At 58.7% G+C, this 57671-nt stretch carries 56 protein-coding genes, 1 tRNA gene, 3 pseudogenes and 1 riboswitch (2 of these 61 cut by a window edge); of the genes and pseudogenes, 39 read left to right on the top strand and 21 right to left on the bottom strand.

Annotated elements, in window-relative coordinates:
• Positions 1-505, top strand: the 3' portion of a protein-coding gene (locus tag Q7L55_00845; GenBank protein ID MDO8731118.1) for a DUF2889 domain-containing protein. The gene continues 326 nt to the left of window position 1, outside the view; 505 of the gene's 831 nt are visible here — the last part of the coding sequence; the start codon falls outside the window, past its left edge; it ends in the stop codon at positions 503-505.
• A 22-nt stretch (positions 506-527) separates the two neighbouring features.
• Complete coding sequence (locus tag Q7L55_00850) at positions 528-917, top strand: VOC family protein (protein ID MDO8731119.1); 390 nt, start codon at positions 528-530, stop codon at positions 915-917.
• 22 nt (positions 918-939) lie between these two features.
• Here Q7L55_00850 and metH read toward each other — a convergent pair whose 3' ends face one another.
• A complete protein-coding gene (gene metH / locus Q7L55_00855; GenBank protein MDO8731120.1) occupies positions 940-4671 on the bottom strand; it encodes a methionine synthase in 3732 nt (1243 codons plus the stop codon).
• A gap of 11 nt (positions 4672-4682) precedes the next feature.
• Positions 4683-4760, bottom strand: a riboswitch (S-adenosyl-L-homocysteine riboswitch).
• A gap of 158 nt (positions 4761-4918) precedes the next feature.
• Here metH and Q7L55_00860 point away from each other — a divergent pair.
• Complete coding sequence (locus Q7L55_00860) at positions 4919-5809, top strand: phospholipase A2 (protein ID MDO8731121.1); 891 nt, start codon at positions 4919-4921, stop codon at positions 5807-5809.
• 98 nt (positions 5810-5907) lie between these two features.
• Complete coding sequence (locus Q7L55_00865; GenBank protein ID MDO8731122.1) at positions 5908-7350, top strand: hypothetical protein; 1443 nt, start codon at positions 5908-5910, stop codon at positions 7348-7350.
• Between the two features lie 179 nt (positions 7351-7529).
• Here Q7L55_00865 and Q7L55_00870 read toward each other — a convergent pair whose 3' ends face one another.
• The 6 genes from Q7L55_00870 to Q7L55_00895 all read right to left on the bottom strand — a co-directional run bounded on the left by Q7L55_00870 (position 7530) and on the right by Q7L55_00895 (position 14077).
• Positions 7530-7973: a hypothetical protein gene (locus Q7L55_00870; GenBank protein ID MDO8731123.1), complete on the bottom strand. Its 444-nt coding sequence runs from the start codon at positions 7971-7973 to the stop codon at positions 7530-7532.
• 82 nt (positions 7974-8055) lie between these two features.
• Positions 8056-8439: a DJ-1/PfpI family protein gene (locus Q7L55_00875; protein ID MDO8731124.1), complete on the bottom strand. Its 384-nt coding sequence runs from the start codon at positions 8437-8439 to the stop codon at positions 8056-8058.
• 60 nt (positions 8440-8499) lie between these two features.
• Positions 8500-9897: an NAD(P)-binding protein gene (locus Q7L55_00880; protein MDO8731125.1), complete on the bottom strand. Its 1398-nt coding sequence runs from the start codon at positions 9895-9897 to the stop codon at positions 8500-8502.
• Between the two features lie 317 nt (positions 9898-10214).
• On the bottom strand, positions 10215-12407 hold the full coding sequence (locus Q7L55_00885; protein MDO8731126.1) for a beta-1,3-glucanase family protein: 2193 nt from the start codon (positions 12405-12407) through the stop codon (positions 10215-10217).
• Positions 12408-13001: 594 nt separating this feature from the next.
• Positions 13002-13283 (bottom strand): hypothetical protein, encoded by a 282-nt coding sequence (locus Q7L55_00890; GenBank protein ID MDO8731127.1) that lies wholly within the window; start codon positions 13281-13283, stop codon positions 13002-13004.
• Positions 13284-13603: 320 nt separating this feature from the next.
• Positions 13604-14077, bottom strand: coding sequence for a hypothetical protein (locus tag Q7L55_00895; protein MDO8731128.1), 474 nt, complete (start codon positions 14075-14077; stop codon positions 13604-13606).
• Positions 14078-14577: 500 nt separating this feature from the next.
• On the opposite strand from Q7L55_00895, the gene Q7L55_00900 reads away from it, so the two are divergent.
• Both Q7L55_00900 and Q7L55_00905 read left to right on the top strand, forming a co-directional pair.
• On the top strand, positions 14578-14976 hold the full coding sequence (locus tag Q7L55_00900) for an HNH endonuclease (protein MDO8731129.1): 399 nt from the start codon (positions 14578-14580) through the stop codon (positions 14974-14976).
• Positions 14977-15324: 348 nt separating this feature from the next.
• Complete coding sequence (locus Q7L55_00905) at positions 15325-16071, top strand: GAF and ANTAR domain-containing protein (GenBank protein MDO8731130.1); 747 nt, start codon at positions 15325-15327, stop codon at positions 16069-16071.
• Between the two features lie 56 nt (positions 16072-16127).
• On the opposite strand, the gene Q7L55_00910 is transcribed toward Q7L55_00905, so the two are convergent.
• Positions 16128-16213, bottom strand: a tRNA-Leu gene (locus tag Q7L55_00910).
• 89 nt (positions 16214-16302) lie between these two features.
• Here Q7L55_00910 and Q7L55_00915 point away from each other — a divergent pair.
• Together Q7L55_00915 and Q7L55_00920 are read left to right on the top strand one after the other, a co-directional pair.
• Complete coding sequence (locus Q7L55_00915; GenBank protein MDO8731131.1) at positions 16303-17601, top strand: M20/M25/M40 family metallo-hydrolase; 1299 nt, start codon at positions 16303-16305, stop codon at positions 17599-17601.
• 14 nt (positions 17602-17615) lie between these two features.
• Positions 17616-17759: a hypothetical protein gene (locus Q7L55_00920; protein ID MDO8731132.1), complete on the top strand. Its 144-nt coding sequence runs from the start codon at positions 17616-17618 to the stop codon at positions 17757-17759.
• On the opposite strand, the gene Q7L55_00925 is transcribed toward Q7L55_00920, so the two are convergent.
• From Q7L55_00925 to Q7L55_00935, 3 genes are read right to left on the bottom strand one after another with little or no spacing between them, the layout of a single operon-like run.
• Positions 17749-18066: a hypothetical protein gene (locus Q7L55_00925; GenBank protein ID MDO8731133.1), complete on the bottom strand. Its 318-nt coding sequence runs from the start codon at positions 18064-18066 to the stop codon at positions 17749-17751. The two genes, Q7L55_00920 and Q7L55_00925, sit on opposite strands and share 11 nt — an antisense overlap.
• A 42-nt stretch (positions 18067-18108) precedes the next feature.
• Entirely contained in the window at positions 18109-18315 is a 207-nt protein-coding gene (locus tag Q7L55_00930) for a DUF5703 family protein (GenBank protein ID MDO8731134.1), read from the bottom strand.
• 9 nt (positions 18316-18324) lie between these two features.
• Positions 18325-19308 carry an aldo/keto reductase gene (locus Q7L55_00935; protein MDO8731135.1) on the bottom strand — a complete coding sequence of 328 codons (984 nt, stop codon included), beginning with the start codon at positions 19306-19308 and terminating at the stop codon, positions 18325-18327.
• A gap of 71 nt (positions 19309-19379) precedes the next feature.
• On the opposite strand from Q7L55_00935, the gene Q7L55_00940 reads away from it, so the two are divergent.
• Positions 19380-20429, top strand: a complete 1050-nt coding sequence (locus Q7L55_00940; GenBank protein ID MDO8731136.1) for an LLM class F420-dependent oxidoreductase — start codon at positions 19380-19382, stop codon at positions 20427-20429.
• Positions 20430-20437: 8 nt separating this feature from the next.
• Positions 20438-21256, top strand: coding sequence for an undecaprenyl-diphosphate phosphatase (locus tag Q7L55_00945; GenBank protein MDO8731137.1), 819 nt, complete (start codon positions 20438-20440; stop codon positions 21254-21256).
• On the opposite strand, the gene Q7L55_00950 is transcribed toward Q7L55_00945, so the two are convergent.
• Complete coding sequence (locus tag Q7L55_00950) at positions 21253-22275, bottom strand: magnesium and cobalt transport protein CorA (GenBank protein MDO8731138.1); 1023 nt, start codon at positions 22273-22275, stop codon at positions 21253-21255. The two genes, Q7L55_00945 and Q7L55_00950, sit on opposite strands and share 4 nt — an antisense overlap.
• A 37-nt stretch (positions 22276-22312) precedes the next feature.
• On the opposite strand from Q7L55_00950, the gene Q7L55_00955 reads away from it, so the two are divergent.
• Genes Q7L55_00955 through mshC form a run of 4 tightly spaced genes read left to right on the top strand, consistent with a single transcriptional unit; the run spans position 22313 to position 25610 of the window.
• Positions 22313-22996 (top strand): histidine phosphatase family protein, encoded by a 684-nt coding sequence (locus Q7L55_00955; protein MDO8731139.1) that lies wholly within the window; start codon positions 22313-22315, stop codon positions 22994-22996.
• Positions 22997-23031: 35 nt separating this feature from the next.
• Positions 23032-23568, top strand: a complete 537-nt coding sequence (locus Q7L55_00960; protein MDO8731140.1) for a DUF3090 family protein — start codon at positions 23032-23034, stop codon at positions 23566-23568.
• On the top strand, positions 23568-24350 hold the full coding sequence (locus Q7L55_00965; protein ID MDO8731141.1) for an SCO1664 family protein: 783 nt from the start codon (positions 23568-23570) through the stop codon (positions 24348-24350). Before Q7L55_00960 ends, Q7L55_00965 begins: the two co-directional genes overlap by 1 nt.
• Before the next feature lie 33 nt (positions 24351-24383).
• On the top strand, positions 24384-25610 hold the full coding sequence (gene mshC / locus Q7L55_00970; GenBank protein ID MDO8731142.1) for a cysteine--1-D-myo-inosityl 2-amino-2-deoxy-alpha-D-glucopyranoside ligase: 1227 nt from the start codon (positions 24384-24386) through the stop codon (positions 25608-25610).
• Here the strand turns inward: mshC and gnd are convergent, their stop codons facing one another.
• On the bottom strand, positions 25611-26645 hold the full coding sequence (gene gnd / locus Q7L55_00975) for a decarboxylating 6-phosphogluconate dehydrogenase (protein ID MDO8731143.1): 1035 nt from the start codon (positions 26643-26645) through the stop codon (positions 25611-25613).
• 73 nt (positions 26646-26718) lie between these two features.
• On the opposite strand from gnd, the gene pgi reads away from it, so the two are divergent.
• A complete protein-coding gene (pgi, locus tag Q7L55_00980) occupies positions 26719-28350 on the top strand; it encodes a glucose-6-phosphate isomerase (protein MDO8731144.1) in 1632 nt (543 codons plus the stop codon).
• A gap of 14 nt (positions 28351-28364) precedes the next feature.
• On the opposite strand, the pseudogene Q7L55_00985 reads toward pgi, so the two are convergent.
• A pseudogene (locus Q7L55_00985) lies at positions 28365-29198 on the bottom strand (PAC2 family protein).
• A gap of 181 nt (positions 29199-29379) precedes the next feature.
• Between Q7L55_00985 and Q7L55_00990 the strand changes: the two are divergent.
• The gene (locus Q7L55_00990) at positions 29380-30039 is read left to right on the top strand and encodes an HAD family hydrolase (GenBank protein ID MDO8731145.1); all 660 of its coding nucleotides are present in this window, start codon (positions 29380-29382) and stop codon (positions 30037-30039) included.
• Here Q7L55_00990 and Q7L55_00995 read toward each other — a convergent pair.
• Positions 30036-30911, bottom strand: coding sequence for a PD-(D/E)XK nuclease family protein (locus Q7L55_00995; protein MDO8731146.1), 876 nt, complete (start codon positions 30909-30911; stop codon positions 30036-30038). The two genes, Q7L55_00990 and Q7L55_00995, sit on opposite strands and share 4 nt — an antisense overlap.
• Positions 30912-30952: 41 nt before the next feature.
• On the opposite strand from Q7L55_00995, the gene Q7L55_01000 reads away from it, so the two are divergent.
• From Q7L55_01000 to Q7L55_01065, 14 genes and pseudogenes are all read left to right on the top strand, one after another.
• A complete protein-coding gene (locus Q7L55_01000) occupies positions 30953-31873 on the top strand; it encodes a tRNA (adenine-N1)-methyltransferase (protein MDO8731147.1) in 921 nt (306 codons plus the stop codon).
• Between the two features lie 114 nt (positions 31874-31987).
• Positions 31988-33562 (top strand): annotated as a pseudogene (gene arc, locus Q7L55_01005) (proteasome ATPase).
• 24 nt (positions 33563-33586) lie between these two features.
• Complete coding sequence (dop, locus tag Q7L55_01010) at positions 33587-35104, top strand: depupylase/deamidase Dop (protein MDO8731148.1); 1518 nt, start codon at positions 33587-33589, stop codon at positions 35102-35104.
• 25 nt (positions 35105-35129) lie between these two features.
• Entirely contained in the window at positions 35130-35336 is a 207-nt protein-coding gene (locus Q7L55_01015; GenBank protein ID MDO8731149.1) for a ubiquitin-like protein Pup, read from the top strand.
• Complete coding sequence (gene prcB, locus Q7L55_01020; protein ID MDO8731150.1) at positions 35333-36181, top strand: proteasome subunit beta; 849 nt, start codon at positions 35333-35335, stop codon at positions 36179-36181. Before Q7L55_01015 ends, prcB begins: the two co-directional genes overlap by 4 nt.
• Before the next feature lie 2 nt (positions 36182-36183).
• Entirely contained in the window at positions 36184-36867 is a 684-nt protein-coding gene (gene prcA / locus Q7L55_01025; GenBank protein MDO8731151.1) for a proteasome subunit alpha, read from the top strand.
• Between the two features lie 9 nt (positions 36868-36876).
• Complete coding sequence (gene pafA / locus Q7L55_01030; protein ID MDO8731152.1) at positions 36877-38241, top strand: Pup--protein ligase; 1365 nt, start codon at positions 36877-36879, stop codon at positions 38239-38241.
• Positions 38242-38281: 40 nt separating this feature from the next.
• Positions 38282-38863 (top strand): FKBP-type peptidyl-prolyl cis-trans isomerase, encoded by a 582-nt coding sequence (locus Q7L55_01035; protein ID MDO8731153.1) that lies wholly within the window; start codon positions 38282-38284, stop codon positions 38861-38863.
• A 9-nt stretch (positions 38864-38872) separates the two neighbouring features.
• Positions 38873-39232, top strand: coding sequence for an FKBP-type peptidyl-prolyl cis-trans isomerase (locus Q7L55_01040; protein MDO8731154.1), 360 nt, complete (start codon positions 38873-38875; stop codon positions 39230-39232).
• Between the two features lie 5 nt (positions 39233-39237).
• Positions 39238-40200, top strand: coding sequence for a WYL domain-containing protein (locus tag Q7L55_01045; protein MDO8731155.1), 963 nt, complete (start codon positions 39238-39240; stop codon positions 40198-40200).
• Positions 40197-41114 (top strand): WYL domain-containing protein, encoded by a 918-nt coding sequence (locus tag Q7L55_01050; protein ID MDO8731156.1) that lies wholly within the window; start codon positions 40197-40199, stop codon positions 41112-41114. The genes Q7L55_01045 and Q7L55_01050 overlap by 4 nt, the downstream gene beginning before the upstream one ends.
• 27 nt (positions 41115-41141) lie before the next feature.
• A pseudogene (tatA, locus tag Q7L55_01055) lies at positions 41142-41336 on the top strand (Sec-independent protein translocase subunit TatA).
• Positions 41337-41347: 11 nt separating this feature from the next.
• Positions 41348-42178: a twin-arginine translocase subunit TatC gene (tatC, locus tag Q7L55_01060; GenBank protein ID MDO8731157.1), complete on the top strand. Its 831-nt coding sequence runs from the start codon at positions 41348-41350 to the stop codon at positions 42176-42178.
• The gene (locus tag Q7L55_01065) at positions 42171-44870 is read left to right on the top strand and encodes a DEAD/DEAH box helicase (protein MDO8731158.1); all 2700 of its coding nucleotides are present in this window, start codon (positions 42171-42173) and stop codon (positions 44868-44870) included. Before tatC ends, Q7L55_01065 begins: the two co-directional genes overlap by 8 nt.
• Here the strand turns inward: Q7L55_01065 and Q7L55_01070 are convergent.
• Entirely contained in the window at positions 44867-45784 is a 918-nt protein-coding gene (locus Q7L55_01070; GenBank protein ID MDO8731159.1) for a 5'-3' exonuclease, read from the bottom strand. The genes Q7L55_01065 and Q7L55_01070 overlap by 4 nt on opposite strands.
• 62 nt (positions 45785-45846) lie before the next feature.
• On the opposite strand from Q7L55_01070, the gene Q7L55_01075 reads away from it, so the two are divergent.
• The 4 genes from Q7L55_01075 (at position 45847) to Q7L55_01090 (ending at position 49769) form a co-directional block, all read left to right on the top strand.
• Positions 45847-46965: a Xaa-Pro peptidase family protein gene (locus tag Q7L55_01075; GenBank protein ID MDO8731160.1), complete on the top strand. Its 1119-nt coding sequence runs from the start codon at positions 45847-45849 to the stop codon at positions 46963-46965.
• Positions 46966-47026: 61 nt separating this feature from the next.
• Positions 47027-48544 carry an apolipoprotein N-acyltransferase gene (lnt, locus tag Q7L55_01080; GenBank protein ID MDO8731161.1) on the top strand — a complete coding sequence of 506 codons (1518 nt, stop codon included), beginning with the start codon at positions 47027-47029 and terminating at the stop codon, positions 48542-48544.
• A complete protein-coding gene (locus tag Q7L55_01085) occupies positions 48541-49317 on the top strand; it encodes a polyprenol monophosphomannose synthase (GenBank protein MDO8731162.1) in 777 nt (258 codons plus the stop codon). Before lnt ends, Q7L55_01085 begins: the two co-directional genes overlap by 4 nt.
• Complete coding sequence (locus tag Q7L55_01090) at positions 49317-49769, top strand: FxsA family protein (protein MDO8731163.1); 453 nt, start codon at positions 49317-49319, stop codon at positions 49767-49769. Before Q7L55_01085 ends, Q7L55_01090 begins: the two co-directional genes overlap by 1 nt.
• On the opposite strand, the gene Q7L55_01095 is transcribed toward Q7L55_01090, so the two are convergent.
• Positions 49766-50131: an RNA polymerase-binding protein RbpA gene (locus tag Q7L55_01095; GenBank protein ID MDO8731164.1), complete on the bottom strand. Its 366-nt coding sequence runs from the start codon at positions 50129-50131 to the stop codon at positions 49766-49768. The genes Q7L55_01090 and Q7L55_01095 overlap by 4 nt on opposite strands.
• Before the next feature lie 158 nt (positions 50132-50289).
• Positions 50290-50493 carry a hypothetical protein gene (locus Q7L55_01100; protein ID MDO8731165.1) on the bottom strand — a complete coding sequence of 68 codons (204 nt, stop codon included), beginning with the start codon at positions 50491-50493 and terminating at the stop codon, positions 50290-50292.
• Positions 50494-50553: 60 nt separating this feature from the next.
• Here Q7L55_01100 and Q7L55_01105 point away from each other — a divergent pair, with 60 nt between their 5' ends.
• Complete coding sequence (locus tag Q7L55_01105) at positions 50554-51105, top strand: NUDIX hydrolase (protein ID MDO8731166.1); 552 nt, start codon at positions 50554-50556, stop codon at positions 51103-51105.
• Positions 51106-51111: 6 nt separating this feature from the next.
• On the opposite strand, the gene Q7L55_01110 is transcribed toward Q7L55_01105, so the two are convergent.
• Positions 51112-51861: a VOC family protein gene (locus tag Q7L55_01110; GenBank protein MDO8731167.1), complete on the bottom strand. Its 750-nt coding sequence runs from the start codon at positions 51859-51861 to the stop codon at positions 51112-51114.
• A 25-nt stretch (positions 51862-51886) separates the two neighbouring features.
• Between Q7L55_01110 and Q7L55_01115 the strand changes: the two genes are divergently transcribed.
• The 4 genes from Q7L55_01115 to arfB all read left to right on the top strand — a co-directional run bounded on the left by Q7L55_01115 (position 51887) and on the right by arfB (position 54522).
• A complete protein-coding gene (locus Q7L55_01115; protein MDO8731168.1) occupies positions 51887-52516 on the top strand; it encodes a DUF1697 domain-containing protein in 630 nt (209 codons plus the stop codon).
• The gene (locus Q7L55_01120) at positions 52506-53396 is read left to right on the top strand and encodes an alpha/beta hydrolase (GenBank protein ID MDO8731169.1); all 891 of its coding nucleotides are present in this window, start codon (positions 52506-52508) and stop codon (positions 53394-53396) included. The genes Q7L55_01115 and Q7L55_01120 overlap by 11 nt, the downstream gene beginning before the upstream one ends.
• 85 nt (positions 53397-53481) lie before the next feature.
• Entirely contained in the window at positions 53482-54051 is a 570-nt protein-coding gene (locus tag Q7L55_01125) for a TIGR03086 family metal-binding protein (GenBank protein ID MDO8731170.1), read from the top strand.
• A 36-nt stretch (positions 54052-54087) separates the two neighbouring features.
• Positions 54088-54522: an alternative ribosome rescue aminoacyl-tRNA hydrolase ArfB gene (gene arfB / locus Q7L55_01130; GenBank protein MDO8731171.1), complete on the top strand. Its 435-nt coding sequence runs from the start codon at positions 54088-54090 to the stop codon at positions 54520-54522.
• Positions 54523-54602: 80 nt separating this feature from the next.
• Here arfB and Q7L55_01135 read toward each other — a convergent pair whose 3' ends face one another.
• Positions 54603-56312 (bottom strand): phosphatidylglycerol lysyltransferase domain-containing protein, encoded by a 1710-nt coding sequence (locus tag Q7L55_01135; protein ID MDO8731172.1) that lies wholly within the window; start codon positions 56310-56312, stop codon positions 54603-54605.
• 463 nt (positions 56313-56775) lie between these two features.
• Positions 56776-57671, bottom strand: the 3' portion of a protein-coding gene (locus Q7L55_01140; GenBank protein ID MDO8731173.1) for a hypothetical protein. Its footprint extends 400 nt past the window's final position; only the last 896 of its 1296 coding nucleotides appear in the window; its start codon lies beyond the right edge, outside the window; it ends in the stop codon at positions 56776-56778.

Raw genomic sequence — 57671 nt, forward strand, 5'->3', positions numbered from 1 at the left:
CATAGGCCACGCAGCTGGCTCGAGTCATCACTCACCGGATGAAGGTGTGATTGCCATCCAGCAAACCAGGCCAGTGCCACCTCTGCGAGACCCAATGGATCCGTTGGCGTGGCATGAGCATGCGCCCGACGAACGCGGTCCCTCGATGCGTAGGGCTCGGCGCATCGATGTGTGGCTGGAAGATGGTCAGATCCAAGTGGATGCCTTCTTTCAGGACAGTGGCATCAACCCCGATGGCGTCAGATTTGCCGTGCATGAGTACACCATGCAAGCGACCGCTGACATGGATGGCGTTCTGACTTCTGTCAAGGCTGAACCTCGAGTCCTGCCGTTCGACACCTGCCCAGCGGCCGTGCTCAATGTTTCGCCAATGGTCGGTACCGAACTGCCCGCATTCAGGTCGACCGTTCTCAAGACGCTGCCTGGGGTCCTTGGCTGCACGCATCTGAACGACATGCTGCGTTCCTTGGCAGAAGTTCCGATGCTGGTGAGCAACCTCAACTAGCGCGGGCAGGTAGATTTTTCAAATGCGGGCTACAACATTTCTCATGTTCACGGGTGACTCCGAGGCCTGGCTCAACCTTGTGACGTCCACGGTCCCTGACTCGCGAATTGTGTCGATCCAGCGTCATGGCCCCGACGGGCCAGGGACTGAAGGCTCAGTATCGATGGCAGAAGCTGTTGTCGGCGGCATCCCAGTGCGATGCAATGACTCGCCGCCCGTGCATGAGTTCACCTTCACACCGTCGATGTCATTCTTCATTGATCTTGATGATGAAGCGCAACAGACGGCGGTCCACGACGCGCTGATTGAAGGCGGCAGCACGCTCATGCCCTTGGGTGACTACGGATTCAGCCAGCGATTTGCATGGATTCAGGATCGGTACGGCGTGTCATGGCAATTGAATCTGCCCTGACACGCAGCTCCGGTCGGGTGTGCTACTCGTCGTCGGTGCGATACCCGAGGTTCGGCGAAAGCCAGCGCTCGGCCTCGGCCACCGTCCACCCCTTGCGCTGTGCGTAGTCCGTCACCTGGTCGCGACCAATCTGTCCAACAACGAAGTACTGCGACTGCGGATGCGAGAAATACAGCCCGCTGACCGAGGCACCTGGCCACATAGCCATGCTCTCGGTGAGTTCGATGCCGGTATTGGCCTGAACGTCGAGCAACTTCCAGATGGTCTGCTTCTCAGTGTGCTCAGGATTTGCCGGATAGCCCGGAGCAGGCCGGATGCCCACGTACTTCTCCTTGATGAGTTCGTCGCTATCGAGATGCTCATCGGGCTGGTAGCCCCAGTATTCCTTGCGAACGAGTTCGTGCATGCGCTCGGCGAAGGCCTCGGCCAAGCGGTCTGCCAATGACTCCAACAGGATCGCGCTGTAGTCATCGAGCGCTTCCTTGAACTCGATGACCTTTGCAGCGCTGCCCAAGCCCGCCGTGACGGCGAACGCGCCGACAAAATCCTCAAGCCCGGTGTCCTTCGGTGCCACGAAGTCGGCGAGGCTGCGATGCGGGATGCCCTCGCGATGCTCGCTCTGCTGACGAACTTCGCGCAAAGTGTTGAGAACTTCTGTTCGAGAGTCGTCGGTGTAGACCTCGATGTCGTCATCGTTGACGGTGTTGGCGGGGAACAGCCCGATGACACCGGACGCCTTCAGCCACTGCTCCTGGATAATCTGGTCCAGCATCACCTGAGCATCGTCGTAGAGCTTGCGCGCTGCTTCGCCGGAAGCCGGGTTGTTGAGGATGTCCGGGAACTTGCCCTTCATCTCCCACGCGTTGAAGAAGGGCTGCCAATCAATGTATTCCCGCAATTCGGCAATGGAGTAGTCGTCGAAGACCTGCACACCAGTCGTAGCTGGCTTTGGCGGCTGATAGCCCGACCATTCAATCGGCGGCTTGTTCGCGCGTGCCTTGTCAATCGGGAGGATGACCTTGGCATTGGTGCGAGCTGCGTACCGCTCGCGCAGCGCGTTGTAGTCCACCTGCAAGTTATCGAGCAGCGCCGGGCGCTGGTCGTCGGACAGCAGCGCGGCTACCACGGGCACAGAACGTGATGCATCCTTCACCCAGACGACCGCACCGTGATACTTCTGATCGACCTTCACCGCAGTGTGAGCACGTGAAGTTGTCGCACCACCAATGAGCAAGGGAATGTCGAACCCCTGTCGCTCCATCTCCGTTGCGAAGTTGACCATCTCGTCGAGTGATGGCGTGATGAGTCCAGACAGGCCGATGATGTCCGCGTTGTGCTCCTTGGCGGCATCGAGGATCTTCTGAGCTGGAACCATGACGCCGAGGTCAATCACCTCGTAGTTGTTGCATTGCAGCACGACGCCGACGATGTTCTTTCCAATGTCATGCACATCGCCCTTGACCGTGGCCATGATGACCAGCCCATTGCTGCGGCCAGCGTCGTCCGGATGCTTCTCGGCCTCGATGAATGGGATCAGGTAGGCGACAGCCTTCTTCATGACACGTGCTGACTTCACGACCTGAGGCAGGAACATCTTGCCGGCGCCGAAGAGATCACCGACAACATTCATTCCAGCCATCAACGGGCCTTCGATGACCTCAATTGGTCGGCCACCACGCTCCTGAATGAGTTGGCGAAGTTCTTCTGTGTCAGTCTCGGCGTAGTCGTCAATGCCCTTCACCAGCGCGTGCGTGATGCGCTCGTCGACCGGCAACTCACGCCACTCTTCGTTCGCGCCTTCAACCTTCATGCCATCACCAGCAAAGTCGGCGGCGATCTCGAGCAGGCGCTCTGTGGCGTCAGCGCGACGATTCAGGATGACGTCTTCAATGCGCTCGCGAAGGGTTGCGTCGATCTCGTCGTACACAACAAGCGCACCGGCATTGACGATGCCCATATCCATGCCAGCGGCGATCGCGTGAAACAGGAACACGCTATGGATCGCCTCGCGGACGGCGTTGTTGCCGCGGAACGAGAACGAGACATTCGAAACACCGCCAGAAACCAGCGCACCTGGCAGGTTCTGCTTGATCCACCGAGTTGCCTCGATGAAGTCAACTCCGTAATTGGCGTGCTCTTCAATGCCAGTCGCAACTGCGAAGACATTCGGGTCAAAGATGATGTCCTCGGCGGGGAAGCCAACTTCGTTTACAAGGATGTCGTAGGCGCGCTGGCAGATCGCCTTGCGACGCTCTAGATTGTCGGCCTGCCCCTGCTCGTCGAATGCCATCACCACTACGGCGGCGCCGTACTTGCGGCAAAGGGTCGCCTCGCGTCGGAACTTCTCCTCGCCCTCCTTCATGGAGATCGAGTTGACGATGGGCTTGCCTTGGACGCAGCGAAGCCCGGCTTCGATCACCTCGAACTTTGACGAGTCGATCATGAGCGGAACGCGGCTAATGTCTGGCTCGGAAGCGATGAGCTTGACGAAGCGGTCCATGGCCGCGATGCCGTCAATCATCCCCTCGTCCATGTTGATGTCGATGACCTGTGCACCACTCTCGACCTGCTGGCGCGCCACTGACAGCGCGGTGCCGTAATCGCCGTCACGAATAAGGTTTCGGAATCGAGCTGACCCGGTGATGTTGGTGCGCTCACCGATGTTCACGAAGAGCGACTCAGGCAGGATTGTCAACGGCTCAAGACCAGACAGACGGCAGGCGGGGTCGATCAGCGGAGGAACGCGCGGCGTGATGCCTTCTACCGCGTCGACCATCTTGGCGATGTGATCCGGCGTGGTGCCGCAGCAGCCGCCGAGCAGATTGAGGAGCCCGCTTTCGGCGAACTCGCGCACGATTGCCGCAGTCTGCTCTGGAGCCTCGTCGTACTCGCCGAAGGCATTTGGGAGACCCGCATTGGGATAACAGGAGACGAAGCAATCAGCCACGCGTGAAATCTCCGCGAGATACGGGCGCATTTCTTCAGCACCCAGTGCACAGTTCAGGCCAACCAGGAGCGGTTTCGCGTGGCGAACGGAGTTCCAGAACGCCTCGGTGACCTGCCCAGAAAGAGTTCGCCCGGATGCATCTGTGATGGTGCCGGAGATCATCACTGGCCAGCGTCGGCCTCGTTCTTCGAAAAGGGTCTCGATGGCGAAGATCGCGGCCTTGGCGTTCAGCGTGTCGAAAATAGTCTCAACGAGCAGGAGATCTGCTCCACCATCAACGAGCCCATTCACCTGTTCGAGATATGCCGAGGCGAGCTGCTCGTAACTGATGTTGCGAGCGCCCGGGTCATTGACATCGGGTGAGATGGAAGCCGTACGCGTTGTCGGACCGACCGCGCCGGCCACAAAGCGCGGACGGGAGGGATCAAGCGTTGTGACCTCGTCGCATTGAGCGCGAGCAAGGCGGGCGGACTCGTAGTTCAACTCGTAGGCGAGATCCTCAAGTGCATAGTCGGCCAGTGAAATCCGCTGGGCGTTGAAGGTATTGGTCTCGATCAGGTCCGAGCCGGCATCGAGGTAGGCGCGGTGGATCGCGCTGATAGTTGCCGGCTGCGTGAGGATCAAGAGGTCGTTGTTGCCCTGTAGATCTCCGGAAAAGCCAGCGAAACGCTCGCCGCGGTAGTGCGCCTCATCGAATGAGTGGCGCTGAATCATGGTGCCCATTGCGCCGTCCAGGATCAGGACACGCTCAGCGAGCAGCTTCGACAAGATGCCTGTTGCATCGGGCCGAAGCCGGGGTTCGAACATTCAAGCCTCCAAAACCGGAGGCGCCCTTGTTCCGTCGTGCGCACATCGAGCGTGGCGGGTATTTACCCGTCGCAGCGCCCCTCGATTGCTGCGCACAATCTACCTGAATCTCGCTGCCTGGGCTCAACAGGCCGCCGTGCGTGGCGTGTGAGGGGATCTTGGCCCCTGTTGACAGGAGGGCTCTGCTCGCTAGGTTGCTGAGTGGAGGTGGGTGCAGATGCGTCCCCGAGGTTCATCACGATCAGTCATGCTGCGATGGGGTCGGGCCAATTGCGCCGCTGCGGCTGCATTGGCACTTCTCTTGAGCCCGAGTGCATGGTCAGTTGCGCAAGCTGATACTTACCGCTCTGGGCACCCGCCGGTTCTGAGCTCCGCCACCATCGATTCCCAGCGGCGGCTCGTTGTGACGTACACCGCGCCTGATGGTGTGACCTACGGCGGGACCGTCTATCTCGACAGCAATCCGCTCAATGCGACAGCACCACCCGGGCAGTACGGCCCCATCATGTACTGCAATAACAAGTCGATCTGTGCGGGGCGATGGAAGTTGGCCGCGACGCCGAACAGCGGTCCTTTCACATACTCAACTGAGCCGCTGGACATGAAGAAGTTCCCGAGCGGCACGTACTGGGTGCAAGTTGAGACCACCAATGAGGATCCGTACGCGAGTACTCGGTATTGGGAGGATTCGAACGTCGTGTCCGTGACGCTGCCGGGCGTACCTGCACCGCGAAAGCCTGTTTCCCTTGAATCGGTTTCGAATGGCTGCGGTGGGGGAGAGGTGGGTGATGACCCCCGTTTTCTTGACGAGGTGAGCTTCTCCTCCGGAACGAAGGGTTTGCGATTCAAGGTCCGTTTCCGTCAGGCATGCAATATCCACGATGCTGGGTACGGCGGGTACAAGATTCGCAATCCACTCCATAAGAACACTGGCGTCGATTATCTGGCTGTTCCACGCAAGACCATCGACGATCAATTCTTGCGGGATCTCAGACTCCTGTGCGATGAGCAACTTCCGAAGTCCCAATCTGCTGCTGGGGCCAAGAAGCAGTGCTATGCGTACGCGAAGGCTTACTGGATAGCTGTACGCGAAGGCTTACTGGATAGCTGTACGCGAAGTGGGGTCCAAATTCTTTGACGCGGATCCTGAGCAGCCGGGGCAGCAGCTCATTGGACCCCGGAGCACACTGTGAGCAACAGACAACTCAGGAACGCAAACCAAGCGATGGAGCCATCATGAGAACTGCGCCAAGATTTGCCAGTGTCACCCTGACGGTCGCCCTCGCTGCCGCAATCGCCGCGGGCACTGCACCAGCGGCTCTGGCCGCGCCCGGCGACTGGACCCAGGTGTCGCAGATCTCATCGGCCACCCGCTACCCCGCGGTCGCCAATATCGCCGAGCCGACGATCGCCTGGTTCGGGTCCTCCCTCCAAGTCATCTGGCCGCAGAAGCAGTCCAGCAGCAAGGAGGCGTACTCCACCGCCATCCTCGGAGCTGACGGTCGGATCACGACTGCGGCTCGACCGGTCTTCGCCGAATGGGACACCATCACCAAGAACCCGACGCTCATCTCCTTGGGCGGCCAGCGGTTCCTGTCCTTCAGTGGCCTCAACGCAGGTCGAACAGGAGCCCAGTACTTCGCCAACTCCGGTGACGGTGTGACGTGGGACGTGTCGACGGGCTCGATGTCGGAAACACAGTCGGCCTATGCCTCCTACGGCTCCGACGCAATCGACAACGCCGGCACGCCGGTGTGGGTCGGCAACCCAGGAACGACGACCGGGATCCGCTGGCACGTCGGCACGTCACCGAGCAACCCCGCTCCCGCCGGAAGCGACGGGAAGTACTCGCTCGCTGGTTGCTGTGGCTACGACGCTGCAGCAGCACGAGACGAGGCAACGGGCGGGGTCTACGCAGCCTTCTACAGCAACAGCAGTGCCACGACCGAGAACGGCGTGCAGGTTGGACAGATCCTGCCCGGATCAACGGGCTGGCGACAGGCGCCCGGTTCCGCGCAGATTGAGAACGGACATGCCTCGTCATCAGATCCTGACCAGCAGATCGCCATGGTGGGCCGCCCCGGTGGCGGCGTCTACGCCGCCTACGGCATGGGCTATCCGACGAAGAAGGCCATCCGGATCCTCAACGTGATCACTGGCGCAACGCTGGATCTTCCCCGCACCAGTGGCGTCAGTTCGATCGCCCTTTCAGCTGAGCCCGACGGTCGCCTCTGGATGACCTGGCGCGAGGGCACGAAGGTGATGGCCGTGCATACCAACGCAGCGGCCACGCGCTTGGGCGCAGTTGGCAACTGGGGTGCTCCCGGCGGCACTGAGAACCTGTGGAAGTCAGCGATCGCCGGAGCGAGCGGGGGCGCCTCGATCGTGTTCACGGCCACGACGCAGAACGCCATCAACGTCTGGCACACCCAGGTGACGCGGACGCTGAGCGTCACTGCTGCTCCGAGCAGTGTTCGACGCGGCGGGCACGTCACGTTCACCGTCACCGACGCTGGCGACCCAGTGGCAGGAGCCCAAGTGCGATTCGGTGCCAGAAACGCGACGACCAACGCGGCGGGCAAGGCCACCATCTCCGCACCAGGCTCTCGAGGCCGCGTGCAGGCCACTGCGCGCAAGGGCGTCTACAACCCGGGGACGACTTCCGTACGGGTGCGTTGACCACCTGCCCGGCGGTATGCCAAAGCATGCCCAATGGTGACGGGCGTGCTCAGAAATACTCGAGCGGGCGTCAGGGTTACCCCCTGGGCAAGGACGTGCAGGTGGAAGAGCGAGCAATGCCTGGAATTCCCGGAGACCCGGCCTACCCACACTGACACCGTCCGGCACAGCAGGGGATGTCAGCGGGCGCGCAGCACGAGCAAGAACTGCCCGCCGCCGGCCTGGACTTCGGTTGACACCGCCAAGTCCGGCGCGAATCGAGAGAGGCGATCGAGCAGCCACTCGGCCGCCTGGTCGGCGTCGGCTTGGCTGGGGCAGCGGGCAACCACTTCCTTGCCGCCCTTGCGGGTCAACCGATCGACGGTAGACACGATCGGGGCCGGATCCACGACGAACAGCTCCGAAGACCACGGCACGACGGGTGTGATCTTGCCCTTGCGGGTATTGCAGGCACGGTGTGCGAGGCGCTCAGCTGCGGCGGAGCCCTTCTTGCCCTTTGGCGAAGCACCACCGTCCACGCTCGGCCCGCGATCGGCGTTGACGGATGCCTGCGGATCGACTGGCTCGTCGCACAGCCAACAGCGCCAGCCATCGCGCTCGCCGATTTCGTTGAGGTCGCTCATGACCGCAGGCTACGCGACATTGCGACGGCCAAATCGATCAAGTATTTGGAGCAGTTTGGAGTTAGCGGTCCTGCTTCATTCTCTATGCGCCCACCAAAGTCATCATGGCGGAAGTGAAAGCAGCCAAGTCGGCGGGCCAGCGCGAAGTTACGAGATTGCCGTCAATGGCGACTGGCTTGTTGAGTGTCATGAACGCGCGCGCAATGAATTGAGTATGCGGGATGCTGCGCACGACAGCAGGGGCACCATCGGGGAACCCTCCCGGAATGATGAGAAGGTCGTACTGAGCAGGGTCCACGTCGCTGATCAGAATGTCGGGGGTGATGGAGTACTCGTGCTCACCGCTGATGTCGTCCCGAGTCGGCGCGGCGATGTCAACGTGGGCTCCTGCATCCAACAAACGGAAGTACGGGACGAACAGTTCCATGTCCTCGAACTTGTCGGCTGTGAGAATCACAGAACGCATGGATGCACCAAAGCGGTAAACGCAAAAAGTGAGCACTTACAAATTAGGTGACTGTCAGTGCTAACTCGGCGCCAGTTGCTGCGTGAGTTCTTCGATGCGGGCAAGCCCGCTCTCGGTCTGGTCAGCAAGACGAGCAGCGGCGATTTGAACTGAGGGGTCGTTGCGCTGGGCCGGGTCGATACGGGCCGGGTTGAGTGCGCAAGCGTTCATCCAGGCGCTGATATCCGGCTCAATGCCATAGCCGCGAGCGGCGATCGACCCGCGCGCCTGCATACGAACCCAACTGGCGAGTGTGTCTGGGAGAGTGTTGGGCGGACACAATCGGTTCTTCTCCCGGTCGTCGTCGCGGGTTGCCTCGACAAAGCCGATCAGCGCCGCATTCAAGCACGGGAATCCGGCGCGAATTGTCTGAAGTCGGATCCGATCAGGACCCCAAATGGGGATTCGTGGTGGGTATCTCAAACCCGAGGCGGCGCAGTGAACGATGAGCGAACCTGGCTCCAGAGGTACTGAGCCGTCGGATAAGCAGATCTCATGAGTGTCAACACGCTCGATGTGCCCGAGGCGGACGACATTCTCGATTGTGCGGAGCAGGTCCAGCTCCCAGGTAGCCAGGGTGGGTGCTTTCGCCATGGTTGGCGTGACCTGAGGGTCAATGCGGAGCATTACGCCGGCGTCTTCGAGTCGCATGAATACATCGTCAAGCGAGACTGCCTCTGCTGCTGCCTGCATGGTGTCTGCTGCCAAGTTGAGCGCAACGACGGGATCGGGCTGGACGACGGCGCGATTGAGCATCCACGGATCGCGCGGGCGCACCCAGACGATTTGATCGGGTGGCACCCCGTTGTGCAGAAGCCACACGATCCCATCGGTCGCGGTTTTGCCTGAGCCGACGATTACGAACTTTGCCGGTACGTCATCGAGACTAGCTAGCTTGTTGATCGGAACGACATTGACGTCCGGCGCAACGTTGAAGGGTGGGGTGGTATTCGCCGGAATCATTGGCGATAGGTAAGTGGCATCAACGACTCGGCGTCGAACTTTGACTTCGGTGACTCCTCCCGAGACTAGAGACGTCACGAGATGCGCCGAGCCGTCTTGGCGATATTCGCTTCCGCCGAGGAATGTGACGCGATCAGATGCGACGAAACGCCGGTGCAGGATGTCGTCGTAATACGTGAGGATCTCCGACTGCCGTGCCCGCTCCTGAAGCCCGGCCTCGGGTCCGGCGGTTTGCTCGGCGCCATTGCCCAACACGGTGGATGCGACGCCGTAGAACACCGATGCTTGATGCAGTTGAACGAACGGATACGCGTCCAACCAATGCCCGCCGGGCGCGTGACGGCAGTCAACCAGCGTGACGTGAACATCGGCGTGATCGATCAAAGCATCTGTGAAGGCCATGCCCATAGCCCCCGCGCCCACTACTAGGTAATCAGTCTCCAAGTGTCGAATCATCGAACTGGCCTCCCGAACCGTGGTGCTCCTCTCAACCAATCTTGGCCGACATTTGGCGAGGCCGCGCGAGAATTGCAGCTCGTATCGCCAGCCGACGCTGGGACCAATCGATCCTCGTTGAGAAATAACTACCAGCAACAAAAAACGCCCCAGCAAAGTTGAAAGCGTTCCCGATGTCCCAAGACATCTGTCTTCGGTGTCTAGAGACTTCACATTTGTGTCCGAGGACGGAGTGCCATCGATTGCACGGCATCCCGGGCGTCAGCGGACAAAGCAGTTCACGTCGCAGCCCCAACTGTTCCGATCTCCGAACTACGTCAGCCCACCTGGATCGCTGTGCCCAAGCCGAGACTGCCGGTGCTCGTGACCGTGACGACGTGTGTTCCGGCCGCGGCCGCAAAATCCACTCGTGCAGTCGTCGGGCCCAGCACGGCGATGGTCGCCGAAACCCCGTTGACGGTGACGGTGACGACACCTGGAGTGGTGCCGACTGGCAAGGTGATCCAGGCGTAGCCGGGTGACGGCGCAGACAGATCAACCGTCAACTGTTGCGCACCGGAGCCGGTCGGGCTCGTGGGTATCGGTTGGGGTTCCACGCTCGAAGAAGGTGCGGCCGCCGGACTGCTTCCCGGAACGTCAATCGAGAGGTCGCCGAGCATTCCGGTGCTGGTCACCGTCACGACGTGTGTGCCGGGACCGGCTACCAGGTCGACCCGGCTGGTGCCCGCCCCGAGTACGGAAGCCGTCCGCGGGTTGTTGCCGTCGACGCTGATAGTGAGTTGACCAGCAGTCGAGCCCGCACCCAGCGTGAGGTAGGCGTAACCAGGCGATGCAGTGGCAAGGTTGATCGTCACCTCACGAGACCCATCTGCGCCCGACGCGACTGTGGAAACACCGGGAATAGTTGCTGCCATGCCAACGTCGGTCGATGGAGCAGTTGTGGTGCCGCTGCCGGGCACCTGCAGCGAGGCGTCGCCGAGTTTTCCGGAGCTGACCACGACGACGGTGTGCGTCCCAGCACTTGCCTTGAAGTCCACGCGTGATGTTCCCGCGCCGAGGACCGAAGCCGTCGCGGGAGTACCGCCGTCGACGGCGATAGTGACCTGGCCGCTCGTGGTACCCGCACCCAGGGTGAGGTAGGCGTACCCAGGCGATGCAGTAATGAGGTTGATTGTCAGCTCACGCGTGCCGGCCGCAGTGCCTGAGGAAGTGGCACCACTATTAGTGGGCGTCCCGCCGATGCCGGTCGCGCTGCCAGTGATACCCGGGCCTCCCGTGGCTCGCGGCAGCACGTCAAAGCTCGCAGCCACGGGGCTGCTGGCGTGCACGAGCGACTCCTGGTGGGCCACATCGTCGAAGGCAAAGCCGTAGGCATGGCCGTCCCGCATCGCCTCATGCACCACCGCCGAGTAGTGGTTGAACAAGCCCTCGTTCCTTTCGGTGGGCCGGTAATAGGTCGCCGGGTCGGCGGCCGGAGACACCGGCTGGCTGCCGAGTGTGCCGCGGTTGAGGTCGGCGCACAGCGAGCGGGTAATCGGCCCGATGGTGTCGTTGTTCGGCGAGGCGAGCGCGCCGTCGCAGCGCCACACGTCAGCTGTGGTGGGCTGGTCCAGCTGAGCCACCACCGCACCACTGGTGTCTTTGAAAACGAACTTGCCGTTAACCACGGTGCCCGTGAATATCTTGGCGGGCTGTTCCTCCCAAGGCTGCACGGTAAGCGTGGATCCACCGGCGTACTTGGCCCACACGTTGTCGAGGTAGGGCTGGAGGTAGTCGTCCTCCATTCGATCGGACTCGACTAGCTTGGCAGGGCTCACCAAACGCAGAACACCACCGTTCGTCTGTACGGCATTCTCGAAGCCGGGTATGCCCGCCAGCGTTGCGGCAATCGAGGACATCGACTCAACGGTCACCCCGCTGCGCATCACATTGCCGCCTGAATCGGTCACACCAACAGAAGCCGGGATCACCATGCCGTCGACCTGCGTGGAGTTCAAGTAGAGGCCCCATGGGCTGTAGGAGAGTTCGATGAAGTCGAAGTCCACGTCGATCTGGCTGTCGAATGCATTGGGATCCCAGGGCACCGGTTGCACCAGGCCGTTGCGGCCGTCTGTGCCGACGACCAGGCGGAAACCGACCGGCGCACCGAAGCTGTAGTACATGCGTCCGGAGAAGCCGAAGGGAATGTCGACGATGCTGGCGGTGCCGGGGACCGGCCCGGCAATGGACACGTCGGGGGCGGGACTTGGCGTGCCCACGCTGCCCGTTGGGAAGACGTGGAAGGTGCCGTTGGCATCGAGATAGCCCTCTGGCGAGGAAACCCCGCTTGCGTCATTTATATGACCGACCATCGTTACGTACATGGGAGCGCTGAGACCCGATGAGTTGGCCACCGTCATCGGCAGGTCAACCACGTTGGCTGCCTGCGCAGTCTCGCCGACCCACGCAATCGTTCCGAATGCAATCAGACCCGCAGTCGCGCAGGCTAAGCAGCGTCGACCAAGTCCCATGTCTTCTCCTAAGTTGAATCGGCTGTATCTACGCAGTGGACGACATCGCGGTTGGCCATCCGTCGAAAGTGCTGTGCCTAGCGCTTGCCTCCTGTCATGCCCAAGTCTCCAGTCGGCCAACTGTGTCGCAGGTATTGATTTGCGAGCGTGTACGCGGATTCTACCTCGCATTCGTGTTTGCGGAACTGGACGAACGTCGCCTCTGGGCGCTGCCGTGCCCGCAGTGCGGCGCGTCCTGCGAGACGATCCTGCGCGAGATCACTCGCTGTTCCCGGACAACCCGGATGTCAAGGTGGCTGCACCACGACAGCTCGACCCGCTCTTGGAAGAATTTGGATTTAGCTAGTCGCGTGGAGGGGGGTGTGACAAGTTCGGGCTTGCCTACTCTCGTGCTTATCGATGGCTTGGTGGGCTCAGCGGGCAGGCTAAGTCAACAACTCACAAATATGCACGCCTTGCGGACATCGGCACTTCGGACTCGGGTCACTCAAGCACGCGGCATCAAATCGGGATGCCTCGCCTGCCACCAGCGATCAACTAGCCAATGCCCCGCGGCCTCTGCCTCCAAACTCGTATGAGTCTTTGGCCGTACATCTATTCCTGGGATGCGCAGGCGATGCTATCGGCTGCGAATTTCGCCTGCAGCTCGTTGGAGGCGTTTTCTGCGTCAAGGCTCTTGATGTCGTCGTCACTCAATTGGTTGACGAGTCCCGTCATGCAATCGATGACCTGCTGCGAGGCTCCAGACTTTGTGAGGGCCTCGGTAATTCCGGCGATCGACTCTTCACGGACCGAATTCGCATTGGAGCCTCCGCACGCCGCGAGGACGAGTGGCAGTGCCAAGACAACTGATGTGACCATAATTCGCACGCGCATGGACTTCCCCCTTCGATCCAACTATTCGCCATTTGGCTTTTCGGAGTAAACCATGCTGCGCAATCCACGTCCATTGATTACCACCACGTCAGGACTCCAATAGGGCGGAATGATCGCCAAACAGAATCCGTCAGGATTAGCGGGGGAGATCAGTTGGAAACGTCCACGATGTCTCAAGACATCTGTCTTCGATGTCTAGAGACATCACAGTTGGTGTCCGAGGATCGAACGGCACAGATTGCACCGATGCTGGGTCGCGGTTAGACCACTGGGAAGTCTGCTTGCCGCCGGGGTGATTCTGATGGGCCCCGAGAGGCTTCCTAGCCAGTCGGAAGCAGCAGATGGAGCAAGTAGGTGTTCTCTTCGAAGTTCACCTCAACTGAACCGAGGGCGCCCTCGTATGCACCCGTACCGCCGACGATCGCAGCGGTTGCGGTGGCCTCGTTCGGATCGTCATGCGCGGTCGTCTCGATCTCGATGCTTCCCTCTGCGAGCTGGAACGCTCCGTTACACTCGATCTCGTCGTCGACGACCGGCGTACAGGTGCGGATGTACTCTCCCTCGGCGTCGCCCGTGACCGCCGAGTTCCGCACCTCCACGAGGTTGCCGTTCGGGTGATCCTTGGCGATGCCTTCGGCGGGATACGAGATGCGCGTGTCGGGTTCGGCACCCGTGAGCTCGAGGGTAGAGCGGGTGAAGACGACGCTGCCTGCGTCGCCATCTCGAAGCGCAACTACGCCGAGTACCACTCCCACGAGCCCCAGGGCAAGCGCGATTCCAACCAGTATCTTCATAGACCCTCCCTCACTTGATGACGTATCGATGTTGGAAAGTTAGCAGCCGGTGCCAATACCGAAGAAGGTCTGCAGGGCTCGATTGGTTGATCCCTTTTCGCGAGGCGAGAGTTGGATTCCAGCCGCACCTCGCTTCGTACATGGCGTTCGGCATGAGAACGGCTGATTCGTTGTGTCCGCCAGTTTTCAAGAGCGTCCGAGGGCTGAAAGCCACAGACTGCACGATCAAGGATTGGCGGTTAGTTGCGTGGCGGTGGTAGGGGCAATTTGGCATTCACGAGACGCTGACTTCTCATACGTACGCTGTGACGGACTTCCGAATGCTGTTCGCTCCGATACCCATCGCGTCATGAACTCTTGAGCGGTGAGCGAGAAGTGGTCGGGATGGGATGAAGGCTTCACCTGCACCGATATCGAATCCGATCAATGATGTTTTCAGCAGAGCACTCGGCAATCTGCAGCACGATGCATGGGTAACGTTTTCCTCATCGCCCATGTTGATGATCTTGGCCCTAGTTGCGGCCTCGGCGCTCAGCATTTCGGTGTACAGAACAATTCGTTGGACACTCTTAGGAATCGCGGGCAAGGACCCTGTGCGCAGGTTCTCGGCCACCGACCGCGCCCTTCTAATAGCTAGGGCTGGCCACAAGTGCGAACAACATTTCTTATGGTTCTGGAGATGTCGAACGACTACCAATCTGGAGGCAGATCACGTGCATCCGCATTCCAAGGGCGGCAAGACTCACATCGAAAATGGACAAGTGCTCTGCGCTCGGCACAACAAGCAGAAATCGGCACGCATCCCGTACAACTGGGAATTGCGACTCCTCGCTAAGAGCCGGACCGCATACTTCCCCCCGGGAACCAGTGTTCGCGTCATTCGTAGGCCTCGGAGCTAATTCAGACGACGTCAATTCTTCGCAGGGCCCCAATGGTCAACCGAAAACAATGAAAAACGCTTCCAACAAAGTTGGAAGCGTCCACGATGTCTAGAGACGACATCACATTTGTGTCCGATGACCGAACGCCACAAGCTGCACTCACGGAGAATGGCGGCTGGCTCCGTGGCAGTAGTGGGAGCAGTTCGGGCTTGCCTGCACTAGCACCCAGGCCACAGTGGGACGTAATAGGCCAGTTGATGTGACTACTCGCCAAAATGCCTGTTAGTGAGCGTACGTTCCGCGAACCGTAACCATTGATTCTGAGTGATATCCGGCGTTACCATCTGGCTCAGAAGGGAGTGAGGCATGCGAATCAAGACACCTGAACGGGTTCCGGCGATCTTCGTTGAATTCGCTGACACTCTTATTGAGGAGTTTGAAGTTGTCGAATTCTTCAAGATGGTCGCTACCCGGACCGCCGAGCTTGTCGCATACAGCCACTCGGGAGTTTTGATCGCGGATGAGCGGAACGACTTGCAATTCATGGCTGCGTCCGATGGGTGCACTCAGTCGCTGGAGCTCTTCCAAGTGCAATCACATCAGGGGCCTGGTCGGGACTGCTTCCTGCGCGGAGTTTCGGTGGTCAACTCAGATCTGCAGACGGCGAATGATCGATGGCCAAGATTCGCGCCCCTGGCGGTGGCTGCGGGTTTCCGATCAGTGCACGCCTTTCCCATGCGTCTTCGTTCGGAAGTCATAGGCTCCATGAGCATCTTCAGCGCCGATGTTGGTCAGTTGGATCCGGTAGATGTGCGCGTTATTCAGTCTCTGGTGGACGTGGCAATGATCGGGCTGCTAAAGAAACGCGCTATCGCGCGAGGCGAGGTCGAGACTGAGCAGTTGCAAGACGAGTTGAACAGGCGAATCATCATTGAACAGGCCAAAGGCGTACTTGCGCAGATACACGGATGCGGGGTTGATGAGGCCTTCAATCTCCTGCGCTCCTACTGCCGTGACCACAATCTTCTCTTGAGCAGTGTTGCCAAAGCGGTAGTGACCGATCCTGCTGAATATCCAGTTCTCACCGCCACCCGATTTCGAACTAGCGCTTAGCCCTAGCGCGCGGATTCTCTTGTGGGCTGCGCGTCCAAAGCCGTGCAATCTAACGGTGTCCGAGGGGGGACTTGAACCCCCATTCCCCGTAAAGGGAACTAGCACCTCAAGCTAGCGCGTCTGCCTATTCCGCCACCCGGACTCATCGCTGTGAAGCGACCGGTGAACTATACCTGCTGTTCTAGGGGTCTGGGTCTCGCCCCAATTTTCCTCGCGCGGCAGGATGGTCACATGGCCTCTGACGTAGTGACGCTGACCCAGGAGCTCATTCGGATCGACACGAGCAACTTCGGTGAATCCACTGAGACGGTCGGTGAAGCCGCGGCCGCGGATTACGTGGCCGAGCGCTTGCGAGAAGCCGGTTGGGATCCCGAGATCATCGTGACCAGCAGCGATGCTCGGCGCGCTGTCGTGATGCGTGTTCCGGGCACTGATCCTTCTGCGGGCGCGCTTCTCGTGCACGGGCATCTGGATGTCGTACCCGCCATCGTTGCTGAATGGTCGCGTCCGCCTTTTGGTGGCGTGATCGAGGACGGCTTCATCTGGGGCCGCGGAGCGGTCGACATGAAAGACATGGACGCCATGATCTTGGCGGTCGTGCGCAAGTGGGGTCGCACAGGCTTTCGCCCGCGGCGCGACATGGTCATCGCCTTCCTGCCAGATGAAGAGGCCGGATCAACCCACGGTTCGCAGTGGTTGGTGGCAAACCGTCCCGAACTCTTTGCTGGTGTGACACAGGCCATCGGGGAAGTGGGTGGCTTCAGCGTCACCGTGAATGACGACCTGCGGCTATATCCGATCCAGACAGCCGAGAAGGGCTTGAAGTGGATGCGCTTGCACATTGCTGCTCGGGCCGGACACGGTTCGATGATCCATCACGACAACGCGGTTACTGAGATGGCTGCGGCCGTCACGCGCATTGGTCAACACCAATGGCCAATTCGCAAGACCCCAACTGTCCAGCGATTCTTGGACGAGCTATCTGACGCCTTCGAGATCGACTTGAGTGATGCCAATGAGCAGGAGCTCTACTCCCGGCTTGGCACCTTGGCCTATGTCGTTGGGGCCACCCTGCAGAACACCTCCAATCCCACCTTGCTTGATGCGGGATACAAGGCCAACGTGATTCCGCGTGAGGCCTCGGCTCAGATCGATGGTCGCTACTTGCCTGGTTTTGAAGATGAGTTCGACACAACGATTCGCGAACTCGCAGGTGACTTGGTCGAGATCGAGATGATCAACACTGGCATTGCCGTTGAAGCGCCCTTGGGCACCGGGCTCTTTGACCTGATGGCGCAAGCGCTTCGTGCAGAGGATGCAACAGCTCGGGCTGTTCCGTACATGATCTCGGGCGGCACCGATGCGAAGTCCTTCGCCGGGTTGAATATTGAGTGCTATGGATTCTCGCCCTTGAAAATGCCCGCCGATCTGGACTACTGGCGGCTGTTCCACGGTGTTGATGAGCGTGTGCCGCTGGAAGGTCTTGAGTTCGGCGTGCGCGTACTGGATCGCTTCCTTCGGGGATGTTGACGTGGTTTCGGTTGATGAGGTTGCAGCACTTCGACGGCTACGACGCCTATCTGATTCAACTCAACAAGGCCACGAAAAAGCAGGCGAGAGAGGCATTGCTCGATGCCTGGTTGGGCTGCGCTCCGTCATGGCTGACCGAGAAGTACATCAAGCAATAGGCGTGACTGGCTTGTATGAGCCATTGATGTCGGCCGGGGTTGGTACTGGGGGAGTGGCCACGCGCGCGGCCGAGTCGCGGCCGAACTCCTGGAAGGCTGTCATCTGAGGCAGCGGATTGGATCCGTCGGGAGTATCCGCAGTGGAGACATGAACGAAGGACACTCCGTCAGCCAGCCGCATCACCTTGTACTCCACATTGGACGGGGTCTCGGTTGCGAGTTGTTCGAAGATTGCCTCGATTAGCCGAACATGCTCGTCCACTGCTTCGGGCTTGACGGTGTAACTCACAACAACACTGGTAATCATTTGAGCCTCCACACTGTAGGAACGAGTGAAGCCGATGTCGTACTAAGCGGTACGCACGACGCGGTACACACGCCGGCGAAGCCGCACTTTACGTCGGCCATCTGGAAACACGCGTGATTGTTGGAGTTCCCAATGCCCAATGTCTGCGGCACCTGTCATGAGTTGACGAGCAGCCTCACGTGAAGTGCCACGTGGCAAGGCGATGTCGCGGTATTCCCACTGTGGTGTGGTGGCCGTCTTTATCGCCATTGGAAGAACCTACCTCTGCTGGGCCCAACCGGCTTCGGGGTAACTCGCTGCGGGTGCCGAAACTTCATCAAGTGCCCGACTGATTTCCTCGGGCAACTCCAGTTCTTCGCTGGCCAGCGCGGCAATGAGCTGACTGTTATTGCGTGCGCCGAGCACTGGAGCCACAACGCCCGGGCGATCCCGCAGCCACGCAAGTGCAACTTCGGTCGGAGATGCTCCGAGGCCATCAGCAGCAGTGGCGACAGCATCGACAATGCGTCGCCCACGTTCGTCCATGTAGATCTGCACCCAGCCAGCCGTGTCGGCATTGCCCCCACGTGAATCTGCGGGAGTGCTATGTCGGTACTTGCCCGTCAGGACACCTCTTCCCAATGGCGACCAAGGCAGGATCCCAAGACCCAGGGCTTGTGCCGCAGGAACAATCTCGCGTTCGATGCCTCGCTCAAGCAGTGAATACTCCATCTGCGCGGTGACGATCGGTGCGCGTCCCGGCACCGCCCGTTGCCATGTCGCAGCGCGTGCGGTTTGCCAGCCGCTGTAGTTGGAGATGCCGATGTAGCGGGCTTTGCCACTGCGAATGATGTCGTCACAAACCGCGAGGGTCTCTTCCATTGGCGTGAGCGGATCCCACGCATGCAGCTGCCACAAATCGATCGTGTCAGTTCGCAGTCGCTTCAATGACGCGTCAATGGCCTTCATCAAATGGTGCCGTGAGGCGTCGTAACGTCGACCGCCGTCGGGGATGCCGACCGCTTTCGTTGCGATCACGACCTGATCGCGAATGCCGAACTCTTCAACTAGCTCGCCCAGTAGTTGCTCAGAGACGCCATCGACATAGACATCGGCGGTATCAATGAGAGTTCCTCCGGCATCGATGAATACCGCCAGTTGATCGCGGGCTTCGTATTCGTCTGTGCTCCGGCCCCAGGTCATGGTGCCAAGGGCAAGGCGTCCAACCCACAATCCGGAGCGTCCAAGAGGGCGTTGTTGCATGCAGGAACGCTACCTGTGGGAATGGTCGCGGGGGATTAGGCTCGCTGCCCAGCTGCTGCGAAAGGACTCCAATGAAACTCGGTCTGCACCTTGGTTATTGGGGCGCTGGCAATGATGCTCAGAACATCGTGTTGGCTCAGGAGGCCGACCGTCTTGGCTATGACGTGGTCTGGACTTCTGAGGCGTACGGTTCAGATGCTGCCACGGTAGCGGCGTTCGTCATCGCCCAAACTACGCGCGTTGATGTCGGAACAGCAGTCTTTCAGATCCCAGGTCGTTCGCCTGCGAACACTGCAATGACCGCCGCAACCTTGGACACGCTGTCTGGCGGCCGCTTCCGACTCGGCCTTGGAGTCTCGGGGCCACAGGTATCTGAGGGCTGGCATGGGGTGGCCTTTGATCGTCCATTGCAGCGCACCCGTGAATACGTGGACATCATCCGAATGGCACTTGCTCGCGAACGCGTCGAATATCAAGGGGAGTGCTTCACTTTGCCGCTACCCGATGGGCCAGGCAAAGCCCTGACACTCACTATTCACCCAGTGCGCGAGAAGTTGCCGATCTATCTGGCAGCGATTGGGCCACGAGCATTGGCCATGGTTGGGGAGATTGCCGACGGCTGGCTATCGGTGTACTTCTCACCCGATCATGCAGAGCACACGCTGGGCCTTGTGCGCGACGCGCGATTGGCAGCCGGAAAGTCGATGGATGACTTCGATGTAGTGGCATCAACCTCAGTCGTCTTTGGTGATGACCTCGAAGCCTGCGCTGACCAACTTCGCGCAGGCTCTGCCTTGTACATCGGAGGCATGGGCAGCCGTGAGAAGAACTTCTATAACCAACTGGTTCAGCGCATGGGCTATGAACGCGAGGCGAAGGAGATTCAGGATCTCTACATGGCAAAGGACTATGTCGGTGCGCAGGCTGCCTTGCCGTTCTCACTTCTGGATGAGGTGTCGCTTATCGGACCGCCGGAGCGAATTCGCGATCGGATGATTGCATTCTCCGAAGCCGGAGTTACCAATCTCACGTTCAGTGCGGTGGGCTCCACTATTGAGCAACGAATCGCGAGTGTCCGAGCAATGGCAGAACTGCTCGACATGTCAGGGTTGGCTACATGATTGATGCGGTGTCGTGGGTTGAGGCTGTGGTCCTTGGCCTTGTGCAAGGGCTCACGGAATTCATCCCTGTCTCATCCACAGCGCATGTGCTCATCGTGTCGCAGCTCTTTGGCTGGGAGGATCCAGGAGCGGCGTTCACCGCCGTCACACAGATTGGCACTGAACTTGCCGTAATCGTCTTTTTCCGAAACGACATCGCACGAATCCTGGCTGCCTGGTTTCGATCGCTGCGTAATGCCAGTCTGCGGAGTGAACTTGATGCACGCATGGGTTGGTACATCATCATCGGAACCATCCCGATCTCGATCTTGGGTGTTGCGTTTTCAAGTCAGATTGAAACGGCCGCGCGCAATCTCTGGCTGGTCGCCGCGACGCTGATCATCTTTGGCGTTGTGCTCGGTGTAGCCGACGCCTTGGGCTCGCGCCGGCATGATCTGACAGAGCTCGGCACTCGCGATGGTCTGCTCTTCGGCCTGGGCCAGGCCATGGCATTGATCCCGGGGGTTTCGCGCTCAGGCGCGACCATTTCAACAGGCCTTGCATTGGGCTACACACGCGAGTCTGCTGCTCGATATTCGTTCCTGCTAGCCGTACCTGCTGTTCTGGCCTCGGGCTTCTATGAGATGACCAAGATCGGTGGTGATGAAACTGCATCTTGGGGGCCAACCCTGCTGGCTGCAGGCATTGCATTCTTCGTCGGCATTGCAGTCATCGCATGGCTCTTGCGCTGGGTCATCACCAAGACATTCCTGCCGTTCGTGATCTATCGAATCCTGCTCGGCTTTGGCGTGATCTTGCTGCTATGGGTCGGATTGCTGACGACTTAGAGCCAGCCGCTCTTGCGGAAGGCTCGATAGAGCAAGGTGCATGCGCCGGCCATCAGGCCCATCACCATGAAGTACCCGAATCTCCAATGCAGTTCCGGCAGGTTCTCAAAGTTCATGCCATAGATCCCCGCGATCATGGTCGGCACGGCGGCTATGGCAACCCAAGCACTGATCTTGCGCATGTCCTTGTTCTGCTGAAGATCCTGTTGTGAGGTTGCCGCCATCAGCATTGTCAGCAGCATCGAATCGGTGCCTTCGACAGAATCGTGCACGCGCAAGACGTGCTCACCGATGTCGCGGAAATAGGGACGAATGCCAACCGGGATCCACTCGATGTATTCCTGAACGAGGTCATGAGCAACGGGAACCAGAGGATTCACTGCTCCGCGAACTTCGACGTTTTCGCGCTTGAGGCGATAGATGCGATCGGCGTATTCAATTCGCTTGCCGGGCTGGAAGACCGCCTGTTCCAATTCTTCGACGTCAATGCTGACTTCGTCTGACACCGCGAGGTATTCGTCAACAACTTTGTCGAAGACTGCGTAGAACACCGATACGGGTCCCATGGCCCGCAAATTCGCAGACATCTCCAATCGCGGCCGCAGACCTTGCAGATCACCAACTTCACCGAATCGAACGGTGATGACAAACCAGGAACCGACAAAGACGGCAATCTGGCCGGTGTTCACGTCGGAACTTGGCTCGTAGTAGTCGAGCACCTTGAGGATCGCCAATCCGTGGCCAGCACTGTCAAAGTCGAACTTCGCTCGTTGGTTCGGATTAGCGGCGTCCTCGACCTGCAGATGCGAGAGATCAAAGACCCGAGTGATGATGTCGAGTTCATCCTTGGTCGGTTCGAACAAGCCCAGCCAGACGAAGGATTCAGGATGCTCATCGCAACGCGCGCGCAGATTTTCAAGCTTGGGAGCCGGATGCTCATCGGCTGGTTCCTGCCCACATCCGATGTCGTCGATGGGGACCACACCATCAGGGCTGTAGACGCCCAATCCACGAATCACAGATCACATTGTGGGGGATCCCTGCGAGACTACGGGCATGACCACGCTGATCTTGGTGCGCCATGGAAGAACACCAGCCAACCGCGAAGGGATTCTTGCTGGTTGGACGCCAGGCGTTCATCTGGACGAGGTGGGCATTGAGCAATCAGCGAAGGCAGCTCAGCGCTTGATCGGCCTGCCGATCAAGGCTGTGGTCTCTTCCCCCCTTGATCGCACGTTGGAGACTGCGCAAACCATCATTGGTGATTCCGGAATCGAACTGCAGATTGATGAGCGCATCGGCGAGTGCAGGTATGGCGATTGGACAGGGCGCCCACTGAGCGAACTTGCCAAAGAGCCAATGTGGAAAGTAGTACAGAGCCAACCCAGCGCAGCTGTCTTTCCTGGGCCCGAGGGTGAATCCATCACGCAGATGGCCCACCGAGCCATTGAATCCGTCCATCACTGGAACTCACACCTTGGCGCTGACGGCATGTACGTGATGGTCAGTCACGGCGATGTCATCAAGGCAATCGTCAGCGATGCCCTCGGAGCACACCTCGATCTGTATCAGCGAGTTCAGATCGATCCTTGCTCAATCAGCGTCATCGAATACACGCCTAGCCGACCCTTCGCCATCCATATCAACGACACCGGCAGTGATCTGTCACGACTGATTCCCAAGAAGAAATCACGCAGGTCACGCAAGGGGGATGCCATGGTTGGTGGTGGCGCCGGATGAGTCCCTCACCGGCAAGCGCCAGATAGGCTCAAACGGTGACCCGCCAACTCTTCGACTTCGCCGATCCGGAGCGATTTGTGGTCGGCACAGTCGGAATGCCAGGGGAGCGCACCTTCTTCCTACAGGCGCGCACTGGCAATCGGGTTGTCAGCGTCGCGTTGGAAAAGCAACAAGTTGCGGCCTTGGCCGATCGCATGGAACAAATTCTGTCTGTCGTGCGCGGCACCAACCTTCCGATGCCTTCCGGGGTGGACGACAAGCCATTGGAGCTTCCGATCTTCGAGGAATTTCGCGTTGGCACGATGGCGCTGGGGTGGGACGATGATGCCAAGAAGATGGTGATCGAGGCCTATGCCGTCACTGAAGAAGAGGTCCCAGAAATGGGCGAGGACGACGAAGACGGAGTGGACACTCTGCGCGTGCGTCTGACAGCAGACCAAGTGCGGGCTTTCATGCAACGGGCGCGCACGATGGTTGCCTCCGGTCGGCCCGCCTGCCCATTTTGCAGCCAACCCCTTGACCCCACCGGGCACATCTGCCCGCGAGCCAACGGTTTTCGGCGACAGCCCTGATGCTCGTCCAGGAAAGCCTCGCGCTGGGGGAGCTCGAAATTCACGGGCGCCTGGCGGGAGCTTCCAATGCCACCATGTTCTGCACCGTGACCGACGGCAACGGCTCAGAGTTGAGGTGCGTGTACAAGCCAGTCCGTGGTGAACGGCCGCTTTGGGATTTTCCAGAGGGCACACTCGCGGCCCGCGAAGTGGCTGCTTACGAACTCAATCTCATTTTGGGCTGGGATCTCATTCCGGTGACGGTCTGGCGCGATTCTGGTCCCCACGGTGCCGGCATGTGCCAACTGTGGATCGACGAGGCAGAGTCCGAGGATTTAGTCGATGTCGTCACCTCGCGGGTTATACGCGAGGGATGGCGTCATGTGCTGACTGGCGAGAGCGAATATGGCAATGCAGTCCACTTGATTCATGCCGACCGGGCCGATCTGCAGCAGATGGCCGTCCTGGACGTGCTCATGAACAACGCTGATCGCAAGGCAGGACACCTCCTGATCGACGAGCAGCGAAAGCTGTGGGGCATCGATCATGGATTGACGTTCAACGACGAACCCAAATTGCGCACCGTGCTGTGGGGCTGGTCGGGGCAACCGGTGCCGGAGGATTTACTGGTCGACGTCGATCTCGCCTTTGCTCAGTGGGACGAACTCGAGAGCGCACTGTCACCGTGGTTGCTGCCGTATGAACTCCAAGCCTGTGCTGAGCGATTCAGAGAGCTGCTGCGATCCGAGAAATTTCCGCAGCCACCGACCTATTGGCCTGCTGTCCCGTGGCCCCTCTACTGAGACAGGGCTCGCATCACTGGCTAAGGTGACCGCGTGCAGTCATGGCAGCTACCCGAGGTTCCCAGATTGGCGGGTCAGGGTTTGCCACTGAGTTTGTTCGACACTGCAGCTCAGGCAGTCCGTGTCACCAGTCCAGGTCCCACTGCACGGATGTACGTCTGCGGAATTACGCCGTATGACGCCACCCATATGGGCCACGCAGCCACGTACGTTGCCTTTGACCTCGTCTATCGAATGTGGTTGGACGCCGGACATGAGGTGCACTACGTACAGAACGTCACGGACATTGACGATCCGCTACTTGAACGAGCCCATGAACGAGGCGAGGACTGGCAGGCGATCGCTGAGCGCGAGACGGCGTTGTTCCGCGAAGACATGTCTTGCCTGCAGGTGATCCCGCCTCGCGAGTACATCGGCGCCATTGAAGCGATTCCCTCGGTTGCCGAGCACGTCACTTCCTTGCAGGCCAAGGGCAGTGTGTACGCAGTCGACGATGATTTGTATTTCTCAGTGCACGCGGACCCTTTGTTCGGCGCGGTGGCCAATCTTGACGATGACGAAATGCTGGCGATCTTCGCTGAGCGTGGCGGCGATCCAGATCGTCCGGGCAAACGTCACCCGCTGGACTGTTTGGTCTGGCAGGACTCTCGTCCTGATGAACCGGCATGGAATACCACTTTGGGTCATGGACGACCCGGGTGGCACATCGAATGCGTCGCGATTGCCCTCGATCATCTTGGACCCATGATCGACGTGCAGGGTGGCGGCAGTGATCTGGCATTCCCACATCACGAGATGGGGGCGTCAGAAGCCCAAGTTCTCAGCGGCCAGGCTCCCTTTGCTCAGCACTATGTGCACGCGGGCATGGTGGGCTGGCAAGGGCACAAGATGAGCAAGTCACGTGGGAATCTCGTGTTCGTTTCGCAATTGCGTCACCAAGGACATGATCCGATGGCATTGCGACTCGCCTTGCTCGCACACCATTACCGATCTGACTGGGCCTGGACCGAAAGCGGGCTCACCGAAGCTGAGGATCGCTTGGCGCTGTGGCGCGCTGCAGCGAATCAGGCCAAGACGGCGCCCTTTGACTCAGTCCTTCAGAGCGTCCGCGAACATCTCAGCAACGATCTGCGTACACCAGAGGCCATCGACGCAATTGATGCGTGGGCGATTGCCTCCGTTGATGGCAGCGGAGACGATTCAGCGGCACCCAACTTGATGCGAACCAGTGTTCAGGCGCTCCTGGGAATTCAGCTGTAGTTACGCCTTCTTCTCATCGTGGCCGCCGAACTCCTTGCGCATCGCGCTAAGAATTCGATCACCAAACAGTGCCGAGCCTTGAGAGAAGAAACGCTCCTGCAATGCAGCTGTTAGCACTGGAGTCGGCACGCCTTCTTCAATGCTGGCAATAGCCGTCCATCGACCTTCGCCACTGTCAGACACTCGACCGCTGAATTCGTCGAGTTCCGGCGACTTGGAGAGAGCAAGGGCGGTGAGATCCAGCAACCATGATCCGACCACGCTGCCACGTCGCCAGACTTCTGCGATCGCTGGAATGTCGAGATCAAACTGGTAGTACTCAGGGTTGGACAAAGGCGCCGTCTCAGCATCGGCATCGCGTGTGGCGTGTCCAATGTTTGCGTGCTTGAGAATGTTCAAGCCTTCGGCGTAGGCCGCCATCAGGCCATATTCGATTCCGTTGTGGACCATCTTCACGAAGTGACCAGCACCGCTTGGCCCGCAGTGGAGCCACCCGCGCTCAGCTGGGGTGGGGGCACCAACCAACCCAGGGGTGCGCTCAGCTGAATCAAATCCCGGTGCGATGGTGTCCCAGAGCCCCGAGAGACGATTAACTGTGCCATCGGCACCACCGATCATCAAGCAATAGCCGCGATCCAGACCCCACACGCCGCCCGAGGTGCCAACGTCAATGAAGTCGATGCCCTTTTCGGCGCACAACTGTGCGTGATGCATGTCATCGCGGTAGTAGGAGTTGCCTCCGTCGATGAGTGCATCGCCGGAATCGAGAAGTCCGATGAGCTCGGTGACGACAGATTCGGTGATTGCGCCGGCAGGAACCATGACCCATACAGCGCGCGGAGTCGGAAGTTTCGCAACAAGATCAGCGAGATCGGTCGAGCCGGTGGCACCGTCGGCAACCAGCGCCTGAACAGAGTCTGGCGATTGGTCAAACACGACGCAGGAGTGTCCATCGCGCATCGAGCGGCGAACCAGATTTGCCCCCATCCGACCAAGTCCGACCATGCCGAGGGTTACGGGACGTGAGGTTGCCATGTTGCCTCCTGAACCACTAGACATCGGTTTGTCCGAGGTCGTATTTCGATGAGGTTAGTGGAAGGTTCCACTCATGAACAAAGTTGCCGCCGTCGATCCACAGACCTGTACCGCGTGGCAGAGATTGGAATCGCTGAGCACCACTGTCGGCGCCGGGACAATCCGCGAATTGATTGCTGACGATCACGAGCGACCGCTGAATTACGCATTCGAGGCTGCCGGAATCTTCGCTGACTTTTCGCGCCAGCGAGTCAACGCAGATGTAGTCGGCGGCTTGCGCGAATTGGCGTCGCAAACAGGAGTGCTCGAATTACGCGATGCAATGTTCGATGGCACGCATATCAACACTTCCGAAGATCGCGCAGTACTGCACACTGCATTGCGTCTGCCTCGCACTGCGAATCTGATTGTCGATGGGGTAGATGTCGTAACTGAGGTGCACGCGGTCTTGGATCGTATGGGCCAGTTCGCAGAAGAGGTTCGCTCGGGAGCCTGGACAGGTGCCAGCGGCAAGGCGATCACAGATGTCGTGAACATCGGCATCGGCGGATCCGATCTTGGCCCAGCCATGGCCTACGTGGCGATGCAGCACTATCGAGCAGCCGGTATTCATTGCCACTTCGTTTCCAACGTTGACCCCTGCGATATTGGCGAGGTGCTCGCCGCTCTCACGCCCGACACAACCATGTTCATCATCGCGTCCAAGACCTTCACGACCCTTGAAACGATGACGAATGCAGCGGCTGCTCGCAGTTGGCTGGTGTCTGAGTTGGGTGACGCAGCAGTTGCGAAGCACTTTGTCGCTGTCTCCACCAACGCTGATGAAGTCTCCAAGTTCGGCATTGACGTCGGGCACATGTACGGATTCTGGGATTGGGTTGGCGGCCGCTATTCGATGGACAGTTCCATCGGGCTGTCAACAATGATCGCGATTGGGGCCAAGAACTTCACCGACATGCTCAGTGGCTTCCACGCGATGGATGAGCATTTCCGCACAGCACCAGCTGAGCAGAATCTTCCCTTGATGATGGGTCTTATTTCGGTCTGGAATCGCGATTTCCTCTCCGTGCCCACAACGGCCGTACTGCCCTATTCGCAATATCTGGCACGCTTTCCCGCCTACCTCCAGCAATTGACCATGGAGAGCAATGGCAAGAGCGTGCGACGAGATGGTTCGGCTGTGTCATACGACACTGGCGGCATCTACTGGGGCGAGCCCGGCACCAATGGCCAACATTCCTTCTATCAGATGCTGCACCAGGGCACCGGAACTGTGGCCTGCGATCTCATCGTCTTTGCGCAATCACCAATGAATCTGGGTACGCAGCAGGACATGTTGGTTGCTAATGCCCTGGCACAGGCTTCTGTTCTTTCTCTTGGCCGAACAGCAGATGAAGTCGCTGCCGATGGAACCGCAACTGAGTTGGTGCCGCACAAGGTGATGCCCGGTAATCGCCCGACAACGGTGTTCATGACTCGCGAACTCAACCCGTTCACCCTTGGCGCGCTCGTTGCCTTGTATGAGCACAGCGTGTTCGTGCAAGGAGCGGTTTGGGGAATCAATTCATTTGATCAGTGGGGGGTAGAACTCGGCAAGAAAGTTGCCATGGGAATTCTGCACGAGTTGATTGCGGGCAAGGCCGATGATCAGTCCCTGGACGCCGCAACTCTGGCTGACATGCAGAAGTACCTGAGTCTTCGCTAGCGACTGTCGGTACCTCGGCGACGCAAGTAGCGTTCGAACTCTCGAGCAATCGCTTCACCGCTGGCCTCAGGTAGATCCGCAGCATCGCGGGCTTCCTCAAGTTGGCGTACGTATTCAGCGACCTCGTCATCTTCCGACGCCAGTTCATCGACGCCCATTTCCCAGGCTCGGGCGTCCTCGATCAGCTCGGTCACGGTAATCGAAACGTCCAGCACATCTTCAACGCGTTGAATCAAAGCAAGAGTGGCCTTGGGGTTCGGAGGTTGGCTGACGTAGTGCGGCACCGACGCCCAGAGGGAGACTGCCGGGATTCCGAAGTTGGCACATGCGTGCTGGAGAACGCCGACGATTCCAGTAGGGCCTTCGTAGGTCGATGTTTCAACTCCGAGGTCGGCTTGGAGTTGCGCGTCGGTGCTCGTGCCGTGAATTGGCACCGGCCGAGTGTGTGGAGTGTCGGTGAGCATCGCGCCGAGAGTCGCAACGAGACGGACATCCAACTCAGCACAGAGTCCGAGAATCTCGCGAACGAACTGCTGCCAGCGCATGTTTGGCTCAATGCCCTGGATCAGAACGACATCGCGCTTGGCGCCCGGAATCTGCGCGGTATAAACCCGAGTTGCCGGCCAGGCCAGTTGTCGAACGCCGGTCTCATCGGTTGAGACAAGAGGCCGATTGACCTGGTAGTCGTAGTAGTCCTCCGAGTCGAACTCGGCCAACAACTGCGCGTCCCAGATCTCGCGTAGATATTCAATAGCTGATGAAGCGGACTCGCCAGCGTCGTTCCAGCCCTCAAAAGCGGCAAGGAGGATCGGCTCCTTGAGTTCGGGCAATCCGTCGAACTCAATCACTGGAAACCCCAATCCGAGCGACCAACAGTCGACCTGCGGCACAAAGCCGATCAGTAGACTTGGTCATCATGTCTCCCTCGTCGCGCTCAAGCCTTCGTGAGGCCCTCACCACAAGAGTAGTGATCGGCAGTGCGGCAATGGGCACGGTGCACCAGACAGAGGCCGGGTACTTCAACACGTGATGCCTCGCGCAGTGCTTTTCGATATGGATGGCACGCTCATTGACTCAGAACACCTTTGGCTGGAATCCGAACATCTTGTGATGGCCAGGCTCGGTGGAACGTGGAATGAGGCGGACCAGCGAGAATGCCTTGGCGGGCCACTCGAACGAGTAATCGAGTACATGTTGGCCAAGGTCGAGACCGATGTGACATTCAGCGATGCGATGGAGCTCTTGCTCTCCACGATGGAGCAGTTGCTGCGAACAACTCCCTTGCAGTGGCAGCCAGGTGCGCGCGACCTCATTGATGAGACTTTGACTCTGGACATTCCCACTGCGCTGGTCACTGCCTCTTGGCGGCGACTCATCGATGCAGTCGAATGGGCCATCGATCACGATCTTGGACGCCGAGCATTCACTGTGACCATCGGTGGCGACGAGGTAGGAAACCCCAAGCCGCATCCGGAGCCCTACCAGGAGGCCGCACGCCGGCTGGGCTTTGATCCGATCGATTGCCTTGCTCTTGAGGATTCACCTACCGGCACAGCTTCGGCATTGGCTGCCGGGTGCCGGGTGATTGCCATCCCGCATATTGCACTGATTGAAGCCAATGTTGGGGTGGTACAAATTGCTACTCTTGAGGGAACCACTCTTGAAGCCCTATGGCAGTTGCACACCTAGTCTTCGTCAACCTGCGCGCTCTCAAAGGCGATTGATTCCCAGCTGTCCTGGCTTGGCATCGCCGGGGGAGTGCCGCCGTAGGCGGGGCACAAATGTTGATAGGAACACCAAGAACACAGTTTCGAAGGCGTCGGCTCAAAGCCAGCAATGACGGCGGCTTGAATTCGCGTACGAATGGACAAAATCTTCTGCTCGGTGTTCAGCAGATCCTGCTCGTCGGGCTCATAGCGCAAGGCTTCTTTACTTCCCAGGTACAGCAGTTGGAGCATGGCGGGAATTTCACCAGTGAGACGCCACCAAGCCAAGGCATAGAAGCGCATCTGAAACATCGGCTTGGACTCGAAGCCAGCGCGTGGGGCACGGCCCGTCTTGTAGTCGACGATGCGAATTTGGCCGGCGGGGGCCTTATCGACTCGGTCGATGAAGCCACGAATATTGAAGCCCTCGGCGATCTCAACAGAAAGTGCAACCTCGCGAGCATGCGGCTCTAAGCGCGAAGGGTCTTCGAGAGTGAAATAGGTCTCGAGCAGTGGCTCTATGCGCTTGATCATGGCCTCGGCAAACCGCGGTGCATCAGACACGGTTGGCTCGAGCTTGGCATCAACAAGAAGCGAGGTCGCGGCGTCGGGATCAGCTAGTGCAAGCCGAAGCCAGGCTTCACCCACCAGAGTCTTCGTCGATGCAATTGATCGCTCAGCGGCGGGCAGGTCGAACATCCGTTCAAGAACCTCATGCACCAAAGTGCCGCGGACCGCAGCAGCAGATGGTGGCTCTGGAATGCGGTCAATACTGCGGAGTCGAAAGAGCAGCGGACAGGTTTGAAAGTCGTTTGCTCGCGAGGGGGACAACGCTCGTGGAAAGGCTTGACTCACGCTGACCACTGTAGGCCGCAGGGGTGACTACGCTTGCTTGAATGTCGAATGCCGTTCACCGCAAGGGCCCCTTTCGCGAAGGCGATCTCGCACAACTCACCGATCCCAAGGGCAAGCTGCACACCATCACCTTGACGGTGGGCAAGACCTTCCACAGTCACCGAGGTGGATTGCCACATGACGAGATCATTGGGCAAGAGTCCGGCTCGGTACTGAATGCATCTGGCGGTTCTCCCTATCTTGTTCTTCGACCACTGTTGGATGATTTTGTGCTCGCTATGCCGCGTGGGGCGACGGTCGTCTACCCGAAAGATGCGGCACGAATCGTTGGGTTGATGAACCTGCATCCAGGTGATCGAGTGGCCGAAGCTGGCGTTGGATCAGGTGCGTTGACTTGCTCGCTTCTCAAGGCCGTCGGCAGCGAAGGGAAGGTCTACAGCTTCGAGCGCCGCGAGGAGTTCGCCACGATTGCCGAGGCCAATGTTGAGACCTGGTTTGGAGTGCGTCCGCCGCAGTGGTCGCTCATCCTGGGTGATCTGACCTTTGCCTTGCAGGAGCGAGATCTCGACGCAGTAGTGCTCGACATGCTGGCGCCCTGGGAGTGTCTTGACGCGGTTGCTGCAGCACTTGCTCCGGGTGGAATTCTCGTTGGATACGTCGCCACAACGACGCAACTGTCAAAGTTGGTGGAGACCATGCGGGTGGCCGGGGTATGGACCGAGCCCCGGGCCGAGGAGTCGATGTTGCGTACGTGGCATCTGGACGGACTCTCAGTTCGACCTGATCACCGAATGAATGGTCATACCGGCTTTCTTGTCACAGCGCGACGTCTGGCGCCTGGTGCAGTGCTGCCGACTCGACGTCGCCGACCTGCCCCAGGTGCCTATGGCGAGGACTACACCGGACCAGGTTCGCAACACGCCGCGAACACCGAATTAACAAGCGAAGAGTTAGAGTCTTAGCACGAGCAACGCGAAGGAGGGGCAATGACGGACCCGAATACGCCCGACGTCGAGCGTGTCATTGCTCTGGAATCTGCCCTCACTCGCCTGCGAGGCGACCTCATTGCGCAGAAGGATCATAACAATCGCTTGATCGGGACTTTGCGCGATGCCCGTGAGCAGATCGTCAATCTCAAGGGTGAACTCGACCGCTTGGCAATGCCCCCCGCTGGCTATGGCACCTTCCTTCGCTCAGTCGACGAATTCACCGCCGACGTGCTCTCTGCGGGCCGCAAGATGCACGTGCCGGTGGCGCCTGGCATCGATCTGAACACTCTGGTTCCAGGTCAAGAGATCATGCTGAGCGATTCCATGACCATCATTGGCGTTCGCGATTTCGAGGATGTCGGCGAGATCGTGATGCTCAAGGAGCTCATCGACAACGGCACCCGCGCCTTGGTTGTCGGTCGATCCGACGATGAGCGAGTGATTCGGCTTGCAGAGCCCTTGCTGTCGATCAAGCTGCGCTCCGGCGACTCGCTGTTGCTTGACACCCGCTCGGGCTATGCAACCGAACGAGTCCCGAAGTCAGAAGTCGAAGAATTGGTCCTCGAAGAGGTGCCCGATATTCGCTATGAGGACATCGGTGGCCTCGGTGAGCAGATTGAGTCCATTCGCGATGCCGTGGAGCTCCCCTTCTTGCATCCCGAGCTGTATACCGAGCATCAGCTGAAGGCTCCCAAGGGAATTCTCCTGTATGGCCCTCCCGGTTGCGGAAAGACATTGATCGCCAAAGCGGTTGCCAACTCACTTGCCAAGAAAGTCGCTGAGCGAAACGGAACCGACGAGGGACGTTCCTTCTTCCTGAACATCAAGGGCCCAGAGCTGCTGAACAAATACGTCGGTGAGACTGAGCGTCACATTCGCCTTGTCTTCCAGCGAGCACGTGAAAAGGCTTCAGAAGGAATGCCGGTGATCGTGTTCTTCGACGAGATGGATTCTCTTTTCCGCACTCGCGGATCCGGCGTCTCCAGTGACGTTGAAAACACCATCGTTCCGCAATTGCTCAGTGAGATTGACGGAGTCGAAAGGCTTGAGAACGTCATCGTGATCGGTGCCTCCAACCGCGAGGACATGATCGATCCAGCAATCCTGCGTCCCGGGCGACTAGACGTGAAGATCAAGATTGCGCGTCCCGATGCTGAAGCAGCACGTGAGATCTTCACCAAGTATTTCGTGCCCGAACTGCCGATCCACCCTGATGACGTCGCTGCCCACGACGGTGACGTGCCGGCGGCATGCGCAGCGATGATCCAGCGAGCCGTCGAAATGATCTACGCAGAATCCGATGAGAATCGCTTCCTTGAGGTCACCTACGCCAACGGCGACAAGGAAATTCTGTACTTCAAGGACTTCAATTCAGGGGCGATGATCGAAAACATCGTGTCGCGCGCAAAGAAGGCCTCAATCAAGGCCTACCTCGACACCGGTGAGAAAGGCATCCGCGTTCAGCACCTGATTGATGCCTGCCTTGATGAATTCCGCGAGAACGAAGATCTGCCGAATACGACCAACCCCGATGACTGGGCGCGAATCGCCGGCAAGAAGGGTGAACGCATTGTGTTCATCCGGACTCTTGTTCAAGGCAAAAAGGGCAATGAAGCGGGCCGTTCGATCGCTACGGTTGCCAACACCGGCCAGTACCTGTGAGTACTCGCAGAAAGTGAGTGCCACATGACCGTGCATCGGATCATGGGCATTGAGACCGAGTACGGGATCACCGTGCCGGGCGTGCGCATCATGAACGCGATGGCGACATCGACGCGACTGGTCAACGCCTATGCCCGCAACAACATCAGGGGCCGACAGCGCAATCCACAGTGGGATTACTCCGAAGAAGCTCCGCTGCGCGATGCCCGGGGCTTTGACATGACTCGCTCGGAAGCAGATCCCTCGCAGCTCACTGACGATGACATGGGCATGGCCAATGTGATCTTGACCAATGGTGCCCGCTTCTACGTCGACCATGCCCATCCTGAGTACTCATCTCCAGAGGTCACAGGTCCTCGCGCCGCCGTTCTTTGGGATCGCGCGGGGGCGACCATCATGCATCGCGCAGCGCAATACACCACAACAGATGGCGTGGATCTGCCGATTCTTCTGTACAAGAACAACACCGACAACAAGGGCGCTTCCTACGGCTGCCATGAGAACTACCTCATGAGTCGCAGCACCGAATTCTCGGCCATCGTGGCTTGGATGACTCCCTTCTTCATCTCTCGGCAGATCTTCACCGGCGCCGGTCGCCTCGGTATTGGCCAGCAGACCCGAGATTTCAAGTATCAGATCAGTCAACGAGCAGACTTCTTCGAGACTGAGGTTGGGCTCGAGACGACCTTCAAACGTCCGATCATCAACACCCGCGATGAGCCACACTGCGATGCCGAGCGTTTCCGACGTCTGCACGTCATCGTTGGTGACGCCAATATGAGCGATACGGCAACCTATTTGAAGATGGGTACCACTTCACTCGTGTTGAGCATGCTGGAGAGCGGCTTTCTTGATGGCATGGACATGACGCCAACTGAACCAGTGCGTTCGATGTATGCGGTCAGTCACGACATCACTTTGCAAAAGCGCCTGCCGCTCACCGGCGGTCGCAATTGGACAGCGCTGGAAATGCAGCGTGAGTTTTGGAACCTGGCATCCAAGTACTGCGAGTCCGAATATGCCGGTGAGCTTGATGCTGAGACCGCTGATGTTCTCCATCAATGGGGCACCATCTTGGATCGGCTGCAGGATGAGCCTCTGGAATGTGCCGATGTGCTCGATTGGGTCGCCAAATATCGGCTGATGGATGCGTATCGAACTCGTGGGGAACTGGAGTGGTCATCGGCACGGCTGCAGGCAATAGATCTGCAGTATGCCGATATTCGTCCGGACAAGGGCTTGGCACTTCGTCTAGAACAGCGTGGGCAACTCCTGCGAATGGTCACCGATCAAGAGATCGAGCATGCGCAATTCCATCCGCCAACCGACACGCGGGCGTATTTCCGTGGCGAGTGTCTGCGCCGATTCCCCGATGAGATCTCCGCAGCATCCTGGGATTCCCTGATCTTCGATCTGCCTGGAAAGGACACTCTCGTACGAGTGCCAACAATGGAGCCGACCAAAGGCACTGAAGCCCTTGTCGGTGAGCTTCTTGCAAGCGCAGCAAATGCCTCCGAACTGGTCGAGTTGCTGGGTGCTTAGCGGGCCAAGCAGGTAACCTAGACAAATGCCTCAACGCGAGAACGCCGAACGCAAGTCAGTACGGCCTGCTCAGGATGCGCCTGAAGAACAGGTGTCCTCAAATGCGGCTGCAACGGAGCGCAAGGCTGCTCTTGATGCCGAGGTCGACTCGATGCTTGATGAGATTGACGATGTACTTGAGGTCAATGCTGAAGACTTTGTGAAGTCCTTTGTGCAAAAGGGTGGTCAGTGACCTCGGGTGGTGGCTTGCTGCCAGCGGCATATCTTCGCTCCGGCTCGCCCTCGTTTGCTGACTTTCTCGCTGACCTTGCCCCAGATGTGTTGAGCGCTCGATTGCTGTTGAATTCTTCCGTGGATTCCAGCACTCTGGCGCCGCATGGCACCACAATCGTGGCTCTGCGAGGCAACTTTGGGGCGATCATGGCCGGGGATCGCCGGGCGACGATGGGCAATGTGATTTCCCAGCGCGACATCGAAAAAGTCTTTCAGGCCGATGAGCATTCCACGATTGGCATCGCTGGCGCCGCCGGCATTGCCATAGAGCTTGTTCGGCTGTTTCAAGTAGAACTTGAGCACTACGAGAAAATCGAAGGCATGCAGTTGAGTCTTGATGGCAAGGCAAATCGACTATCGGCACTGCTTCGCGGAAATCTTGGGATGGCCATGCAGGGACTGGCGGTTGTTCCCATGTTCGCTGGATACGACCTGGATCGTGAGCGAGGTCGAATCTTCTCCTATGACGTCACAGGTGGACGCTACGAAGAGTACGACTACCACGCAGTGGGTTCAGGTGGATTCTTCGCCAAGAATTCGATGAAGAAGATGTACCGAGAGAACATGAGCGCAGAGCAGGCAATCACGGTTGCCCTTGAAGCGCTGTACGACGCAGCCGATGATGACAGCGCAACAGGTGGACCTGATCTGGCCCGCGGGATCTTTCCCGTCGTTGCGGTGAACGATGCATCAGGTGTTCGCATGCTGCATGAAGATGAACTCACCTCGTACGTCACCACGATCGTGCAAGCAAGACAACGACGTCCAGATGGACCCCTGGTGCCAATGGAGGACGCACAGTGAGCATGCCCTTCTATGTTGCCCCTGAGCAGGTCATCAAAGACAAAGCTGACTACGCGCGCAAGGGCATCGCTCGCGGTCGCAGCGTGATTGTTCTCGAATACACCGATGGCGTGCTGTTTGTTGCCGAGAATCCCTCTCGTGCGCTGCACAAGATCAGCGAGATCTACGACCGTATTGGCTTCGCCGCCGTCGGCAAGTACAACGAATTTGAGAACCTCCGCGTTGCTGGAGTGCGCCTGGCAGACATGCGCGGCTATTCATACGACAGGCGTGATGTCAGCGGACGCAGTTTGGCCAACGCGTACGCACAAACGCTTGGCACCATCTTCACTGAGATGCCCAAGCCGTATGAGGTTGAGATTGTTGTCGCCGAGATCGGTGATGACTCAAGCGAGGACCAGCTCTATCGCCTTACCTTCGATGGATCTGTCGCCGACGAGCAGGGCTACGTCGCGATGGGCGGGCAAGCCGAGAGCATCACCTCGGCTCTGGAGGAGCAGTGGCAGACAGGCATGTCACTGGCTGACGCATTGAATTTGGCGGTGCGCCTACTTGCTGAATTCGGCGCTGAAGCTGCACGCACACTTGAACCCGCCGCCCTTGAGGTAGCTGTGCTCGATCGCAATCGCCCACGACGAACCTTCGTACGCATCAATGGCGGCCGGCTGGATGCACTTCTGGCCTAGTGTGGGCGGATGCACCGCAGGATCTTCGGCCTCGAGACTGAATACGGAGTCACCTGCACTTTTCAAGGTCAGCGACGCCTGAGTCCTGACGAAGTAGCGAGGTACCTCTTCCGACGAGTGGTCTCGTGGGGTCGAAGCAGCAATGTGTTTCTGCGCAATGGTTCGCGCTTGTATCTGGACGTTGGCAGCCACCCCGAATATGCCACGCCTGAGTGCGACAGCGTCCCGCTCCTGATCACCCACGACCGAGCCGGTGATCGCGTTCTCGAAGGCCTGGTCTTTGATGGCGAGGAGCGACTGCGCGCCGAAGGCATCAACGGCGACATCTACTTGTTCAAGAACAACACTGACTCAGGTGGCAATTCCTACGGCTGTCACGAGAACTACCTCGTCGAACGGCATGGCGATTTTGCTCGACTTGCCGAACGACTGATTCCCTTCTTCATCACCCGTCAGATCATCACAGGCGCGGGAAAGGTTCTGCAGACTCCGCGTGGCCCGATTTACGCCCTGAGCCAGCGGGCCGACCACATCTGGGAAGGGCTGTCCAGCGCCACAACCCGTTCACGGCCCATCATCAACACCCGTGATGAGCCCCACGCTGACGCAGAGCTGTACCGAAGACTGCATGTCATCGTTGGCGATTCGAATATGAGCGAGATGTCGACTTTCCTGAAGGTCGGCATTGTGGATCTTGTATTGCGCATGCTTGAAGGCGGCGTAGTCATGCGCGATATGAGCCTGGAGAATCCCATTCGGTCGATCCGTGAAATCAGCCATGACTCCACGTGCAAGACAGAGGTCAAACTCAGTACCGGGCGAGACCTCACTGCGATTCAAATCCAATCTGAGTACTACGAAAAGGCGAGTGCATTCGCCGACAGTCGTGGCTTGCGTGAGGATCCTGTGCACCGTCAGGTGCTCGCCCTTTGGGAGAAGTCACTCATTGCCCTGCAAGCAGAGGATTTGGATTCTTTGGATCGCGACTTGGATTGGGTCATCAAGAAGAAGCTCATCGATAGGTACATCGCCAAGCATGATCTGTCACTTGACTCACCGCGGATCGCGCAGATTGATCTTGCTTACCACGACATCAGTCGCAACCGCGGACTCTTCTATCTTCTCGAGCGGCGTGGAATGGTGAATCGCATCTCCAAGGATCTTGAAGTGTTCGAGGCGAAGTCGATTCCGCCGCAGAACACCAGAGCGAAATTGCGTGGAGATTTCATCAAGAGTGCGCAGGACAATCATCGGGACTACACCGTTGATTGGGTTCATCTGAAGCTGAATGATCAGGCTCAAAGAACAGTCCTCTGCAAGGACCCATTTACTGCTGTAGACGAGCGGGTTGAGCGGCTTATCGCGCTCATGTAGTGCCAGCTCCGCCCTTAGGAGCATTGACTAGGCTCACTTCATGCGTAAATCTGCGATCCTGCTCGCCACTGGCCTCCTCCTCGCTGCCTGTTCATCGCAGGAGGCATCGCCACCGAACACCTCCGCCGAACCGGCGAGTGGCAGCAGTTATGTGACCACGCAATGCGCGATCGTGGGCGGTAGCCCGGTCAACTCGGAATCTGAGCCCACGCGTGGAACGACAATTTCCGGCATCACCGTTGAAGACACCGATCTCGCACCTGTGATAACAGTGGCACCTGCGTTGCCCGCGGCGACCGATGTCACCGCCAAGACCTTGATCCCTGGTAAAGGGCAGGCGATGACGGCCACTGACACCATCACCTTCAACTATTGCGGGGTCGGGTTGATCAGCCAGCAGCAGTTCGATTCCTCCTGGGCAAATGGTGCTCCGATCACTTACCCGCTAAATCAACTGATTCCCGGATGGGGACAGGGCATGCCAGGCATGAGATTGGGGGAGGAGCGGCTGCTCATCATTCCGGGCGCCGCAGGGTACGGATCCAATCCACTGGCGGGCAGCGGCATCCTCCCGGATGAATCGCTGGCCTTCGTTGTCCAGCTCCTATCCATCGAGAACTAAGGTTGAGTTATGACGCAGAAGCCGGAAATTGACTTCATCGAGGGGCCCGCGCCGACCACACTGGTCATCACCGACCTGATTGTCGGAGACGGCGCCGAGGCAGTTCCCGGAGGCCGAGTTGAGGTGCATTATCTGGGCGTGGAGTTCACCTCAGGTGAACAGTTCGACTCCTCCTGGGACCGTGGCGAATCCATCACCTTTCCGTTGAATGGGCTCATTGCCGGATGGCAGGAGGGGATCCCGGGCATGAAGGTCGGCGGTCGTCGACAGTTGGTTATCCCGCCCGCCTTGGCCTATGGAGAATCCGGTGGTCACCGCTTGGCCGGGCAGACTTTGGTCTTCATCATCGACCTGCTGAACGTCGGCTAGCACTCTTGGCTCGAGTCGATCGCACTGAGCGGCTGCTCAATGTGGTGTTCTGCTTGCTCGGATCACCACGTCCAGTGCCAAGGGCTGATATTCGCCGCGCTGTCGCTGGATACAGCACTGATGCTTCAGAAGTTGCCTTCGAGCGGATGTTCGAACGCGACAAGGATGCTTTGCGCAGCATGGGCGTACCCGTTGAGACGGTCCTCGATGCAAGCGGTGATGTCGAGGGCTATGTCATTCCTCGGCAAATCTCAAATGAAGAGCTCACCTTCGATGCAGATGAACTTGCTGTCATAGCACTGGCAGCAGCAACGTGGCAGAGCGCCGTGCTCGAGGCTCCGGCCATTACCGCCCTGCGCAAGATCGAATCGATCTCAGGTGACGCACCTGAGCTGCGCGAGTTCAACGATGTTCGCATGACGGCTACTGACGCGGCATTACTGCCGCTCATGGCTGCTTTGCGCGAACAGCATGCCGTCACATTCGACTACCGAGGCGGACAGGACGAAGATTCGGTCAACCGCAACTTGGAGCCTTGGGGAGTCATCGCGCACGATGGCCAGTGGTACCTCATCGGACACGACCTCGATCGCGAAGATCGCCGTACCTTCCGGGTATCGCGAATACTCGGATCAGTCACGGTGACCGCCCGTGACATCACCAATCCGCGTCCAGATGGCATTGACTTGGCAGAAATTGTGCGAGGAGTCGATTCAGAGCGTCCCGCTCGCGCCCGAGTCCTGATCAGGGCCGGTCAAGGAGCCCAACTGCGTGCAGCAAATGACGGGGGAGGCGATCCCTTTCAAGAGATCGAAATCACGGTTGCAGCCGTTTCGGAGGAAGTGCTCATCTCTCAATTGTGCTCAGCCGGTGCTGGAGTCGTAGTGCTGGAACCTGATGGCATTCGAGCGAGAGTTCAACACTCACTGGCAGCCATCGCCGGGACCCACGGCGGTGAGTTGAAATGAGTGAATCTGGTCCCCGCCTTTCACGACTCATGACGATGGTGCCGTGGCTGCTTGCTCACGATGGAGTCAGCGTTGACGAGGCTGCAGACCATTTCGGCATATCAGTAGAACAGTGCGAGAAGGATCTGTGGCTGCTCGTTGTCTGCGGCCTTCCCGGTCACGGACCAGATCAATTGGTCGACATTCAGTTTTGGGACGATGGCCGTATCCACGTCATTGACCCTCAGACTCTTGACCGTCCCTTGCGGCTGGGCGGGGACGAAATCATGTCCCTACTCGTTGCGCTTCGTCTCTTGCTGCAAGTGCCTGGCACCCACGACCGAGCCACTTTGCACAGGGTCATCGCCCGGCTGGAGATCGCATTGGGAGCGCCTCAGGCCTCCGCTGGCCTGATGGTGGAAAGCGGCGTGACTTCAGTTGTGCTGGACGCGATTGAATCCGCATTGGCTGAGCACAGAAGCCTGCGCATCGTCTATGCGGCTCGCACAGATGATGCCGTCACCGAGAGAGTTGTCCATCCCACGCAGATCGTCACCACTGATGGACGCCTTTATCTTGAGGGCTACTGCGAGCGCGCAGAAGCGGTTCGCACCTTCCGCGTCGACCGAATTCTGTCGGCGCAATTGGGTGACGCTGACATTCCTGCTGTACATCCGTCGGCAGTGGCATCTGCTGCATTGGTCGCACGCGTGCGGATATCGCCAAGCAGTCGTTGGGCTTTGGACGTCTATCCATTGACGCAGGTGGCGATCGGGCCTGAGGGACACTTTGAGGCGGATTTGGCCTATCAAGACCTCGGCTGGCTGAGTCGGGTCGTGCTGTCCTTGGCCGGCGAGATGCAGGTACTTTCCCCCGATGAAGCGCGCGTATGGGTGGCGGATTCGGCGTTAGAGGCACTCGCGTCGTACTCTTGACCATATTCCCCTACGAAGGACTGGTTGATGTTCAAGAGTTTTGGCGCACCTGAGATCCTGATCATTGTTGTGATCCTCGCCCTGCTCTTTGGGGCCAAGCGCCTTCCTGATGCCGCTCGCGGACTCGGGCGCTCCTTGCGCATCTTCAAGGCCGAAACCAAGGGTCTGACCGAAACTGAGCCGACACCAGAGGACGCAACAGTCAAAAAGTCGACTGACGAGTAGTCGCCTGGATGTCTCGTACCGACCGATCAACGGCTATGCCGTTGACGGAGCACCTACGCGAACTGCGATCGCGCACGGTGAAGTCAGCGATTGCCGTGACCATAGGCATGGTTATCGGGTGGTTCTTCTATCCACAACTCTTTGCTTGGATCAGTGCGCCATTCAATGACGCAGTTGCGGAGGCCAAGGCACAGGGTCGCGAGATCACTCTGGCACTTACCGGCGTTGCTGATCCATTCGTTCTGCAGTTGCAAGTGGCGGCAGTTGCGGGGCTCATCATCAGCGCTCCGGTCTGGCTGTACCAACTTTGGCGATTCATAACTCCTGGGCTGCATCGTCATGAGCGTCGATGGGCTCTTGCATTTGTCGCTGTCGCGTTTCCGCTGGTACTTGCAGGCGTACTCGTCGCCTACGCAGTTCTACCCATCGGTTTAGACATCCTGTTCGGCTTCACCCCGGATGGCGTGGCGAACATTGTTTCAGTTGATCGGTATCTGTCCTTCTTCTTGCGCATGATCCTGGTGTTCTGCGTGGGTTTCCTATCTCCACTCGTGCTGATCGCCATGAACTTGGCTGGCATCCTCACAGGCAAGCGACTGGTGTCCTGGTGGCGGTGGGTCATCTTCATCATCTTCATCTTTGCTGCAGTGGCGACTCCCACGGGCGACCCCATCAACATGAGCTTGCTCGCCGCGCCGATTTTGATGTTGGTGACCTTCGCCATCTTCTTCTGCCTTCTGAACGACAGAAGGCGCGCGCGCAAGCGTGCGCGCAACGGTGATTTCCCGAATCTGGACGATGATGAGATCTCGCCACTGAATCTGGATGAAGATGAATAGTCCTGCTGAGCGCTACGCCGCTTCGCGAGAACGCGCGCGTACTCCACTGATGCAGGCTTTCGCCGATGACTATTCATTCGGTCTCGACGACTTTCAACGGGCCGCCTGTGCGTCTCTGGAACGCGGGCGCAGCGTATTGGTGGCTGCCCCCACTGGTGCTGGCAAGACCGTGGTCGGCGAATTCGCCGTTTACCTGGCCTTGCAAGCCAGCCGCAAGTGCTTCTACACCACGCCAATCAAGGCGCTTTCAAATCAGAAGTACCACGATCTGGTTGATCATTTCGGAGCTGAGCACATCGGCTTGCTGACCGGTGATACCTCGATCAACAGCGAGGCTTCGATCGTGGTGATGACCACTGAGGTGCTGCGCAACATGCTGTATGCGCAATCAAGCACCTTGAATAACTTGTCGTATGTCGTGATGGATGAAGTGCATTACCTCGCCGATCGCTTCCGCGGTGCGGTGTGGGAGGAGGTGATGATTCACCTTCCACAGTCGGTGAGCATTGCTGCTCTTTCAGCAACAGTGAGCAACGCTGAAGAATTTGGTGCCTGGCTGGCGACGGTGCGTGGCGAAACGGACATCATCGTCGAGGAACATCGCCCAGTTCCTCTGTGGCAACACGTAATCGCCGGCCACCGGATGTACGACCTCTTCGTCGATGACGCTCAGGAGGTGGTGAATCCTGAGTTGGAGCGATTGGCTCGCGAACCGGGCCGTCGGGGCGCCAGGCCAGAACGCGGGGCTCGACGGCGCAATGGCCTCACTCCGTATAGGAGTGACGTGGTTGCCCAGCTCGAGCAGGCCGGATTGCTGCCCGCCATCTATTTCCTGTTCAGCCGCAATGGCTGCGATGACGCAGTCCAGCAATGTCTGGCGGCTGGCTTGCGCTTGAACTCAAAGCTAGACAGAGCCGAGGTGCGCGAGTACGCACTCGAAGCCACCAGTCACCTCCCTGATGACGATCTCTTGGCGCTCGGCTTCGATGATTGGCTCGATGGGCTCGAGCGGGGGATCGCTGCGCACCACGCTGGCTTGCTGCCTGCTTTCAAGGAAGTCGTCGAATATCTGTTTCAACGCGGGCTCATCAAAATTGTGTTTGCTACCGAAACTCTTGCTCTGGGCATCAATATGCCAGCGCGCTCAGTGGTGCTGGAAAAGCTGGTCAAATGGAACGGTGAAACCCATGTTGAGTTGACACCCGGCGAGTACACGCAATTGACGGGACGTGCCGGCAGGCGCGGCATCGACGTCGAAGGTCATGGAGTCGTGTTGTGGCAGGAAGGCCTGGACCCACGCGCGGTGGCTGGACTGGCCTCCACGCGTACCTACCCCTTGCGTTCCTCCTTCCAGCCCTCGTACAACATGGCCGTCAATCTGGTCTCGCGCCTGGGTCGGCACACTGCCCGCGAAGTGCTTGAGACTTCCTTCTCGCAATTCCAAGCCGATCGGTCTGTTGTCGGACTTGCCACCCAGATACGTCGCCTGGAAGAGGGTCTTGAGGGCTACCAGGACGCTATGGCCTGTCATCTCGGTGATTTCGTTGAGTATTCGGCCCTGCGCGAGCAGATTTCGCGACGTGAGAAGGATGTCAATCGCTCAGCGGCTGCGCAGCGCAGAGACAACGCGACCGACGTTCTTCGTTCGCTCAAACCTGGCGACGTCATCATCATTCCTGCAGGTAAGCGTGCTGGCCCAGCTGTCGTGCTCGACACTGGTTTTGACGGCAATGCTTCGGATCCTCGACCACTGGTCCTTACTTCTGAGCGGCAGGTTCGCCGGATCTCAAGTCTGGAGATCAATCCACTATTTGAGATTGTTGGAAAGTTGCGAATTCCCAAGACCTTCTCCGCACGCAATGCGCAATCAAGGCGGGACCTTGCCTCAGCCCTGCGCGAAGTTGCCGGGGATCGTTCAGCGGGAGCCAAGCACAAGCAGGTGCGCAACGATGACGAACAGGTCACGCATTTGCGCGCCCAATTGCGTCAGCATCCATGTCACGGCTGCAATGAACGCGAACAGCACGCGCGTTGGGCTGAGCGCTACCACCGCGCACAACGCGAAATTGGCGAGCTCGAACGTCGAGTCGAGGGTCGCACCAATTCGATTGCTCGACATTTCGATCGCATCTGCGAAGTACTCGTTGAACTCGATTACCTCACGTCAGCTGATGACAGCGCGAAGGTGACAGAAGAAGGCCAATTGCTGATGGGGCTGTACACCGAGTCCGATCTCCTCACGGCTCTGTGCCTGCGCTCAGGAACCTGGGATGAACTCACCCCGGCAGAGTTGGCCGCGGTGTGCTCAAGCCTCGTGTTCGAGGCGCGCAGCTCAGATGACGATTCCCCGAAAGTTCCACACGGGCCCATTCGCGCTGCTTTCGAAGCGATGCAGAGCATGTGGGCAGAGATCCACGAGATTGAAGCGGGGCACGGACTTCACGCCACGCGAATGATGGATTCGGGATTTGTCTGGCCGGTTTACCGCTGGTGTCAGGGCAACAGCCTGTATTCGATTCTGACGCGTGAGGATCTGACTGCTGGCGATTTCGTTCGATGGTCGCGTCAGGTCATTGACCTGCTAGGGCAGATATCTCAAGCCGTTCCCTCAGATCATCCTCTGCGATTCACTGCCTCGAAGGCAGCTGATCTGGTGAACCGGGGAGTCGTGGCCTCAGTGTCGAAGGTCTAGCTCGGAAACCATTTCGGAATGAAGCGGCGAAGTCCCCACTCCTCAACAATCGCATTGAGCCGGACGGGATCCTTGGCTTGGCTTGGAATTGCCGGAACTATCTCAACTTCGAGATCACGAACTGCACTAGCAACCGTACGAGCGATACGCACTGCCTCGGAATGCTCGATCAACAATCCTTGAATTCTTGGGGTGAGTGGCGATTTCGCCGGTCCAGTGGCGGCTTGAAGAATTCCATCCAGTGAGCCGTACTCGTGTAGCAGAGCTGCACCCGTCTTTTCGCCGATGCCTGGCACCCCCGGAATGCCGTCAGATGGATCGCCCCTCATAACTGCAAGATCTACGTATTGATCTGCACGTACGCCGTATCTGGCTTCGACACCGCCAGAGTCGAGCAGCGGCCATTTCGGCATGCCGCCGTTGACCGCAAGGAACACTCTCGTCTGCCAGTCATCGTCGACCAATTGGACAAGATCCCGATCACCAGAGATCACGACAACCGGTCCTGGGGTCTGCGCCGCAATGCTGGCCAGTACATCGTCAGCTTCGTAGTTGGTGACTCCAATACGGGCGATACCCGCGACATCGAGGAGTTCGGCGAGGGCTTCGGCTTGAGGAGTGAGCTCATCAGGCTCTTCTTCGAGCCAAGTGTGATCGTCAATCATCTGCGCTACCCGGTGTGCCTTGTACGAGGGCATGAGATCCACCCGCCATGACGGACGCCAGTCAGCGTCCCAACAGGCCACGATGCCCGACGGCAGGAATTGTTCGTGGAAGGCGTCCAGCATGGTCAGGAAACCTCGAAGAGCCTGATGCGGTCGGCCGTCGGGTGCCTTCATCGAATCAGGCAGAGCGTAAAAACTGCGGTAGTACAACGATGCGGAGTCAAGCAACAGAATCGGACCAGTGCTCATGGCAGCATCGTCGCAGATCTGCAATTCCAGCCGCTTGACCTTGGATGCCTTAGATTGTGGTGATGGAAGCAGCCTTTGGCCCCATTGATTTCGCCTCACGCATGGACCGAGTGCGCGCTGCGGCCCGGCAGTCGGGCATCGATGCAGTACTCGTGAGTCCTGGGGCCGATCTTCGCTATCTGACCGGCTATGACGCGAAAGCACTCGAGCGGCTCACCTGCCTGGTGCTGTCCACCGATGGGGACGCTGTCATCGTCGTGCCATCACTTGAAGTTCCAGCGGCAATGGTAAGCCCGATCGCGAAAATGGGCATCCCAATTATTGGCTGCAATGAGACTGAGAATTCGTATAGCCGAGTGGCCGGATTCATTCCGTCCGCGCGTCGAGTGGCCATTGACGACCACATGTGGGCATCCAAGGTCTTGCGGATGCGCGATGCGATGCCTGAGGCAGCACAGACCGCTGCTGGGCCGCTGATTGAACCAATCCGCATGCGCAAGGACGCACGAGAGATTGATGCTTTGCGCCGTGCAGGTGCGGCAATTGATGCGGTACATGCAAGGGTCCCCAGTCTGTTGCGCGCGGGGCGCACTGAACGGGAAGTTGGGCGAGACATCGCTGAACTCATCATTGCGGTTGGCCACGTCAGCGTTGATTTCGTCATCGTCGCTGCCGGACCTAATGGCGCAAGCCCGCACCACGATCTCTCGGACCGCGTGATCCAACAAGGGGATTCGGTGGTCGTTGACATTGGCGGCACGATGCCGGACGGGTATTGCAGCGATTGCACCCGTATGTATTCCGTTGGTGATCCTGGTCCGGAGTACCTCGAGAAGTATGCGCAGCTCTTCCAAGCGCAGCAGCAAGCTTCAGCTTTGGCAGCTCCAGGCGTGACTTGCGCGGCAATCGACAGTGCCGCCCGAGATCGCCTGGCCGCCGCAGGGCTGGGAGAGCAGTTCATCCACCGCACAGGTCACGGGATCGGAATGCAGACACACGAAGAGCCGTACATCATGCAAGGCAATGAGTTGGTGTTGGAACCGGGTATGGCCTTCAGCATCGAACCGGGCTTCTATGACCAAGGCCGTTTTGGTGCGCGCATCGAGGACATCGTGGTGTGCACGGAAGACGGCGTGGAGTCGATGAACAATCAGACTCGCGAACTCGTCATTGTCGACTAGTCAGGTTCAGTCACTCAATTCGCCCAGTCTGAATTCAGCAAGGCTCGGCTTCGCTCTGCGGTTGTTCTTAGCGGTCGCCAGTGGCGCGCTCCTGAGTTTGGCTTTCCCACCTGTCGGCCAAGGCTGGTTCGCGCTTCCTGCTGTTGCATTGCTGATTGCTCTCCTTGTGAATACGAAGATGGCGCATGCTGCTGCCTTTGCCTTCGCATCGGCAACGGTGTTCTTTCTCCTGCTGTTGCATTGGCTCACTGTGGTGGGAAGCGACGCTTGGATTCTGCTGTCAGTCGTCTGTGCTGGCTACTTCGCCGTGATGGGCCTTGGAATAGCCCTGCTGAGTCGGTTGCCTTGGTGGCCCATCTGGGTGTCCGGAATGTGGGTCGCCCAAGAGTGGCTGCGAGGGAGTTTCCCCGTTGGCGGTTTTCCCTGGGGCAATCTTGCGTTCGCCCAGGCAGATACGACCTTTGGGCGGCTTTCGATGCTCACTGGCGCGCTTGGAACAAGTGGGGCGATCGTCTTGTGTGCCAGCGCCATTGTCGCGGGCCTGCAGCTCTTGCATCGTCGACAAGTAGGAGCAGCGCTGGCTTGGGGCGTCGTAGCGGTGGCAATCGTGTCACTGCCGATGGTGATGTCTCCACCAGTAGCTGGCGACTCGATCAGAGGCCTTCCCACAGCGCAGATTGCTGTTGTGCAAGGTGGCACGCCACAAACAGGCCTAGGTGCAATGGACGTGCGCCGTGCTGTTCTCGACAACCATGTTCGACAAACCATGCTGCTGGCCAGGGACGTCGGCCTTGGAATGCAACCCAAACCAGACCTCGTGCTGTGGCCTGAGAATGCATCGGATCTTGATCCGAATATCGATGCTGCCGCCGCCGCAGAAATCGGCACCAGTGTGCGCGCCATCAATACACCGGTGCTGGTCGGCGCAATCGTCAATGTGCCAGGTGATCCAACTTCAGTCTGGAATCAAGGGATTCTGTGGGATCCCAAAATGGGGCCGGGCCAGACGTACAGCAAGACTCATCCGGTTCCCTTTGGCGAGTACATCCCCTTCAGATCAGCCATTTCGGGCTTGATTGATCGATTCGCGCGCATCACCCGTGACTTCGCAGCGGGCACCACACCGGGACTGTTCGACGTCAATGGTCTGGATATTGGTGATGTCATCTGTTTCGAGATCGCTTACAACAGTGTGATTGATCCGTTGATCGACGGCGGTGCTCGAGTACTCACGGTGCAGACGAATAACGCAACATATGGCGGCACGGCCCAGCCAAGCCAGCAATTGCAGATCGAGAGGTTCCGTGCCTTGGAGACCGGCAGAAGCATTGTCGTTGCAGCAACGACCGGCATCAGCGCTTTCATCGCCCCCGATGGAAGGATCAGTAGTCAGATCAATGAGGGTGTGGTCGGCTCTGAGGTCAACGAAGTGGCCCTCCGGGGTGGTCAGAATCCAAGTGCCACTCTGGGACGTCCCCTGGCAGACAGCTGGGCTCTGATCGGCGTGAGTCTTGCGTTCTACCTGGCGGTACGGGCTGTGCGGGCAAGGATCAGGTCGCGACGTAAGGTGTCGACGTGAGTTTCCAGGACCTTGGCCGCATTCTGGTCATCATCCCCACCTTCAATGAACTCGAAACGATCACGCCAATTGTGCGTCGAGTTCGCCAAAGTGTTCCTGAGGCCGAGATTCTCATCGTGGACGACAACTCGCCTGATGGCACCGGAAACCTTGCCCAAGAGTTGGCCTCTGCGGATCCCCAGGTGCATGTGATGCATCGCTTGGGCAAGGAAGGCCTCGGCGCGGCCTACCTCGCGGGTTTCGGTTGGGCCTTGCAAGAGGGTTTTGATGTGGTCGTCGAAATGGATGCAGATGGCTCCCATCAGCCAGAACAACTGCCACTGCTTCTGGATGCACTTCGCGATGCCGATCTTGTGCTGGGCTCACGTTGGGTCGAAGGTGGCGAGGTGGAGAATTGGTCGAAGGGCCGAGAGCTCCTTTCGCGAGGCGGAAGTTTGTATTCCCGAGTTCTTCTGGGCATCCCCATTCATGACACCACTGGCGGCTATCGCGCATTCCGTGCCGAAACTCTGCGTCAACTCGATCTGCATGAGGTGGCCTCACAGGGCTATTGCTTTCAGGTTGACTTGGCTTGGCGCGCAACGCAGCGCAAACTCCGGGTGCGCGAGGTTCCCATTACCTTCGTTGAGCGCACAGCTGGCACGAGCAAGATGAGCCATCGCATCGTTATCGAGGCCTTGTGGCGAGTGACCGTCTGGGGTTTCGATGATCGCGTGACGCGATTACGACGTAAGGCTCAGCGAAGGCGTGCGGCAGCCGAACGAGGCGAGTGATGGGCTACGCGCGAAGACTGCTGATCTTTGGATACCCGCTCCTTGAAATTGTCACTTTCTTCGCCTTTGTCAGTTGGTTCGGCTGGGGCTGGGCTCTGCTGATCTCCTTCATCGGCATGCCAATTGGGTGGGTGGTGTTTCGCAGTGGCGGACGAGCCGCACTCGCCTCCGCAAAGAGGAGTTCGACTCCGAGTAGGTCGGTGACCTTTCGGATGCTGTCCGGCTTGTTGTTCATGATCCCTGGCTTCTGGACGGATGTGGCTTCATCGGCCCTGTTCATCCCACTGTTGCAGGCTCGACTCGCTGCTCCCTTCACGAACCTGAATACCGCCTCGGGTGGCATGAACTGGCGGGTGCGTACCTGGCGAGAAGATGGCGACATAGTTCAAGGGGTCGTCATTCATGAGAATGACGACCCCTTGAATCCCCGCTCGATCGAGCGTGAAGTTTAAGCAGATTTCAGCACAGGCATGTCATGCCCATGGAGCAATGCGAGACGCTCGTTCAAGAGTTCTTCGAGTTCAGCGATCGAGCGGCGCTCAAGCAGCATGTCCCAGTGGGTGCGGACGTAGCGCGCCGCCTTGACGTCGGTTGACGCCATGTTCTCCAGTTCGCCGGTGGCGCGTGCTTCGCGACCGCAGCGGCAGCCCCAAGTGCGGGGGATGTCCTCTGCTTCAATCGAGAATGGAATGACGGTGACGTGCCCCTGCGAACATACGTACTGGAGCGGCGTAGTCGCTGGTGGAACGACGTGGAGGTCGTTCTCGTAGCTCAGCGCACCAATTCGCGAACCGCGCATTGAAGTCTCGTTCATCGTCGTACTCCTTCGCTCTCATGGCCCAACCTGTTGAGCATCTGACGCAGATGCCAATAATGTGGTTCCAATAGAGTTCAACATCTGCGCGCTCTCAATATTCCGCGCGACTTGCGATAAGGCGATCACGATTGCGTAAAGAATCGATCAAGAAATCGTTATGAACGGGGTATTGCAACTTCCGCGCTCGGTGTGATCCAGGCAAGGCGAACCGCTTGTGTGCCGACCGCTACGGCAATGGCAAACCAGCCGAAGCTGAGCAGAACAGAACCGAGGAACTGGTCATGGAAAAGATTCCAGGCCAGCAGCAGGACAGTGGCCACCCAGGCCAGAATCACGCTCAGGGTGCGCCTGGATGCCATGGACGAACCGTATCGTTCCAGGCTGACACATGAGGACCGGCCAGGTCGTAAGGTGATGCTGTGGAGTGGCACCAGCAGTTCGCGACCGAGGCAGCCCAAAAGGACGAACCGGTGTATGTACCGGTTCCATGGGGTGGGAGCGGGGACGGATTTGTCTTTTTCCCCGATGGTCAGCGTCGCTGGGGGCTTCATGGGGCTTCCGGAATATTGATCCGGCATGTGGACGAATCGGGCTCGGAGAGCTTCTTCCTGGCTCAGCGCGGAGACAACGTCGAAGGCGGCCGCAGCCAGTGGGCCTTGCCAGGGGGAGCCTTGGAAGCGGGGGAGACGCCTGTCCAGGGGGCCTTGCGCGAATTCCAGGAAGAGATTGAATTGGACATCGAAATTGTCGTGCTTGGAGATCATGCCCAGCACGTGCACGAATCTTGGGCCTACACAACTGTGGTGGTTGAGGTGAAAGATAAGTTTGCGCCACCGTCTGATCTTCACTGGGAGAATCAGGCCGCCGGCTGGTTCTCTCGCGAGCAGATTGCTGAACTGGAAACCTACGAAGCCTTCGCTGAAGTACTTCCTATGCTGTTCGCGATCATCGACTCCGCGCAAGCTTCGTAGCTGCACTCATCCCGATTCTGTCTTGATGAACTGCAGGCCTTGCAGCACCACGCCGTTCGGGTCGAACCACAGCCCGGCAAGCATTTTGACCGGCCCCAATTCGAATTGAGCTGGAGCGGATTCGGATCGAGCTCCGTCAGCCATTGCCTTGGCAAATGAGCCTTCAACATCATCGACTGTGAAAGCCAGCCTGCGCGCTCCAAGCTGCAATCCTGCGGTGAGTTCTGGCTGCAGGGGAGTGCTCTTCAAAGTGATGCGAAATTGATCCTGAGAACTGCGCACTTCGACGAACGCGTCATAGTTGCTGTTGCTGGGTGCATCTTGGAAATCCAGCCCAAGGGTTTGACTCCAATGCCTCTTCGTGTCCTCCAAGTTGGCCACAAGGAGGTCCACACCCGCAATGCGATTGCGGTCACTTGCAGTGACGCCTACGAGCACTCCATCAGGGTCAACCAAATGCGCTCCATCAAGTTCCGGTTTGGTCAGCTCCAACTGCAGTCCGATAACGCCAAGCTTGGGCGCAGGCCACGACACCTCTTTAGAGTTGGCGCTGGCGTCATATTTGATGTTTTCAAGGCTGACTCCACGCTCACCGGTGTTGATGATGGCCGTCTCGCTTCCGGCGCTGCCCTCGCTCTCGGCATTTGCGCTCACTCGCCGCACAAGATTGAGCCCGAGTTCGTCGATGTAGAAGTGCACTGACGCATCGAGGTCAGCAACATTGATGTTGATGTGCGAGATCGTGTAGACAGACATCCAGGCTCCTTCGAAGAGGGGGCCAGTGTTACACCGCGATCGCATCGGCGAGGACGAATGGCACACCCAATGTGCAGGTCAGGAGTTGATCGACATGGCTGTTGAAACAGCAATTATCGTCTTATTGAGAGCGGTGAATGTTGGGGGAAACAACAAGCTGCCAATGGCTCAATTTCGGGAGGCACTCACCGAGGCGGGCCTGGCGGAAGTACGAAGCTATATTCAATCTGGCAATGTCGTGTGCAAGTCCAAGCTCGCACCAGCCAAGGTTGCTGGGCTTGTCAGTCGCGTGATTGAGAACTCCTTCGATTTGCAAGTACCTGCTGTTGCGATATCTCGAGACGAGTTCGCGCTAGCAGTAGCTCAATGGCCAGTGCCCCAAGGGGCGCAACCCAAGACCCTGCACTGCATCGTCCTTGAAAAGGCCGTGAACTCACAGCAGATCGCATTGATCGAATCTCAGCTCGCAGCATCGCAGGACACAGGAAGTCACGATTTCGCCGAGGTAATCGGCCGCTTCATCTACCTTTACACGCCCGACGGAATTGGCAACAGCAAACTCGCTCGGCAGCTTTCGATCCCGAAACTCGGCGGTACTGCGCGCAATTGGAATACCGCAAACACCTTGCTGGAGATGGCGACGAATGGTGGCTAGATCGTCGCGTCCAATCATCATTGGAGTGCTCCTCGGAGTCCTGCTTGGATTTGTTGCTCCGCAAGCCAAGGCCGCCGATTCACCAGCCTCGGATAGACCCACGACTGCAAATACTCGAATCATCAAGGCCGACGGACTGTCGCAATGGATCAACTGTCAGGGTTCGGGACCGCTCACGCTGATTGTGATTCCGGGGCTGGGAACTGCAAGTTCGCAGTGGGCAACAGTTCGCCCGAGTCTGGCCAAACTGACACGAACGTGTGTGTACGACCGTCCCGGACTCGGACACAGTCCCGCTCGATCTCACCCCGGATCCGCGACGAACTCAGGGCAGCAGGCCCGGGAGCTTCGCAAGCTCCTTGAAGCCGCGGGGGAGCCGGGACCGTACGTCGTACTTGGGCATTCGTACGGTGGCCTGGTTGCGCGCTCCTTGGTTCGCCAGTACCCCCACGAGGTCAGTGGTCTGCTGCTGATGGAAGGCGTCGACCCAAGCAGCAAGGGTGGCAGTCACTACTGGCATGAAGCCGGTCAAGCCATCGACATGTTGCAAAGTCGAGCCGCGGCGCAGGGGGATCTAGGACTGCAAGACAAGCCACTGCTCGTCGTAAGTGCTTCAAGTCCCGGACAGGACCATCTGGGTGGGCCGACCTACGGAGAATCAGCCGCAGCCATCGCCGAATGGCGCGCGCAACAGGAGTCGGCTACACGACTGTCGAGCAATGCGATCCAAGTCGTGGCTCGCTCGGGGCATGTCGTACAGCAGGACAATCCCAAGGCGACTCTTGAAGCTGTGCGCGAATTGATCTTGAGTGCACGGACTCACTCGCCTGTGCATTGTCTGCCCGTGTGGCATTCGCTCAACTCGACTTGCCTGGACTAGAAATCCTGACGAGGCCCTGCGGTGCCACCGAATGAAAATCCTGCCAAACGCCACATCAAGTGGAGTCGGTCATTAGTCTCGGCGCATGGATCCACTTGCCCCCCTTGACAGCGCCAGCCTTGAGTTTCGATCGCGATTGGCACCCATCAGCCCGGACCAGTGGGATGACTCGACCCACCTTGGGGATTGGACTGTCCGTGGCCTGATCGATCACGTGATCGGCGCCAATCGAATGTCGGTAGTCCTGCTTGGTGGCGGCAGTCGCGAAGACGCAATTGCGTCGATGGGCGCTTCAAAGGCTGACACCGACCTACTGCAGGCATTTGATGAGTCAACTGCCGCCCAGCGTGCTGCATTTTCAGCGCCTGGCGCCTTCGAACTGGTAGTTCCGCACCCAGCCGGAGATATTCCCGGTGGGCGCCTCTTCGGTTTCCGCTTGGTTGATCTCACGATCCATGCCTGGGACCTTGCACGAGCCACAGGCGGTGAGCTCGAACTCAATCCGCTGATCGTGTCGAGCCTTTGGGAGACTCTTTCCCCGACAGCTACGCACTTGGTGGCTACCGGAGTATTCGGCGAGGGTGCCAGCGGCGCAGTGTCTGAAGATGCACCGCTGCAACTTCGACTCCTGGACATGCTGGGGCGTCGCCCGTAGTTCACGCTTCCGTCCGCAGTACGCAATGCTTATTGCGTGGACGAGGATCTCTTCATCAGGGCCGGCATATCTATCCCTCGATCGGAATTGTCGTGGAAATTCTCCCGATCATCTGGCCCAGGCGGACAGAGCGTGAACACCACTGACTCACGAGTGCAACTGAGCTTCGATGTGCTCCACTCGCAAATTCTGACTCCAACTTTGCGTTTGCGGGCCTTGCGTCGACTTGCCCCTCGCCTGATTGGCGGATGTCTGATCATCGCTGCCTCTGAGCAGCGTTCCCAGTTGCAGAATCGCCGGCTCGCAGAGCAGCGACTCATTGACGCGATCACTGCTGCAATTGCTCCTGGCCCCAAGGCTCGACGCGCAACGAGGCCAACCAAAGGGTCTCAGGAGCGTCGCATTTCCACCAAGAAGAACCGTGGACAGACCAAACGTCTGCGCTCAGGCCGGCTGAGCGAGCACGATTAGCGCATTGAAAAGGGAAAAGCGCACTATGGCTGGAACGGGCACACCGCAGGACCCGTGGCAACTGGCCGCGGCATCCTGTGTCAATGTCGCTCGGGCACAGTTCTTGAAGGGAGCCATCGAGGCCGAGTGAGGAAGCCTTCTGCTCGTAAATATGCGGTTGAGACTCGAGCGAAATCTCTGGTATTTGCGAACATGAGGTGACGCGGCACCCACGTGGGCCGGTACTTGGAATTGAACTGATACATGGATTCGATCTGGGCCCACTTGGAAGCGAAGAGCAGGGTCTGGCGCCACACGCGCACCAGGGCCTGCGGAGCCGACGGGTGATCGTGATCCAAAGTCGAACGAAATGGCGCAAAGTTCAATGACAGCTCGTGCTTTCCCGTGTCGCGTGCGTGTTGAATCACTTCCACGATGAGGGCGTCCATCAAGCCTCCGGGTGCGTCCAGGCTACGGCGCATGACATCCAAGGACCAGCCGCATTCACCCCATGGCAGGAATTGCAGGACACCCACTGGCTCGGATCCCACGCTTCCCCAGGCGATCAGACAATTCGCGTCTTGAACTTGGCATACCCGACCCAGAGCCATCGAGAATCCTCGCTCAAGATGCCCCGTTCGCCATTGAACTGCGCAGAGGGCAAGCGCGGCACGCAGGTTGGAATCCAACTCACTTACGGTCGCGACGTGCAAGGTGACGCCTGACCGTGTTGCGCGATTGACCTGCCGCCTCAGGTTCTTCTTGGAGTTGCCCCGCAAGTTGAAATCAGCAACGCGCACGATCGCCTCATCGCCGATCTCGAGGGACTCCAGACCAGCGCACTGCTTCCACGCCTCACGTGCGCTTTCACTGCAAGCGGCAACTCCGGGCAGCCAGGCATGCTGACGGGCCACATCCATGAACGTGGAGATTGCCTCTGGCCAATACTCACGCGCACCAATGGGATCCCCGCTCGCGAGCATGACCCCATGTACGAGTGCATAGGTAATGCCTGACTGGCCACTTGGTGACCACAGAACAGACTTGTCGGAGCGCAAAGCAAAGTACTCCAGGGAGTCAGCGGTCATCAACTCTTCGATGCGAGAGCGTTGTGCTAGCGCACTTTGATGATTGCCTCGGGGGGCTCGCAGGAGCACGAACAGGACGATCATGCCCATCGCCAAGCCGATTCCCAATAGTGCGTAGTACATGACATCATCGCTCTGCGAAGGACCCTCGTCGAGAGGATTCGGCACGCCAAGCCATCCCTGCCAAACATCGACGAGACGGACGCCCAATGGCAGTTGAAGATTGAGCTTGAGCGCTCGCACGCTCACCATTAACAATCCAATGCCTGTGCCGACCACCAGCATTGCGGCGAAATATGGCATTGCCCGTCGTTTGGAGATCGGCTCACTTCGAGCGAAGAAGTCACCCGCGAAGCACAGTAGGAAGATCAGGAGGGCGGCATTGACCAAGATGGGAGCAATCGCTCGGGCGTGTATCCCGGTGATTGCCCACAGGCGCACACTCAGATTCAAACTCAGAAGCAATACCGCGATCAACCAAGCACGCCGCTTCCGGCGTGCCAGCCCGCCAGCGATGAACCAGAGCAGCACTCCGGCGACAGCTGTTGCCAGAACTGCTGCATTGCCGACCACGCCTGGAAGGAGGTCAAGCTCGCGTGCCAGCCGGCTATGAAGGGAGGGCGCAAAGAGGGCAAGAAAATTCACGACGCTGAGTACCGCGCACACGGTTGCCGCGATGGCGGGTACCCATTGAGCATGCTGTCGCCTTGGCAACAGATGCATAGGGTGCCCTTCGGGGGAGTGGACCTCTGGATAGAAGCCAGTCTTACGACCTCTGCGCGAACTTGTGTTCAGCATGGCATGGGTCGCAGATTCTGGTCTCAAGACTCCCAGCCCATTCCCAGCATCGAATCCTGGTTTGACGTGTCCACAACTCAAGTCGGCCGTGATCTGTCGTTTGTGCTGCTAACAGCAGCAGGAATTGAAATACCACTAGCCGTTGTCGGCAGAGTAGGTTCTTCTCTTTAGATAACGCCGATAATGCACATTATGACACTTTAGAGAAGCAGAATTGCACAGATTCAGGCGCGTAACTCCCCGCTGCTGCACAAGTACACACCAGATTCCGTGTGCACAGTGGTGTTGCGCACCAACGAGTGCGGCAGCCAATTAGCGTCGGCGATGACTCATCCGAATCCAAGGACGCGGCGTCCCGTGTGCGCCCGACGCAACACTGCCGTAGCACCTACGTGTTGTCTCGCAGGCCGCCCGGAGGCCACGTCGAAGGCATGTTGTTGTCCGTCTGGTTTCCGGCGATCACGACGTTCGTGTCAAAGGCAGCCTGGGCATACTTCCGCACGCCCTCGAAGTAGGCCGTGGCGCCCGGCGAGATGCCCGCAGCTACGCTCTGCGGCACGTCAGCCAGCGTCGGGCCATGCGTGCAGTTCGACATCTCCTTGGGGTGCACGTTCCGGTGGTCCAGGTACTTGTGGCACAGAGTTTGCAGGTCCTCGGCGAACTTCTCGTCGATTTTCGCGCGCGACCAGGTCCGGAAGTCCACCTTGCGCTTCAAGAAGGGGTCGTACACCGTGGCACCGCCGTAGGCTGCGTCGTGCTGGTTGCAGGCGGCCCGGAAGTTGACCGTTTCCCCACCGTACTTCTGCGTGTCGAGCATCCAGTTTTGAACGGCTTCAGCACCCGGTCCGAATTGCGCACCTCCGCAACCGTTGGACACCTTCGGCACGGGCACCTGGATCGACAGCCACTCGCACTTGGGCGGTTCCGCGCTCCGGATGCCCGCTCCATCCACGGCCGAGACGCACATATAGAACGGTCCGAGGGTGTCGACATAGCCGGCTCGAAATGTGCTCTCATGCACCTGGCCGGTCGCCTTGATCAGCCCGTCACTTGTTGGATCGGAGAAGACGACGCGGCCACCGGAGTACAGGGTGAGGGTCACCTTCGCCTTCTTGCTGTCGTCGGTGACCGACCACGACACGTTGAACTTCTCCGCTATCCCGATGATGCCTGTGCCGACTTTGATCGTCACCTTGGGCGCGGTGGTGTCGGGCGCGGTAGCAACGGGCTTGGTGCGGGCGAAGTCAGCACAAAAGCCGTTCGGCTGGACGCACATAGCAAGAC

The organism is Actinomycetota bacterium, assembly GCA_030650795.1.
Classification (GTDB): domain Bacteria; phylum Actinomycetota; class Actinomycetes; order S36-B12; family S36-B12; genus UBA11398.

Bases quoted from the DNA above. Each gene is read 5' to 3' on its own strand.
- Q7L55_01095 (MDO8731164.1), bottom strand. From the start codon at position 50,131: ATGAACGAGACTTCAATGCGCGGTTCGCGAATTGGTGCGCTGAGCTAC.
- Q7L55_01135 (MDO8731172.1), bottom strand. From the start codon at position 56,312: ATGCATCTGTTGCCAAGGCGACAGCATGCTCAATGGGTACCCGCCATC.
- Q7L55_01050 (MDO8731156.1), top strand. From the start codon at position 40,197: ATGAGTGAATCTGGTCCCCGCCTTTCACGACTCATGACGATGGTGCCG.
- Q7L55_01040 (MDO8731154.1), top strand. From the start codon at position 38,873: ATGACGCAGAAGCCGGAAATTGACTTCATCGAGGGGCCCGCGCCGACC.
- Q7L55_00895 (MDO8731128.1), bottom strand. From the start codon at position 14,077: ATGAAGATACTGGTTGGAATCGCGCTTGCCCTGGGGCTCGTGGGAGTG.
- Q7L55_00890 (MDO8731127.1), bottom strand. From the start codon at position 13,283: ATGCGCGTGCGAATTATGGTCACATCAGTTGTCTTGGCACTGCCACTC.
- Q7L55_00900 (MDO8731129.1), top strand. From the start codon at position 14,578: ATGATCTTGGCCCTAGTTGCGGCCTCGGCGCTCAGCATTTCGGTGTAC.
- Q7L55_01070 (MDO8731159.1), bottom strand. From the start codon at position 45,784: ATGAGCACTGGTCCGATTCTGTTGCTTGACTCCGCATCGTTGTACTAC.
- Q7L55_00860 (MDO8731121.1), top strand. From the start codon at position 4,919: ATGCTGCGATGGGGTCGGGCCAATTGCGCCGCTGCGGCTGCATTGGCA.
- Q7L55_01015 (MDO8731149.1), top strand. From the start codon at position 35,130: ATGCCTCAACGCGAGAACGCCGAACGCAAGTCAGTACGGCCTGCTCAG.
- metH (MDO8731120.1), bottom strand. From the start codon at position 4,671: ATGTTCGAACCCCGGCTTCGGCCCGATGCAACAGGCATCTTGTCGAAG.
- dop (MDO8731148.1), top strand. From the start codon at position 33,587: ATGACCGTGCATCGGATCATGGGCATTGAGACCGAGTACGGGATCACC.
- Q7L55_00885 (MDO8731126.1), bottom strand. From the start codon at position 12,407: ATGGGACTTGGTCGACGCTGCTTAGCCTGCGCGACTGCGGGTCTGATT.
- Q7L55_00965 (MDO8731141.1), top strand. From the start codon at position 23,568: ATGCTCGTCCAGGAAAGCCTCGCGCTGGGGGAGCTCGAAATTCACGGG.
- Q7L55_01065 (MDO8731158.1), top strand. From the start codon at position 42,171: ATGAATAGTCCTGCTGAGCGCTACGCCGCTTCGCGAGAACGCGCGCGT.
- Q7L55_00915 (MDO8731131.1), top strand. From the start codon at position 16,303: ATGGCCTCTGACGTAGTGACGCTGACCCAGGAGCTCATTCGGATCGAC.
- Q7L55_00865 (MDO8731122.1), top strand. From the start codon at position 5,908: ATGAGAACTGCGCCAAGATTTGCCAGTGTCACCCTGACGGTCGCCCTC.
- pafA (MDO8731152.1), top strand. From the start codon at position 36,877: ATGCACCGCAGGATCTTCGGCCTCGAGACTGAATACGGAGTCACCTGC.
- Q7L55_01035 (MDO8731153.1), top strand. From the start codon at position 38,282: ATGCGTAAATCTGCGATCCTGCTCGCCACTGGCCTCCTCCTCGCTGCC.
- Q7L55_00905 (MDO8731130.1), top strand. From the start codon at position 15,325: ATGCGAATCAAGACACCTGAACGGGTTCCGGCGATCTTCGTTGAATTC.
- Q7L55_01120 (MDO8731169.1), top strand. From the start codon at position 52,506: ATGGTGGCTAGATCGTCGCGTCCAATCATCATTGGAGTGCTCCTCGGA.
- Q7L55_01090 (MDO8731163.1), top strand. From the start codon at position 49,317: ATGGGCTACGCGCGAAGACTGCTGATCTTTGGATACCCGCTCCTTGAA.
- Q7L55_01110 (MDO8731167.1), bottom strand. From the start codon at position 51,861: ATGTCTGTCTACACGATCTCGCACATCAACATCAATGTTGCTGACCTC.
- Q7L55_00880 (MDO8731125.1), bottom strand. From the start codon at position 9,897: ATGATTCGACACTTGGAGACTGATTACCTAGTAGTGGGCGCGGGGGCT.
- tatC (MDO8731157.1), top strand. From the start codon at position 41,348: ATGTCTCGTACCGACCGATCAACGGCTATGCCGTTGACGGAGCACCTA.
- Q7L55_00930 (MDO8731134.1), bottom strand. From the start codon at position 18,315: ATGGCGATAAAGACGGCCACCACACCACAGTGGGAATACCGCGACATC.
- Q7L55_01000 (MDO8731147.1), top strand. From the start codon at position 30,953: ATGTCGAATGCCGTTCACCGCAAGGGCCCCTTTCGCGAAGGCGATCTC.
- Q7L55_00990 (MDO8731145.1), top strand. From the start codon at position 29,380: ATGCCTCGCGCAGTGCTTTTCGATATGGATGGCACGCTCATTGACTCA.
- Q7L55_00920 (MDO8731132.1), top strand. From the start codon at position 17,616: ATGAGGTTGCAGCACTTCGACGGCTACGACGCCTATCTGATTCAACTC.
- Q7L55_00875 (MDO8731124.1), bottom strand. From the start codon at position 8,439: ATGCGTTCTGTGATTCTCACAGCCGACAAGTTCGAGGACATGGAACTG.
- Q7L55_00955 (MDO8731139.1), top strand. From the start codon at position 22,313: ATGACCACGCTGATCTTGGTGCGCCATGGAAGAACACCAGCCAACCGC.
- Q7L55_01075 (MDO8731160.1), top strand. From the start codon at position 45,847: ATGGAAGCAGCCTTTGGCCCCATTGATTTCGCCTCACGCATGGACCGA.
- Q7L55_00935 (MDO8731135.1), bottom strand. From the start codon at position 19,308: ATGCAACAACGCCCTCTTGGACGCTCCGGATTGTGGGTTGGACGCCTT.
- Q7L55_00940 (MDO8731136.1), top strand. From the start codon at position 19,380: ATGAAACTCGGTCTGCACCTTGGTTATTGGGGCGCTGGCAATGATGCT.
- Q7L55_01125 (MDO8731170.1), top strand. From the start codon at position 53,482: ATGGATCCACTTGCCCCCCTTGACAGCGCCAGCCTTGAGTTTCGATCG.
- prcA (MDO8731151.1), top strand. From the start codon at position 36,184: ATGCCCTTCTATGTTGCCCCTGAGCAGGTCATCAAAGACAAAGCTGAC.
- Q7L55_01100 (MDO8731165.1), bottom strand. From the start codon at position 50,493: ATGGCATCCAGGCGCACCCTGAGCGTGATTCTGGCCTGGGTGGCCACT.
- gnd (MDO8731143.1), bottom strand. From the start codon at position 26,645: ATGGCAACCTCACGTCCCGTAACCCTCGGCATGGTCGGACTTGGTCGG.
- Q7L55_00925 (MDO8731133.1), bottom strand. From the start codon at position 18,066: ATGATTACCAGTGTTGTTGTGAGTTACACCGTCAAGCCCGAAGCAGTG.
- Q7L55_00850 (MDO8731119.1), top strand. From the start codon at position 528: ATGCGGGCTACAACATTTCTCATGTTCACGGGTGACTCCGAGGCCTGG.
- pgi (MDO8731144.1), top strand. From the start codon at position 26,719: ATGAACAAAGTTGCCGCCGTCGATCCACAGACCTGTACCGCGTGGCAG.
- Q7L55_00870 (MDO8731123.1), bottom strand. From the start codon at position 7,973: ATGAGCGACCTCAACGAAATCGGCGAGCGCGATGGCTGGCGCTGTTGG.